General features: G+C 73.4%; 35 protein-coding genes and 5 tRNA genes. 18 read left to right on the top strand and 22 right to left on the bottom strand.

Going from position 1 to position 42,069, the window contains the following annotated elements:
• Window positions 1–148: 148 nt before the first annotated feature.
• Window positions 149–643, bottom strand: a complete 495-nt coding sequence (locus ACWEPF_RS21485; protein WP_452173793.1) for a hypothetical protein — start codon at window positions 641–643, stop codon at window positions 149–151.
• Between the two features lie 59 nt (window positions 644–702).
• On the bottom strand, window positions 703–888 hold the full coding sequence (locus ACWEPF_RS21480) for a hypothetical protein (protein WP_452173792.1): 186 nt from the start codon (window positions 886–888) through the stop codon (window positions 703–705).
• Between the two features lie 220 nt (window positions 889–1,108).
• On the opposite strand from ACWEPF_RS21480, the gene ACWEPF_RS21475 reads away from it, so the two are divergent.
• Window positions 1,109–1,182 (top strand) — tRNA-Met (locus tag ACWEPF_RS21475).
• A gap of 77 nt (window positions 1,183–1,259) precedes the next feature.
• On the opposite strand, the gene ACWEPF_RS21470 is transcribed toward ACWEPF_RS21475, so the two are convergent.
• The gene (locus ACWEPF_RS21470; RefSeq protein ID WP_452173791.1) at window positions 1,260–2,930 is read right to left on the bottom strand and encodes a BTAD domain-containing putative transcriptional regulator; all 1,671 of its coding nucleotides are present in this window, start codon (window positions 2,928–2,930) and stop codon (window positions 1,260–1,262) included.
• Between the two features lie 188 nt (window positions 2,931–3,118).
• Entirely contained in the window at window positions 3,119–3,775 is a 657-nt protein-coding gene (locus ACWEPF_RS21465; RefSeq protein WP_452173790.1) for a hypothetical protein, read from the bottom strand.
• A 480-nt stretch (window positions 3,776–4,255) separates the two neighbouring features.
• Between ACWEPF_RS21465 and ACWEPF_RS21460 the strand changes: the two genes are divergently transcribed.
• Window positions 4,256–5,638 (top strand): NAD(P)/FAD-dependent oxidoreductase, encoded by a 1,383-nt coding sequence (locus ACWEPF_RS21460; protein ID WP_449795089.1) that lies wholly within the window; start codon window positions 4,256–4,258, stop codon window positions 5,636–5,638.
• A gap of 86 nt (window positions 5,639–5,724) precedes the next feature.
• Window positions 5,725–6,006 (top strand): hypothetical protein, encoded by a 282-nt coding sequence (locus ACWEPF_RS21455; protein ID WP_345280942.1) that lies wholly within the window; start codon window positions 5,725–5,727, stop codon window positions 6,004–6,006.
• A 139-nt stretch (window positions 6,007–6,145) separates the two neighbouring features.
• On the opposite strand, the gene ACWEPF_RS21450 is transcribed toward ACWEPF_RS21455, so the two are convergent.
• The 4 genes from ACWEPF_RS21450 to ACWEPF_RS21435 form a co-directional block, all read right to left on the bottom strand.
• Window positions 6,146–7,870 (bottom strand): acyl-CoA dehydrogenase family protein, encoded by a 1,725-nt coding sequence (locus tag ACWEPF_RS21450; protein ID WP_452173789.1) that lies wholly within the window; start codon window positions 7,868–7,870, stop codon window positions 6,146–6,148.
• A gap of 236 nt (window positions 7,871–8,106) precedes the next feature.
• The gene (locus ACWEPF_RS21445) at window positions 8,107–9,456 is read right to left on the bottom strand and encodes an FAD-dependent oxidoreductase (protein WP_452173788.1); all 1,350 of its coding nucleotides are present in this window, start codon (window positions 9,454–9,456) and stop codon (window positions 8,107–8,109) included.
• A 119-nt stretch (window positions 9,457–9,575) separates the two neighbouring features.
• Window positions 9,576–10,166 carry a DUF421 domain-containing protein gene (locus ACWEPF_RS21440; RefSeq protein WP_452173787.1) on the bottom strand — a complete coding sequence of 197 codons (591 nt, stop codon included), beginning with the start codon at window positions 10,164–10,166 and terminating at the stop codon, window positions 9,576–9,578.
• Window positions 10,167–10,355: 189 nt separating this feature from the next.
• Complete coding sequence (locus ACWEPF_RS21435) at window positions 10,356–10,577, bottom strand: hypothetical protein (protein WP_380150470.1); 222 nt, start codon at window positions 10,575–10,577, stop codon at window positions 10,356–10,358.
• Window positions 10,578–10,778: 201 nt separating this feature from the next.
• On the opposite strand from ACWEPF_RS21435, the gene ACWEPF_RS21430 reads away from it, so the two are divergent.
• Together ACWEPF_RS21430 and ACWEPF_RS21425 are read left to right on the top strand one after the other, a co-directional pair.
• Window positions 10,779–11,732: a GlxA family transcriptional regulator gene (locus tag ACWEPF_RS21430; RefSeq protein ID WP_452173786.1), complete on the top strand. Its 954-nt coding sequence runs from the start codon at window positions 10,779–10,781 to the stop codon at window positions 11,730–11,732.
• Window positions 11,733–11,935: 203 nt separating this feature from the next.
• Window positions 11,936–12,616 (top strand): DJ-1/PfpI family protein, encoded by a 681-nt coding sequence (locus ACWEPF_RS21425; RefSeq protein WP_452173785.1) that lies wholly within the window; start codon window positions 11,936–11,938, stop codon window positions 12,614–12,616.
• A 147-nt stretch (window positions 12,617–12,763) separates the two neighbouring features.
• Here the strand turns inward: ACWEPF_RS21425 and ACWEPF_RS21420 are convergent, their stop codons facing one another.
• Both ACWEPF_RS21420 and lysA read right to left on the bottom strand, forming a co-directional pair.
• The gene (locus ACWEPF_RS21420) at window positions 12,764–13,144 is read right to left on the bottom strand and encodes a hypothetical protein (protein WP_452173784.1); all 381 of its coding nucleotides are present in this window, start codon (window positions 13,142–13,144) and stop codon (window positions 12,764–12,766) included.
• Window positions 13,145–13,991: 847 nt separating this feature from the next.
• Window positions 13,992–15,392 (bottom strand): diaminopimelate decarboxylase, encoded by a 1,401-nt coding sequence (gene lysA / locus ACWEPF_RS21415; RefSeq protein WP_452173783.1) that lies wholly within the window; start codon window positions 15,390–15,392, stop codon window positions 13,992–13,994.
• A gap of 286 nt (window positions 15,393–15,678) precedes the next feature.
• Here lysA and ACWEPF_RS21410 point away from each other — a divergent pair, with 286 nt between their 5' ends.
• The 3 genes from ACWEPF_RS21410 to ACWEPF_RS21400 all read left to right on the top strand — a co-directional run bounded on the left by ACWEPF_RS21410 (window position 15,679) and on the right by ACWEPF_RS21400 (window position 18,616).
• Window positions 15,679–16,254 (top strand): universal stress protein, encoded by a 576-nt coding sequence (locus tag ACWEPF_RS21410; RefSeq protein ID WP_452173782.1) that lies wholly within the window; start codon window positions 15,679–15,681, stop codon window positions 16,252–16,254.
• Between the two features lie 197 nt (window positions 16,255–16,451).
• The gene (locus ACWEPF_RS21405; protein WP_452173781.1) at window positions 16,452–16,913 is read left to right on the top strand and encodes a hypothetical protein; all 462 of its coding nucleotides are present in this window, start codon (window positions 16,452–16,454) and stop codon (window positions 16,911–16,913) included.
• Window positions 16,914–17,200: 287 nt separating this feature from the next.
• Window positions 17,201–18,616, top strand: a complete 1,416-nt coding sequence (locus ACWEPF_RS21400; protein ID WP_452173780.1) for a lamin tail domain-containing protein — start codon at window positions 17,201–17,203, stop codon at window positions 18,614–18,616.
• A gap of 76 nt (window positions 18,617–18,692) precedes the next feature.
• Here the strand turns inward: ACWEPF_RS21400 and ACWEPF_RS21395 are convergent, their stop codons facing one another.
• On the bottom strand, window positions 18,693–19,187 hold the full coding sequence (locus tag ACWEPF_RS21395) for a carboxymuconolactone decarboxylase family protein (RefSeq protein ID WP_449795098.1): 495 nt from the start codon (window positions 19,185–19,187) through the stop codon (window positions 18,693–18,695).
• Between the two features lie 92 nt (window positions 19,188–19,279).
• Here ACWEPF_RS21395 and ACWEPF_RS21390 point away from each other — a divergent pair, with 92 nt between their 5' ends.
• Both ACWEPF_RS21390 and ACWEPF_RS21385 read left to right on the top strand, forming a co-directional pair.
• Entirely contained in the window at window positions 19,280–20,248 is a 969-nt protein-coding gene (locus ACWEPF_RS21390) for a pirin family protein (RefSeq protein ID WP_452173779.1), read from the top strand.
• A 144-nt stretch (window positions 20,249–20,392) separates the two neighbouring features.
• Window positions 20,393–21,424 carry a methyltransferase gene (locus ACWEPF_RS21385; RefSeq protein WP_452173778.1) on the top strand — a complete coding sequence of 344 codons (1,032 nt, stop codon included), beginning with the start codon at window positions 20,393–20,395 and terminating at the stop codon, window positions 21,422–21,424.
• A 62-nt stretch (window positions 21,425–21,486) separates the two neighbouring features.
• Here ACWEPF_RS21385 and ACWEPF_RS21380 read toward each other — a convergent pair.
• The 6 genes from ACWEPF_RS21380 to ACWEPF_RS21355 all read right to left on the bottom strand — a co-directional run bounded on the left by ACWEPF_RS21380 (window position 21,487) and on the right by ACWEPF_RS21355 (window position 24,854).
• Window positions 21,487–21,565, bottom strand: a tRNA-Tyr gene (locus ACWEPF_RS21380).
• A 12-nt stretch (window positions 21,566–21,577) separates the two neighbouring features.
• A tRNA-Ser gene (locus ACWEPF_RS21375) sits at window positions 21,578–21,669 on the bottom strand.
• A 20-nt stretch (window positions 21,670–21,689) separates the two neighbouring features.
• Window positions 21,690–21,774: transfer RNA gene (locus tag ACWEPF_RS21370), tRNA-Ser, on the bottom strand.
• A gap of 10 nt (window positions 21,775–21,784) precedes the next feature.
• A tRNA-Gln gene (locus ACWEPF_RS21365) sits at window positions 21,785–21,857 on the bottom strand.
• Window positions 21,858–22,302: 445 nt separating this feature from the next.
• Complete coding sequence (locus ACWEPF_RS21360) at window positions 22,303–23,622, bottom strand: MFS transporter (RefSeq protein ID WP_452173777.1); 1,320 nt, start codon at window positions 23,620–23,622, stop codon at window positions 22,303–22,305.
• Window positions 23,619–24,854 (bottom strand): aminotransferase class V-fold PLP-dependent enzyme, encoded by a 1,236-nt coding sequence (locus ACWEPF_RS21355; RefSeq protein WP_452173776.1) that lies wholly within the window; start codon window positions 24,852–24,854, stop codon window positions 23,619–23,621. Before ACWEPF_RS21355 ends, ACWEPF_RS21360 begins: the two co-directional genes overlap by 4 nt.
• Here ACWEPF_RS21355 and ACWEPF_RS21350 point away from each other — a divergent pair.
• The gene (locus ACWEPF_RS21350; protein WP_452173775.1) at window positions 24,853–26,265 is read left to right on the top strand and encodes an aminotransferase-like domain-containing protein; all 1,413 of its coding nucleotides are present in this window, start codon (window positions 24,853–24,855) and stop codon (window positions 26,263–26,265) included. The two genes, ACWEPF_RS21355 and ACWEPF_RS21350, sit on opposite strands and share 2 nt — an antisense overlap.
• A gap of 209 nt (window positions 26,266–26,474) precedes the next feature.
• On the opposite strand, the gene ACWEPF_RS21345 is transcribed toward ACWEPF_RS21350, so the two are convergent.
• The 3 genes from ACWEPF_RS21345 to ACWEPF_RS21335 form a co-directional block, all read right to left on the bottom strand.
• Window positions 26,475–27,431: a hypothetical protein gene (locus ACWEPF_RS21345; RefSeq protein WP_452173774.1), complete on the bottom strand. Its 957-nt coding sequence runs from the start codon at window positions 27,429–27,431 to the stop codon at window positions 26,475–26,477.
• A gap of 142 nt (window positions 27,432–27,573) precedes the next feature.
• Entirely contained in the window at window positions 27,574–29,010 is a 1,437-nt protein-coding gene (locus ACWEPF_RS21340; protein WP_452173773.1) for a flotillin family protein, read from the bottom strand.
• Window positions 29,011–29,084: 74 nt separating this feature from the next.
• Complete coding sequence (locus tag ACWEPF_RS21335) at window positions 29,085–29,594, bottom strand: hypothetical protein (RefSeq protein WP_452173772.1); 510 nt, start codon at window positions 29,592–29,594, stop codon at window positions 29,085–29,087.
• Between the two features lie 244 nt (window positions 29,595–29,838).
• On the opposite strand from ACWEPF_RS21335, the gene ACWEPF_RS21330 reads away from it, so the two are divergent.
• From ACWEPF_RS21330 to ACWEPF_RS21320, 3 genes are all read left to right on the top strand, one after another.
• The gene (locus ACWEPF_RS21330; RefSeq protein ID WP_452173771.1) at window positions 29,839–30,903 is read left to right on the top strand and encodes a helix-turn-helix domain-containing protein; all 1,065 of its coding nucleotides are present in this window, start codon (window positions 29,839–29,841) and stop codon (window positions 30,901–30,903) included.
• A 79-nt stretch (window positions 30,904–30,982) separates the two neighbouring features.
• Window positions 30,983–31,486 (top strand): NUDIX domain-containing protein, encoded by a 504-nt coding sequence (locus ACWEPF_RS21325; protein ID WP_452173770.1) that lies wholly within the window; start codon window positions 30,983–30,985, stop codon window positions 31,484–31,486.
• Between the two features lie 143 nt (window positions 31,487–31,629).
• Window positions 31,630–32,166: a DUF2716 domain-containing protein gene (locus ACWEPF_RS21320; protein WP_452173769.1), complete on the top strand. Its 537-nt coding sequence runs from the start codon at window positions 31,630–31,632 to the stop codon at window positions 32,164–32,166.
• A 229-nt stretch (window positions 32,167–32,395) separates the two neighbouring features.
• On the opposite strand, the gene ACWEPF_RS21315 is transcribed toward ACWEPF_RS21320, so the two are convergent.
• On the bottom strand, window positions 32,396–33,088 hold the full coding sequence (locus ACWEPF_RS21315) for a phosphonatase-like hydrolase (RefSeq protein ID WP_452173768.1): 693 nt from the start codon (window positions 33,086–33,088) through the stop codon (window positions 32,396–32,398).
• Window positions 33,085–33,909 carry a GntR family transcriptional regulator gene (locus tag ACWEPF_RS21310; protein WP_452173767.1) on the bottom strand — a complete coding sequence of 275 codons (825 nt, stop codon included), beginning with the start codon at window positions 33,907–33,909 and terminating at the stop codon, window positions 33,085–33,087. Before ACWEPF_RS21310 ends, ACWEPF_RS21315 begins: the two co-directional genes overlap by 4 nt.
• 151 nt (window positions 33,910–34,060) lie before the next feature.
• Here ACWEPF_RS21310 and ACWEPF_RS21305 point away from each other — a divergent pair, with 151 nt between their 5' ends.
• From ACWEPF_RS21305 to ACWEPF_RS21290, 4 genes are all read left to right on the top strand, one after another.
• Window positions 34,061–35,257, top strand: coding sequence for a TIGR03364 family FAD-dependent oxidoreductase (locus tag ACWEPF_RS21305; RefSeq protein WP_452173766.1), 1,197 nt, complete (start codon window positions 34,061–34,063; stop codon window positions 35,255–35,257).
• Window positions 35,258–35,411: 154 nt separating this feature from the next.
• A complete protein-coding gene (locus ACWEPF_RS21300) occupies window positions 35,412–37,370 on the top strand; it encodes an APC family permease (RefSeq protein ID WP_345280405.1) in 1,959 nt (652 codons plus the stop codon).
• Between the two features lie 128 nt (window positions 37,371–37,498).
• Complete coding sequence (locus ACWEPF_RS21295; RefSeq protein ID WP_452173765.1) at window positions 37,499–37,834, top strand: trypco2 family protein; 336 nt, start codon at window positions 37,499–37,501, stop codon at window positions 37,832–37,834.
• A 23-nt stretch (window positions 37,835–37,857) separates the two neighbouring features.
• Window positions 37,858–41,964 (top strand): tetratricopeptide repeat protein, encoded by a 4,107-nt coding sequence (locus ACWEPF_RS21290; protein ID WP_452173764.1) that lies wholly within the window; start codon window positions 37,858–37,860, stop codon window positions 41,962–41,964.
• The last annotated feature ends 105 nt before the right edge of the window (window positions 41,965–42,069 follow it).

Raw genomic sequence — 42,069 nt, 5'->3', positions numbered from 1 at the left:
CGAAGGACCCCAGCGTTTCCGCACCGGCGCCGCCGAACGCGGCCAGGGCCACGGCCTGGGCCTCACCATCGCCACCGGCCAGGCCGCCGTCCTCGCCCTCGCGGACGGGGCGGCGGTCTGACGGACGGGGTGGCGGCCTGACGGACGCTCAGCCGGTCGGCGGGAGGTGCCGGGCCGGGACGATGGCGGCGAGGTCGGAGCCGCCCGGCAGGGCGCAGGGCACGTCCTCGATCCGCGCCGACGCGTCGGCGGTCGGGAGGATCCAGTCGAAGCAGGCCCGTACGCGGGCCTCGTCCGGGGCGCCGATGCCGAAGCGGGCGTGGCCGACGGCGTCGACCGTCAGCCGGATCGCGCCCGGACGGATCTCGGCCTCCACATCGGTGCCGTGGGCTCGGCCGTAGCCCTCGGCGGCGGTGGCGGCCCATGCCGCGTCCTGCTCCGAGCGGGACGGGAGGTAGCTCTCGCTCATCCGGGCGGCGGCGCCCTGGGACACGGCGAGCGCCCTGTCCCGGGCGTCGGCGAGGGCCTGGTCCCCGCCGGGGGCGAGCCAGGAGGTCCAGACGTAGCAGGCGGCCACCGCACAGGCCGTCACGACGGCCGAGCAGACGCCGAAGACGGACAGGAGCACCGTGCGGACACGCATCGTCGGCCACCTTTCGCGGCTGGGACTTCGAGGGGACGGAACGCGAGGCCCACGGCTGCTCAGTGCTTGAACAGCGGTGGGAGAAGGATGACCGCCACCGCACCGAGGATCAGCACCAGGGCCAGCCCGAACCCGCGCAGGAGCCGGCCGACCGGTGGGCCGGAGGCGAGGGCGGTGAAGGCCGCGCCGACCACCAGCGCGATCAGCAGGACGACGCCCGCGAGGGCCACGACTCCCAGTGCCATGGGTCGATCCTGCCTCGGAGGGTGTAGGGGCTGGTGCGGGTGGTGCCGGTGAGGGCCGCAGTGCGTGAACACTCGGTGGGCACCAGGTCATTACAGCAGCTTCACAAGGCGCAAACCGGACATCGGGCTCCGTCCGAGGTCACGGCTGGATACCGTTCGTCGGCGATCGGGTTATCGATTTCGTGTTGGCCGGGTCATGGCGTAGTGTCGTGTTCACCGACGCGGGGTGGAGCAGCTCGGTAGCTCGCTGGGCTCATAACCCAGAGGTCGCAGGTTCAAATCCTGTCCCCGCTACGAAGAGGAGCCCGGATTCGGCACGCAGCGCGTGCCGAATCCGGGCTCCTTCCGTTTCCCTGCGTTCCCCACGTTCCTCAAGGGGTGGCCGGGGGGAGCCCCAGGGAGCGGAGCATGCGGGCGTGGCCCAGCCGGGACCGGGCCGCGGCTGCGGGGTCGCCGTTGCGGCGGTGGGCGGTGATGAGCAACTGCCAGGCCTCCTCGCGGAACGGGTCGATCTCCAGGCTGCGGGCGGCGGTCTGGGCTGCGGCGGCCGGGGCGCCGTCGAGGAGTTCGAGCCGGGTGAGGGCGAGCGCGGCCTCGGCGGCCTCGCGGCGGTAGTGCTCCCGGCGCTCGACCACCCACTCGGCGGGGCCGTCCTCGGGGAGCAGGTCACCGGTGTAGGTGCTGGGGGCCCGGCGCAGGCCGGCCCGGCCGCCCTGGGCCACCGCCTGGTCGAACTGCCGTACGTCGCACGACCACTGGTCGGGCACCCGGAGCTGGTAGGCCTCGCCGAGGCGCTGCAGGAGCTGCGGCGTGCCGCGCGCGGCGCCGGGCTCCAGCAGGGCGCGGAGCGAGGACACCGCGACCTGGAGCGAGCGGCCGGCGGCGGCCGGCGGGCGGCCGGGCCAGAGGGACTCCATCAGGATCTCGCGGTGCACCGGCCGGTTGGGCTGGATGGCCAGTATCCGGAGCAGGGCGCGCGCCCGGGGCCTGGTCAGGCCCCAGTCCAACAGCCGCCCGTCGCGGCCGAGTTGGAAGCCGCCGAAGCAGCGCAGGGTGGTGGCGGGGAGGGCGGGGGCGGTGGGGGCGGGAGCGAGGTGCCCCTGGAGGTGGAGCCGGAGCAGGGGTGCCACCCAGCGGCCGTCGGGGGTCAACAGGGCGCGGTCCTCGGTGAGTTCGGCCAGCAGCCAGTCGCTGTCGGTGCGGCCGGTGACGGCGTCGCAGTGCTCGGGCGTGAGCACCGGGAGGACGGCGACCTGGGCCAGGAAGCTGCGCAGTGCGGCCGGCAGCGGGGCCAGCACCTCGCGGTCCAGGTAGGCCCGGGCGAGCGGCCCCGGGCGGGAGGCGCCGCCGAGCAGGAGGAGGGCGGCGGGCCAGCCGGCCGCGAGCTCGTCCGGGGCGGTCGTGTGACCGTCCGCCGCGGCCGCCGGTCCGTCCTCGGTGGCGGCGTGCAGCCGGGCCGTCTCGGCGGGGCCGAAGCGCAGCTCGGCGGGGCCGAGCACGGTGGTGCCGGCGAGTTCACGACGGGTCAGGTTGATCAGGGGGCGGCGCCGTCCCGCCGCCACCACCCGCAGGCCGGGCGGGGCGAGCAGTGCCAGCTCCTCGACCGCGGCCTCGGCCGGGGTGCCGTGCACCTGGTGCAGGTCGTCGACCAGCAGCAGGACGGGCCGGCCGCGGCCGCCGCAGGCGCGCAGGAAGCCCTCCACCGTGCCGCCGGACTCCGGGAGTTGGCGGCCGAGCGCGGTGAGCAGCGAGTCCGTGCCGGTGGTGCCCCGGCAGGGCTGCCAGCGGACCACGCGGGTGCCGGGCCCGGCCCGGTCCGCGGCCTGGGCCAGCAGGGTGGACTTGCCGAACCCGGCCGGGGCGACCAGCAGGGCGAGCGGGCTCCGGCCCGCGTCGGCCGGCCTCGGGAGCAGCCGGTCGAGCAGCCGCTCCCGGAGCAGGACGGGCGGCCGGTCCTGCCCTCGGTCCGCCTGTCCGGTCACCCGTCCGGCCGCCCGTCCGGCCGGGGTCCGGGCCGGGCCCTCCTCGCTCGTTCCGCGCACAGTCCGCAGCGCTCCCACCTGCACGATGAGACACCATCAGTCGCCGCCCGCACCTGGGCACGGACACTGTAGGAGCTGCCCACCGCGCACACCAGAGGCGCACATCGCGCGCGCATCCGGCGCGCGGCGGGCTTGGTGCGCCGTCGAACGAGCGCCTGGACGCGGTGGACGCGGTGGACGCGGCGGACTCAGGGGCGGTACAGCTCGTCGATCTTGTCGATCTTGCCGGAGCCCTTCTCGAGGGTGACGGCGAACTGGTTGCCGTAGCAGCCGTAGGGGAGACGGACGGAGTTGCGGTCGGTCAGGCAGGTGTCGAGGTGCTTCATGAAGTCCTGGAGCGGGAGCTGCCTGGCCTTCAGGTCGTGGAGCACGGAGCTCTTGACCTCGTTGGTCAGCTGGAAGACCTTCACCGGGCCGGTGGCCTCGAAGTAGCCCTCGCCGGGGACCTCGGGGCCGCAGCGGAAGACGGTCTCCTGGGCCTTGATCCAGACCGAGGTGGAGTAGCCGACCTCGACGGCCTGGAGCACCCGGCCGACCTGGGCGGCGTTGGCGGTGCAGTCGGCGGACGGTGCGGCGCCGGGCTTGGTGGTCTTGGTGGCGCTCGGCTTGGCCGGGCCGGCGGTGGGGGTGCCGCTGGATCCGTGCGTCACCGGGGTGGCGGCCGAACCGGGCGTGGTGGCGGTGGGCGTGGCGGTGGTGCTCGGGGCGACGGCGGTGTTGGCGGTGCCCGGCGCGGCGGCGGACGAGCCTCCGTCGCCCTGCGGCCCGCAGGCGGTCAGGGCCAGGCCGGCGGTGGCCAGCAGCAGGGCGGTGGTGGCGGTGGTGGAGAACTGGCGGACTCGCATGGTGCTTCCCCCGAAAGGTGAGTGGGCGTTGGTCACCCCTCCACACGGGCGTCCCCCCGGGGTCGGTCGCACCCTCTGACGTGCTGTGACGGGAACCGGACATTGTCACGGGGGCGCGCGGGCGGGAAGTGCACGCTCCCTTGTCGGCCTCCGGGGCCGGTGGTGTGATGAAGTGACCGGTCGCTGCGCCAGGTGGGGGAGAACCCCGTGGCCCGGGCGGCGGTTCGGTCTGACGGTCCACCAGGCGGGGTACGGGGCGGCTCGACGGGGTGACGGCGGCGGCAGCGGTGATCGCGGCCGCAGCGTTGACGGCGCGGTGGTGACGGCAGTGGCGGCGGCGGCGTTCGCGGTGGCCGGGCGAGGTGACCGGGAGGCGGCGGCGGTGCGGCTGTGACGGCCGAGGCGACAAGCGGACGGCAATTCGTCGTCAAGTCGCGCGGGCCATGCTCGTTCCGGCAAGCGCACGACGAGGAGGACGGCATGACGGGTGGGAAGAGCGGCGGGCACGCGGTCGTCGCAGGGGCTGGGATCGGCGGGCTGCTCGCGGCCCGGGTGCTGTCGGAGACGTACGAGCGGGTGACCGTGGTGGACCGGGACGCGCTCCCGGAGACGGCGGCCGCCCGGCGCGGGGTTCCGCAGAGCGGGCACGCGCACGGAATGCTGGCCAAGGGCTTCCAGGTGCTGGAGGAGCTCTTCCCCGGCCTCGGTGAGGACCTGGTCGGCCAGGGGGCGCTGGTCCGGGACGCGCAGGCGGACGTGCGCTGGTTCAACGACGGGTACGAGATGAAGCAGGCGCACTCGGGCCTGCCCTGTCTGCTGGTCAGCCGGCCCGCGCTGGAGCGCTACCTGCGCTCCCGGGTGGCCGCGCTGCCCGGTGTGGAGGTGCGCGACCGCTGCGAGGTGCTGGAGCCGGTCGCCGACCCGACCCGGAGCCGGATCACCGGGGTGCGGGTGCTGGAGGTCAACGCCGAGCCGGAGCAGCTGACGGCCGACCTGTTCGTCGACTCGACCGGCCGCAGCAACCGGGGCGAGGCCTGGCTGCGCTCGCTCGGCTACCAGCCGGCCCCGGAGGAGCGGATCGACTCCAAGGTGGTCTACGTCTCCCGGGAGTACGTGCGCCGGGCCGGCGAGGCCGACGCCGACGCGTACGTGGTCGGCGCCACCGGGGCGGTCCCGCGCGGCGGCGTGGCGCTCAGCGCCGAGGGGGACCGCTGGCTGGTCACCATGTTCGGCATGAACGGCGACCACCCGCCGGTGGACCCGGAGGGCTACCTGGGCTTCGCCGCCCGGCTGGCCGTGCCCGAGCTGCACCGGCTGATCGAGCGTCTGGAGCCGGTCACCGAGCCCAAGTTGATGCGCATTCCGGTCTCCATCCGGCGGCGCTACGAGAAGGTCGAGCGGATGCCGGAGGGCTACCTGGTCTTCGGCGACGCGATCTGCCAGTTCAACCCGACCTACGGCCAGGGCATGACGGCGGCGGCCTGCCAGGCCGAGGCGCTGCGCGAGGCGTTCGGCCGGCTGCGCGGGGCCGCCGCCGCGAAGGAGTTCTTCCGCCGGGCGGCGCAGGTCACGGACGTGCCGTGGGACATGTCGGTGGGGGCCGACCTGCGGTACCCGTTCGTGGAGGGCAGGCGCACCCTGCGGGTCAAGCTGCTCAACCGGTACGTGGGCCGGCTGCACCGGGCCGCGGCCGAGGACGCCGCCACCGGCCGGGAGTTCCTGTGGGTGGCCAACCTCCAGGCGCCGCCGCAGCGGCTGTTCGCCTGGAAGGTGCTCGGCCAGGTGCTGCGGCCGCGTCCGTCGCGGGCGGCCGCACGGCCGGCGGTGCGGACCTCGGCACAGCCGGGGACCTCGGCCACCTGAACGCCGGGACCGTCGCGGGGGACCGGCGGGGAACCGTCGGTGGCGACGGGCGGGGAACTGTCGGTGGGGACCGGCAGGATGGCGGGATGGACGAACACGACGAGGAGCTGTTGCTACGGGGCCGGGTCTACGGCGCCGACCACGGGGCGCCCGACCAGGGGCCGCTGCCCGGCCGCGTCTACCGCGAGCTGGTCGGGGGTCCGCTGGACGGGCTGCTGCTGGACGTCACCGGCACGGCCGAGGACGAACTGGCGGCGGGGGCGGCCCTGGTGACGGAGCTCGGCTCGCACGGTCCCGGCGGACGGGCGCACTACGAACCGCGCCCGTCCGACCAGGGCAAGTGGGACTGGGTCGGCGACTCGCTCTGACGAGCCGCCCGCCCGGAGGAGCGGGCCACCCTGGCCCACGGGGGTGGTCAGGGTGGCCCGCTCGCTCGGTGTGGCCCGCTCCGCTCGGCGCGGCACGCCGCTCGCGGTCCTCGCCCTCCGGGGCCGCCCGGTGGCGGGGTCAGGCGCTGAAGGCCTCCTGGTAGGCGGGGGTGGTGATCGGCAGGCGGCTGAGCAGCGGCTCGGGGAGGTCGAAGGCGTCCACCAGGGGGAGGGCGTGCCCGGCCAGCCGGTTGAGGGAGCTTTCGCGCAGGGCGGGGAGTTCGGCGGCCTGACGGGCGGTCAGGGCGCCGGTGGCCAGCAGGCCGGTGGAGTGGCGGTCGATCCGATCCAGGGTGAACAGCCGGTGCAGGTCGGCCAGCAGGCTCCGCGCGGTCGGCTCGGTGGCGGCCTCGGCCCAGGCCAGCAGCGCGGCTCCGGCGGCGTGCTCGGCCCTGGCGGTGACGGCGGCCAGCGAGTCGGGGGCGGCGGCGTTCCACCGGTCGATCGCCTCTCCGGCGGGGGCCTCGCGGAGCAGTACCCGGGCCCGGCCGAGGTGGTGGCGCCCGGCGGCGGCCAGGAGGGCTTGGCGCCCGGCGGGGTCGCGGAGCGCGCGGTGCACGGGGGCACCGTCACCGTCGGCCGGGACGGCCGCCGCTGACGCACCGTCGGCGGCGAGGAGCAGCTCGGCGGCGGCCTTGGCCCAGAGGGCGAGGTTGTCGCCCTCGGCGGTGATGGTGCCCTCGATGTCGGCGGCCAGGGCGGTGAGCCCGTTCACCGGGAGCAGGCCCTGGGCGCCGCAGCGCTCGCGGCTCTCCAGGATCAACTCGCGTGCCTGCCAGGTGTTCCAGCCCTTGGTGACGGCCACCTGCCGTTCTGCGGCGTCCCGTGCGGCCGGGTCGGCCGGGTCGTGGGCCAGCCAGCCGGCCAGCGTCCGGCGGTGCAGGGCGGTCATCGCGTAGACGGTGGCCAGGCCGGCCAGCAGCGGGCCGTGGTGCGTGCGGTGGGCCCAGAGCGGCACCCGTCGGTCCGGCCGGGCCCCGCTGACCCGGCGGTGCTGCGAGTACCGGACGGCGGTGGCCAGCGCGGCCCGCGCACCGCCGATCGCACTGGCGCTCATGCAGAGCTTGCCGGCCGTCACCCGGCCGATCGCGGCCAGGAAACGTTTCCGCTTGCTGCCGAAGGCGCTGCCGAGCGTGCCGTCGTCGGCGAGCCGTCCGTGCGCGCCGGTGAGCAGGGCTTCGAAGGGGAGCACCACCCGGTCGAAGGAGGTCAGGCAGTGGTCCACCGGACTGCCGGGGCGCTGCGGCAGCGGGTGCACGGTGACGCCGGGCAGCGGATGGCCGGTCTCGTCGGTGAGCGGGGTGAGGAAGAGGAAGACCCCGTGGTCGCGCCCGTCGGCCCGGAGCCGGGCCGCGACCACGGCGGACTTGGCGCCGCCGGTCGGGCCCGTGTTGGGCATGAACTTGGCGGCGGACGGGGCGGGGGTGTGCAGCGTGAAGGTGCGGCCGGTGCGGTCGTAGTCGGCGGTGGTCTCCAGCGCGGCGGCGTCGTTGCCGTGGCCGAGCTCGGTGCAGAGGAAGGTGCCGATCCGCTCCATCCGCAGGTACGCGTCCAACGGGCGCTTGGGGGAGGCGTCGTGGTCGAGCAGGCTGCCCAGGAAGAGGTTGTAGTGGATGCCGGAGAGCACGGTGAGCGCCCCGTCGGCCGGGCCGGTCCACTCGTGCATGGCCGCCAGCCGCTCGGGCGAGGCGGCCAGGGCGGCGGCGTCCACGCTCGCGTTCACGGCGCGCAACCGACGGTAGGAGGCGGCGAGTTGCTCGGAGGCGGGGTCTTCCGGGCGGCGGTGCATGCGGGGATCGGCCACCAGGTCGCGCCAGGGGCGGTGGACGCGGTCGTGGTCGGGGCCGAAGAGGAGCCGCGTCAGCTCGGCGGTGGGGGCATGGTCGTGCGTGTGCGTGTGCGTGTGCGTGTGCGTGTGCGTGTGCGTGTGCGCTTGCGTGTGCTCGTGCCCCGGGACGGGAGCGGACCGGCTGTGCGGGATCATGGTCATACGTGGGGAATTGATCTACCGTCGGATCGGTCACGGCCGTGTGAGGGAGATCACCGTCCGGTGACGGCCCGTCGGGCGATCTTCGTCAGGACCGAGGGGTGCATCAGCAGGGAGGACGGGGCGGTCATGTTGGCCACTCGGACGAAGCGGGTCCAGACGTCGGCGTCGTACCGGGCGAGTGCGAACACCTGCTGGTTGAACCAGTGCGCGAAGCGGGCGGCCAGGGGCCGGTCCGACTCGCTCCACATCAGGTCCGAGGTGGTGGAGAGCGACCAGGGCACCTTGATGATCGCGGCCGCCCGGCGCAGGTAGTCCCGGCTCAGGCCCGCCAGGCCCGTGCCCGCCGCCCGGCGACGGCGCAGCAGTGAGCCCAGCATGTCGGTCTCGATGGCGGGGACGGTCAGCCCCTGGCCGTAGACCGGGTTGAAGACGCAGAGCGCGTCGCCGATCGCGATCAGCCCCTCCGGCCAGCCGGGGTTGCGGTGGTGCAGGCGCCAGGTGCTGCCGGGGTTGGTGTAGCGGTGCAGCTCGTCGTGGCTGCTGCGGCGGGCGATGTGCTCGGCCAGGCGCGGGTTGTCCAGGCTGCGGGCGTACTCCAGGAAGCCGTCCGGGTCGGTGGGCGGATGCTGCTCGAAGCCGAACAGCGAGCAGACCCAGCGGCCGTTCTCCACCGCCAGCATCGCGCCGCCGCGCCGCACCGAGGGGGCGAAGCTCATCTGGTACGCGAGATCGTAGTCCTGCGGCTCCGTGGTGCGGTCGAAGACCATCGTGGTGTAGGTGATCTTCGCCTTGACCGTGTTCCGCGCCGAGACCGGCAGCCGGGCCCCGGTCAGCCACTCGTCGATCGCGGTGGTGCGGCCGGAGGCGTCGACCACCAGGTCGGCATCGGCCTCCAGCTCCTCGCCGGCCGCGGTCCGGTAGCGGACCGACCCGATCCGGCCGTCGGTGGCGCGGCCCAGGCCCTGGACGCGGACCCCGCCGAGCAGCCGGACCGGCGGCAGGTCGAGCACCCGGCCGCGGATCCGCCGCTCCAGCTCGTCCCGGGTGAAGCACTGCACCCGCACCCCGGTGGTGGTCCGGGTGGCGTAGCCGGTCGGCAGCAGGAAGCTGATCCGCTCCCCGTAGTCGAAGACCGGCGCCCCGAGCGCCTCCAACTCCGCACGCAGACCCGGGAAGAGCTCCTCCAGCACCTCGGCGCCCTTGGCCAGCATCGCGTGCGCGTGGTACCCCTGCGGGGCGCTCGGGTGCGCACCGGTCTCCCGGTCCATCACGTCCCGCTCCAGCACCAGGACCTCGGCGAAGTGGTCGGCCAGGGTCCGCGCAGCCAGCAGGCCGGCGTAGCCGCCGCCGATCACCACGGCCCGTCCCCAGGCCGGGCTTCCCGCGCTCGTCTCGTCCATGCCTGCCGCTCCCCGCTCGTCGGGCCACCCGTCCGTGCCCCACTCCATCCTGTGGCTCCGGGGGTGATCAAGGGGGACCGAGGGGCGCGCGGAGGTGCACGGGCGGCACTGACGCGGTGTCAGGGTGCGCTGGGTGGAGCCCCGTTGGCGGGTCGGTGCTCCGGAAGACGGGCCTGGAGGTCCGCGAGCAGCGCGCGCAGGGCGGCCACGTCGTCCTTGTCGGCGACCTGGTCGCCGGGCCGCAGCCGGACCAGCAGCGTGCCGCCCGGCTCCAGCACCACCAGGGAGGCCTCCTCGATGGAGTCACCGCCCTGGTGGTGCACCGCGACGTCCAGGTCCGCCGGGCGCAGCCCCTGACGGCGGATCATGCGGCGGTCGTACGCCCCGTCCCGCGCCAGCACCGTCTCGGTCCCCTGGAACAGCCGCGAGAACCAGTCCCAGCGGGCGGCCTGACGCACCAGCACCGCATCGGTGAAGAGCAGCACGACGGCGCCGAACAGGCCGCCGCTGAGCGAGTTGTCGTCCCCGATGACGGCGTTCTGCACCACGTTGGAGAGCAGCAGCATGACCACCAGGTCGAAGGTGTTCAGCTGCGCCAGCCCGCGCTTGCCGACCACCCGGAGCAGCACCAGCAGCGCCAGGTAGACCACCACGGTCCGGACGGCCTTCTCGGCGTACGGGACGCCCGCGTCGAACAAGTCCTGCCACATCCGCCCGAGGCTAACCGTGGTGTGGCCATCGCCCGCCGCACCGCGCCGCCACCCGTCCCCGGTCGGCCCAGCGCCGGCCCGGCCTCGGTCCACGGCATGCCCGCCGCGACCTCGAAGCCCGAGGCCTCGTCCGGCCGAGGGACAGGGAGGGGGCTCCGGTGGGGGTGGGGGCCACCGGAGCCGGTGGGGTCAGTGGGCGCGGTCCTGGAGGTCGGCCATGGCGACGGCGGCGCGGATGTACTTGTTGCGGCCGAGGTCGCCGATGTTCTTGATCTTCAGGGCTTCGAGGGCGGTGCCGTGGGCGTCGGTCAGTCCGGCCAGGGCCGCGACCGGGGCGTTGAGCACCTCCTCGAGGGTGAGGTTCTCGTAGGCCTTGTCGAGGAGCTTGTCGAGGTCGGCGGTCACCGTCATGGCACAGGTCCCTTGCTTGTCGGAGCGGTCTCCCGACAGCAAACCCGTCGCGGGCGGGCCCCGCACTCCGGATGCGGCGCCCGGATGAGAGCGCGGGGCCGGTCCTGGCTCCGCTCCCGTGCCCGACGTCGGCGGTGGTGGCAGAAAAGGTGGGAAGTGCGTCATTGCTGACGCGGCGTCGGCGCTGGGAGGGTGGAGGGCATGGAGCAGCGCAGTGTGCTGGTGGTCCTCTTCGAGGACGTGCAGAGCCTGGACGCCACCGGGCCGTTGGAGGTGTTCGCCGGGGCGGGCGGGGTGTCGTCCGGGTACCGGGTGAGCACCGCCGCGCTCGGTGGGGGGCCGGTGCGGGCGGACAGCGGGCTGCGGCTGCTGCCCGACCACGACCTCGCGGAGGTCGGCCCGCCGCACACCCTGGTGGTGCCCGGCGGCCAGGGCACGCAGCGGCCGGACCCGGCGCTGGTGCGGCGGATCGCCGAACTGGCCGCCGGGGCCGAGCGGGTGGCCTCGGTCTGCACCGGCGCGTTCCTGCTCGCCGAGGCCGGTCTGCTGGCCGGCCGCCGGGCCACCACGCACTGGGCCTACTGCGAGGCGCTGGCCCGCCGCTTCCCCGAGACCGAGGTCGACCCGGAACCGATTCACGTCCGGGACGGCCCGATCGCCACCTCGGCCGGGGTGACGGCCGGGATCGACCTGGCGCTGGCCCTGGTCGAGGAGGACCACGGCCGGGAGGCCGCGCTGACCATCGCCCGGCACCTGGTGATGTTCCTGCGCAGGCCGGGCGGCCAGGCGCAGTTCTCCGTCCAGCTCTCCGCCCAACTGGCGGAGCGGCAGCCGCTGCGCGAGCTCCAGCAGTGGATCGCCGAGCACCCGGCGGAGGACCTCTCGGTCCCCGCGCTCGCCCTCCGGGCCGCGCTGTCGCCCCGTCACTTCGCCCGTGCCTTCACGGCCGAGGTCGGCGTCACGCCCGGCCGCTACGTGGACGGCGTCCGGCTGGAGGCGGCCCGGCACCGCCTGGAGGCGGGGCGGGAGGGGATCGAGGAGGTCGCACGGGCGTGCGGCTACGGCACCGCGGAGGCGATGCGCCTGGCCTTCGCCCGCACCCTCGCGGTGACGCCGGGGGAGTACCGCCGGAAGTTCGCCGCCGAGCCGAACTGAGGTGGCGCGGGGGTGCGGCCACGGCACGGCGGAGGCGACGCGCCGGGCTCTCGCCGGATGGCCCCGCGGTGGCGTCCGGGGAGTACCGCCGGAGGTTCGCCGCCGAGCTGCTCCGCTGCGGGTTGCTCGGCTCCGAGTTGCTCCGCTCCGAGCTGCTGCGAGCCGCTCGGTTTCGATGAGGAAGACGACCAGGGAGGAAGACCATGAAGATCGCGATCCTGCTCTACGACCGCTTCACCACACTGGACGCCGTGGGCCCGTACGAGGTGCTCGGCCGGATGCCGGGCGTGGAGGTGGTGTTCACGGCCGCGGCGGCCGGACCGGTCCGCGGCGACCAGGGCAGTCTGGCGTTGGTGGCGGACGCGGCGTTGGCGGAGGTGACCGCGGCCGATCTGCTGCTGGTGCCGGGCGGGCCCGGTACGGAGGCCGTCCTGACGGACCCGCAGGTGCTCGACTGGGTGCGGGAGGTGGACGCGGGGAGCAGCTGGACCACTTCGGTCTGCTCGGGCTCGCTGATCCTGGCCGCGGCCGGTCTGCTGACCGGGCGGCGGGCGACCACGCACTGGGCCGGCCACGAGGTGCTGGCCCGCTTCGGCGCCGTGCCGGCCGAGGAGCGGGTGGTCTTCGACGGCAAGTACGCGACCGCCGCCGGGGTTTCGGCCGGGATCGACCTCGGCCTTCACCTGGCCGGGCTGATCGCGGGGGACGCGGTGGCCCAGGCGATCCAGTTGATCACGGAGTACGACCCGCAACCGCCGTACCGGGCCGGCTCCTTGGCCACCGCGCCGGCGGAGGTGGTGGCCTCGGTCCGGGCTGCCGGGATCGAGGTGGATCCGGCGCTGATCGACCCGGCCTCGCCGTTGGCGGCGGCCGCCCGGGCCTGAGACGCGAAGGGGCGGGGGCACGGGAGACGAGGAGCGGGGGGACGAGGAACGGGGGGACGAGGAGCGGGGGGACGAGGAGCGGGGCGGCGGCGCGTCCGGCGGCACAGGGGAGTGCCGGACGTGCCGCCGCCCCGCTCTGTCGCTCCGTCAGGCGGAGGGGTGGGTACAGAGGGTGGTCTGCTGCTCCGGGGTCAGTGCCGGGGCGGTGGTGACGCAGACGATGCTCAGCTCGTTGGTGACCACCTTGGGGGTGGAGACCGAGGCCGTGCCGGTGCGCAGGGCGGTGGTCGAGGAGACCGTCAGCCAGGGGCTGCCCCAGGCGCGCTGGGTCTTGAGCTCGACCTTGACCAGCACCGGCTGAGCGCTGGTGGAGGTGAGCCGTGCCAGGCCGGCCAGGCCGCCGCCGTCCCGCTGCTGCCAGGCGCAGGGCTGGCCGGCGAACGAGGTCTCGGTGGCGCAGGTGACCGGACCGGAGGTCACCGCCGGAGCGGCGGAGGCCGTGGCGGGCACGGCGAGAAGGGCGGTCATACCGACAGCAACGGCTGCGATGCGGGTGCGCATTACGGTGTACTCCCTAGGAATCGAAGGCTTTTGGCCCGACGGGGTGAGTCTTGCACACCGTGCGCGCATCATCACTGTGTGGATCGTCACACGCTTGGTAGCCACGTGAACACCGTGGGCTACCGACATGGACGGCTCGCGACCGCGGGGCGGTCGAAGTGAACGACCGTCGTCCGCCGGGCCACCGGAGCTGGTGGGCGGCGGGCGTTCGGGGGCGGTCGGACCATCCTCCGTGTGCTCCGGCGCACACCTGATGCCGGCCGTCGGCGACGGCGGGCGACGGGAACTCGCCGACGCTGTCCGTGACTTGCTGTACGAAGTGGACGGCCGGTGGTGGACGCACCAACGGTCGGACCGTCCCCTGGCCGGTGGCCCGCATCGGTGCGAGCAGGGTATGTTCAACTCCCTTCTGTTGCAGACTGATTGCTGGGGGAGCCGGATCCGTGGGGCGTGCCGGTTCTGCCATCTCGTTCGCGTGGGAAGCACCGGCTTCGCCTGACGGGTCGTCACTGTCCGTGGTGAGCTGAACCGGTACAGCAAGCCGTGACCGGGCGGCACGGATGCGGCTCGTCAGGCCGTACGATGAGCGCGGACCGCCCCGCGGCACACGGGACCACCGTCCTGGACGGCCGATGGATTCCGCCATGGCTCCGTCCAGTCGGACGAGTCCCTCACCGTGGTGTGCGTGGCCTTCCCGGACCGGGACGGTCGCGTCGGTGGTCCGCCAAGCTTCTCCCGTCGCCCTCGGGCGGGCGGGGCGATCGGGTTCCGGACCTCGCGGGGCCGGGCGCCGGTGTGCGGTACGGGCCGGTGCTCAGGCGTGCACCTCGCGGGCGCGGAAGTCCTCCACCGTCTCACGGCGGATCAGCAGCCGTGCCCGGCCGTCCCGGACGGCGGCCACCGCGGGCCGGCCGACCAGGTTGTAGCCGGAGGCCATCGAGAGTTGGTAGGCCCCGGCTGCCGGAACGGCCAGCAGGTCTCCCGGCCGCAGGTCGGCGGGCAGCCGGGCGGCCCGGACCAGGACGTCGCCCGCCTCGCAGTGGCGCCCCACCACGTCCACCTCGCGCAGGGCGGCGGCGGCCGCCGGGGCCCGGCCGGTCAGGCGGGCGCAGTAGCGGGAGCCGTAGAGGGCGGGGCGCGGGTTGTCGCTCATGCCGCCGTCCACCGCGGCGAACACCCGGCCGTCGGTGCCGGTCTTGACGGTCAGCACCCGGTAGAGCGCGACCCCGGCGGAGGCGACGACGGCCCGGCCCGGTTCGAGCAACAGCCTTGGCAGGTCCAGGCGGTGGAGCGCGCACTGCTCGGCGAGGCGCCCGTGCAGGGCGTCGGCGAGGTGGTGCGGGTCGAGGCCCCGCTCGCCCGGCAGGTACGGCACGCCGTGTCCGCCGCCGAGGTCGAGCTCGGGCACCTGCACGCCGTGCCGGTCCCGGATCTCGGCGAGCAGTGCGACCAGGCGGTCGACGGCCGTCAAGTAGGGCTCGGTGGAGGTGATTTGGGAGCCGAGATGGCAGTGCAGCCCGGCCAGGACCAGCCCCGGCTGCTCCAGCACGCGCCGCACCGCCTCGGCGGCGTCGCCGCCCTCCAGGGCGAAGCCGAACTTCTGGCCGGTGACGCCGGTGCGGACGGCCTCGTGGTGGCCGGCCGCCACTCCGGGGACCACGCGGACCAGCACCCGCTGCGGTACGTCCGCGACGGTGAGGGCGGCGAGCCGGGTGATCTCGGCGTGGTTGTCGACCGCGATCCGGCCGACCCGCAGGCGCCGCGCCAGCCGCAGCTCCTCGGGGCACTTGGCGTTGCCGTGCAGCAGGATCCGCTCGGGCGGGAAGCCGGCGGCCGCGGCCAGCCGCAGTTCGCCCTCCGAGCAGACGTCCAGTCCGAGCCCCTCCTCGGCCACCCATCCGGCCACGGCCGAGGAGAGGAACGCCTTTGCGGCGTACAGCACTTCGGCCTCCGGGAAGGCGGCGCGGTAGTCGCGGCAGCGGGCCCGTAGCTCGGCCTCGTCCAGGACGTAGAGCGGGGTGCCGAAGCGGTCGGCGGCCTCGGCGAGGCTGACCCCGCCGATGGACAGGTCACCGGAGGGGGTGTCGGTGGTGGTGGCGGGCCAGGGGGAGCCGAGAGGGGTCGGGGCATGGGTGGAGCTGGTGGAGTCGGTGGTGTCGGTGAGATCGGTGGGGTCGGTGGGGTCGTCGGGGTGGAGGCGGAAGCAGGTGGTCACGGGGTGCGCTCCGAGGGGATGGGTGGGCCGGGTTCGGTCCGACGCTAGGGCGGATGACCGCGGAGGGATGGACTCCTGACGCTCCGTTGACCGTTGGCGTCCCGGTCCGTACGGGTTCTTGACATCGCTGGGGTGACGGCAGGGCGGCCGCCGGGGGCCGTGTCAGGGAAGTGTTGGGATTCGAACGGCCCTCGTCAGGGAAGCGTCAACGGGCGACTCAGGGGGGTGCGGGAGCGGTTTTGCTGTCTGCCACACAGCCGGACGAGCGAGAGCAGGGGACAGCGGGATGGACGAGCAGGGCGGGGACCGGGAGACACGGCGGCCGCGGCGGATCGTCGTCGGGGTGAGCGGCTCGCTGGGCAGCCTCGCCGCGCTGCACCGGGCCGTCGCGGAGGCGCGGTGGACCGGCTCCGAACTGCTGGCCGTGCTGGCCTGGCTCCCGCAGGGCGGAGAGGCCGGCTACCGCCGGGCCCCCTGCCCGCCGCTGCTGACGGTGTGGGAGGAGAGCGCGACGGCGCGGCTGGCGGAGGCCCTGGAGGCCGCGTTCGGTGACGGCGGGCCGGTGGGCGTGCGGCTGAGGAGCTGCGTGGTGCGCGGGGAGACGGCGCGGGCACTGGCGCTGTTCGCCGACCGGCCGGACGACCTGGTGGTGGTCGGCGCGGGCAGCGGCAGCCTCCTGCGCAGGGGTCTGCGGGCGTCGGTGCCGGCGGAGTGCCTCAAGCGGGCCGTGTGTCCGGTGCTCGCGGTGCCGAGGCCGTCGCTGCAGCGGGAGTTGGAGGGCCGGTCGTGGCGGCACCTGTGGCACCTCCCGGTGGGGGCGGTGCCCGCAGCCGGGGTGGGGCGCGTCGCGCGGGAGCGGTGACGTGTCGCCTCCGGCTCGGTCGGCCGGGGGTGGGGGATGGGTCGGCGGGGTCGGCCGGGGTGCGGGGGCGGTTCGGCGGGGTGGGGGCGTGCGCTTCTCGGCTCCGTGGTGGCCGGAGGGTGCGGTGGCCGGAAGGTGCGGTGGTCGGACGGCGCGGGGGCGGTTGGTGAACTCGGGTGCGGGAGGAAGGGGTTGGGGTGATCGGTGACGACGAGGGGATGAGGCTGTACCGGGCGCGGCCGGGCGGGCGGACGTTCCGTCCGGCGGTGCGGCGGTTGCCGGTGGGGATGTCGTTGGCGCTCGCGCTGAGCGGGGCGGCCGGGCTGGTCCCGGCCCTGGCGGTGCTGGGGGAACGGCACGCGACCTGGTTCGCCCTGGGCGCGTTCGCGCTCGGGTGCGCGGTGCTCGGGGCGAACTCCCGCCCGGCCGCCGCGCCGCTGATCGCCGTGGCCGCCTGGCTGTTCTTCAACGGCTTCGTGATCCACCGTCATGCCGTGCTGGGCTGGTCGAGCACCGGCGGCGAGTTCGGCCGGCTCGCCCTGTTCTGCACGGCCGCGCTGACCGCCGCCCTCCCGGCGGTCTGGCCCCGGCGGACGGTACGGGCGCTGCCCGTGGCCCCACCGGAGGCCGACGGCGGCCCGCCGGGACGTGCGCTCTGAACGGGACGGACCAGGAGGGGCCGGCCCGGCGGGCCCGGCGGTCCTGAACGGGCCGGCCAGGGCGGTCCGTTGCGGTGCGAGCGGCGCGGTGCGAGCGGTGCGGTGCGAGCGGCGCGAGTGGTGCGGTGCGGGGCGGGGTCCGGCCGGGTACACGGGGAAGGACGGGATCACGGACGGTTCGGCCACCGTTCACGGATCAACCACCTGTTGGTGGTGGGCCATTCGGCCGGAGCGAGGACTGTCATGCCCGCCCTGACGCACCCAACCTCCCCCGAGGACGGAAACCCGTGACCGCATCGCTCGCCGCCCGTTGGCGCCGCAGCCTCGCCCCCTCGCTCGCCGCCGCCACCGCCCTGGTGGCCGGCGTCCTGACCGCGGCCCCCGCCCAGGCGGCCCCGGCGGACGACATCCGGATCAACGAGGTCGTGACCACCGGCAGCGTCAACGACTCGATCGAGCTCTACAACAAGGGCACCGCCCCGGTCGACGTCTCCGGCTGGGTCCTCAAGGACGACAGCAGCTCGTCCAACTACACCATCGCCTCCGGCACCACCCTGGCGCCGGGCGCCTTCCGCGCCTTCGACGTCTCGGGCTCCTTCGGCCTCGGCTCCAGCGACAAGGCCCGCCTCTACCTGCCCGGCGGCTCCACCCTGGTCGACAGCTTCACCTGGACCAGCCACTCCGCGCCGTCCTGGTCGCGCTGCGCCGACGGCACCGGTGCCTTCAAGTCGGCTGCCGTGACGCTCGGTTCCGCCAACGCCTGCGGCACCGGCGGCGGCTCCACCACCCCGGTGGCCTGGCCCGGCAGCTCCACCGTCGCCACCGCCGACGGCTCCAACGTCTTCGGCTCCGACCTGAGCGGCCTCGCCCTGGAGGGCAGCAGCGTGCTCTGGGGCGCGCAGAACTCCGGCAAGCTCTGGCGCCTGGTGCCCAACGGCTCCGGCGGCTGGAAGCCCGACACCGCCAACGGCTGGACCTCCGGCAAGACCCTGCGCTTCACCAACGGCTCCGGCGCCCCCGACGCCGAGGGCGTCACCGTCACGTCGGCCGGCGCGGCGGGCGGTGTCTTCGTCTCCAGCGAGCGCGACGGCTCCGGCAGCAGCCGGCTCTCGGTGCTGCGCTACGACGTCTCCGGCACCTCCACCTCGCTGACCGCCACCAAGGAGTGGAACCTGACCGCGGACCTCCCGTCGGTCGGCTCCAACGCCGGTCTGGAGGCGATCACCTGGGTGCCCGACGCGGCGCTGACGGCGGCCGGCTTCAAGGACGCCTCGACGGGCGCGGCGTACGACCCGGCCGGCTACGGCGCGCACAGCGGCGGCGTGTTCTTCGTCGGTCTGGAGGGCAACGGCTCGGTCTACGGCTACGTCCTGCAGGACTCCGGCACCTTCACCAAGGTGGCCACCGTCAGCTCCGGCATGAGCGGCGTGATGGACCTGGAGTGGGAGCCGCAGGCCAGCCGCCTCTGGGCGGTCTGCGACGACACCTGCAGCGGCCAGCACCGCACCTTCACGGTGAACGCCTCCGGCGCCTTCGCCGTGGCCGCCGTCTACAACCGGCCGACCGGCATGGCGAACCTGAACAACGAGGGCTTCGCGGTGGCGGGCGCGGCCGAGTGCGTCGGCGGCTCCAAGCCGGTGTACTGGTCGGACGACTCCAACACCAGCGGGCACGCGATCCGCAAGGGCAGCATCAGCTGCTGACGCTTCGTCCGACGCGGCGGCCCCGTCCCCTCCGGTGGGGGCGGGGCCGCCGTTCGTCCGTCGGTGACGGCCGGCCTCAGCGGGCCGGGCGGACGGGGTGCTTGCTGAGGATGGAGACCCGGTTGAAGGCGTTGATGGTGACGGCCACCCAGATCACGGCCGAGATCTGCTCCTCCGTCAGCGCGGCGCGGGCCTGCGCGTAGGCGTGCTCCTGCGCGGTGTCGTCGGAGGGGACGGTGGTGGCCTCCGCCAGTGCGAGGGCGGCGCGCTCCTGGGGCGTGAACAGCGGGGTGTCGCGCCAGGCCGGCAGCACGCCGAGGCGCTGGACGCTCTCGCCCTCCTGGAGCGCCGCCTTGGTGTGCACGTCCAGGCAGTAGGCGCAGCCGTTCAGCTGGGAGACCCGGAGGTTGACCAGCTCCACCAGGCGACGGTCCAGACCGGCCTCCGCGGCCGCGACCCGGACCGCCTCGCCGGTGGCGCGCATGGCGCGGAAGGGTTCCGGGTGCTGCTTGTCGATGAACACGCGCCGGGGAGCCGGAGCGGTCGTCACATCGGTCGCGGTGTCGGTCATGGGGACTCCAGTGGTCGGTGGCGATCATCAACGATCTTCCCATGGCATAATAGTTGAATCTGGAACGATCGGGCTCAGCGGGAGGAACTGCCATGGACTATGTCGAGACCGGTGCCGTGCAACCGTCGGTCGGGGCCCGCCCCTCGGTCGAGGTGCTGCCGGTGCGGGACGTGCCGCTCGGCGGTCCGCGGTCGATGACCGTCCGGCGCACCCTCCCGCAGCGCGGCCGCACCCTGATCGGCGCCTGGTGCTTCGTCGACCACTACGGTCCCGACGACGTCGCCGACTCGGGTGGCATGGACGTCGCGCCCCACCCGCACACCGGCCTGCAGACCGTCAGCTGGCTGTTCACCGGTGAGATCGAGCACCGCGACAGCCTCGGCGTCCATGCCTACGTCCGCCCCGGCGAGCTCAACCTGATGACCGGCGGCCACGGCATCAGCCACTCCGAGGTCTCCACCCCCGACACCACCGTCCTGCACGGCGTCCAGCTCTGGGTCGCCCTTCCCGACGAACACCGCCACGCCCCACGGGACTTCCAGCACCACGCCCCGACCGCCGTCCCCCTCGGCGGCGGCGAGGGGGACGGCGGCGAGGCCCGGGTCTTCCTCGGCACCCTGGCCGGCGACACCTCCCCGGTGCCCACCTTCACCCCGCTCCTCGGCGCCGAACTCACCCTCCGCCCCGGCGCCACCGTCACCCTCGCCGTCGACCCCGGATACGAGCACGGCCTCCTGGTCGACCGCGGCACCGTCCTGCTCTCGGGCACCACCCTGAAGCCCGCCGACCTCGGCTACCTCGCCCCGGGCGCGGGCGAGTTGACCCTCACCAACACCGCCGACACGGACGCGGTCGCCGTCCTGATCGGCGGGCCGCCGTTCGGAGAGGAGATCGTCATGTGGTGGAACTTCATCGGCCGCACCGACGCCGACATCCGCCAGGCCCGCGAGGACTGGGAGCACGGCGACCGCTTCGGCACCGTCCAGGGTTACCCCGGCTCCCGCCTCCCCGCCCCCGAACTCCCCGCCATCGCCCTCAAGCCCCGCGGCAACCGCAACTGACCGGCGGGCCCGGGGCGCAGCTCGTGCCCTCCCGGGGCGGCCCGGCCCGTCGAAACGCGACGCGCGCGCTTCGAACCGGCCGTCCCGGGGCACCTCTCCTCACGAAGACGGACGCATACGCACCGCCGTGAACGAGGAGACCGGATGAACCAGCCCGAGCCGCAGGACGAAGCCCTCCGCCGTTCGTCCGCCTTCCTGGTGGACGAGGCCCTCGGCTTCCTGTTCCCCGCCGCCCTGCGCGCCGCCGCCGAGGCCGGCGTGGCCGACCACCTCGCGGACGGCCCCCGCAGCCCCGCCGAACTCGCGTCGGCCACCGGCACGGACGCCCGCAACCTCCGCCGGGTGCTCCGACTGCTCGCCACCCGTGACGTGGTGACGGAGGATCAGGACGGCCGGTTCGTGCTGACGGACGCGGGGCAGGCGCTCCGCGGCGACGTCCCGTACTCCGCCCGCTCGGCCGTCCTGATGCTCACCGACGCCACCATGTGGCGGCCCGCCGGCGATCTCTCGCGCTGCCTCACCGAGGGCACCACGGCGTTCGAGGGCATCTTCGGCATGCCGTTCTTCGACCACTTCGCCAAGGACGCCCGTACCGCCGCCGTCTTCCACGGGGGCATGGCCGCCATGTCCGACGCGGAGAACGCCCCCATCGCGGCGGCCTGCGACCTCCCCGAGGTCGGCACGGTCGTGGACATCGGCGGTGGCCACGGCGGTCTCCTCGTCGAGGTCCTGCGCCGCCACCCCCGGCTGCGGGGAGTCCTGTACGACCGGCCCCACGTCCTGGCCGGCCACCGGTTGGCCGACGCCGACGGGGAGATCCAGGGTCGCTGGACCCTGAGCGAGGGCGACTTCTTCACCGCCGTCCCGCCCGGTGACGTCCACCTGCTCAAGCGCATCACCCACGACTGGGACGACGACCGGTGCGCCACCCTCCTCGGTCACTGCCGCCGCGCCCTGCACCCCGGCGGCCGCGTCCTGATCCTCGACGCCGTCGTCCCCGAGGGCAACGCCCCGCACCAGTCCAAGACCCTCGACCTGATGATGATGGCCTCCCTCACCGGCCGCGAACGCACCGCCGCCGACTTCGAGACCCTCCTCGCCACCGCCGGCCTGCGCCTGTCCCGCATCACCCCGACCGGCACCGTCCTCTCGGTCGTCGAAGCCGTCCCGGCCTGACGCCCCGTCAAGGGGCGAGCCCCGCCGGACCGTGGTCCGACGGGGCTCGGGGTGGGGAAGGGTGGGCGAGGCCGGAGTCGAACCGGCACAGCGATGCGGGGGCTTTACAGGCCCTTGGGCTCTCCAGTGCCCAGCTCGCCCTCGGTGGTGAAGCGGAGGAGGTGGGGGTCGAACCCACACGGGTGCTCGCGCACCCCGACGGTTTTCAAGACCGCGGCCGGCGCCACCTGTCGGCTGGCTCCTCCGTGAACTTCTTTGTGCTGCGCGGAGAGTGCGCGGATCGAACGCGCGCGGGCTTTCACCCGACTACGGCTTAGCAAGCCGCTGCCTTACCACTCGGCCAACTCTCCTGGTGCTGCGCTGCCGGACGAGGATTCGAACCTCGAACTTCCTGATCCAGAGTCAGGCGTGCTGCCAGTTGCACCATCCGGCACTGCGGGGCGGCGGCACAACGCGAAGGCCGCCCGGACGGGGTCTCCCCCTGGGCGGCCTGGCACGTGACGGTGCCGGTCTCTACCGCGTGGAGGGATACCCCTGGCTCTGCTGCGAGCTCGAAGAACGCTGATACGACTGGCTGTTGCTCATGACGTGCGTTCCTCTCCGTGGCGGTGGTGCCGGGCTGATGCCCATACTCTGCGGCAGCGGGCACTGTCCGTGCAACCGCATTTCCGCCGGCCCGGACAGGGGCTTGGGAGGCAACGGGTCACCACTGCCACCGCGGCGTCCAGCACGGCCGCTTCACCGGCCATCCCTACGGGGCACGGGGGTTCGCCCCGCCCGAGCAGTCCACCCGTCCCGGGCTGCGCGTGGCCGGGTGCCGGCTCCGCGCAGCCCGGCGGGTCCTCGGCGGGCATCGTCGGTATGTGGTGCGAGTGTTGTCAGCGGCGCGAGTCGTCTCGGTCGGTCGGGGTCCCTTGCCGCGGTCCGAGGGGCATGGCCTTGAGGCGGGTGACCGGGGAGAGGGCGAGGCCGATCACGACGGTGGCGGAGCCGACGGCGGCGACGGTCAGGGCCGGTCCGGGGCCGATCCGACCGGCCAGGAGTCCTGCGGTCAGGCCCCCCAGGGCGCCGCCGCCGAAGAGCAGGGTTCGGAACGCCGCCGTCATCCGGCCCATCATCGACTGCGGGGTGAGGGTCTGCCGCAGGCTGACGATGACGACCCCGGCCACACCAAGGCCGAGGTAGGTGGTGAGGAAGGAGAGCACGCACATCGCGATCGTCACCGGCCGGGGCCCGGTCGCCGTGGCGAGCAGGGTCGGGCCGAGCAGCAGGGCGGACTGGGCGACCAGGTAGACCCGGCCGACCGGGAACCGTGCGATGACCCGGCGGCTGATCAGCGCGCCGAGGAGCCCGCCCACCGAGGCGGTGGCGAAGATCGCGCCGAGGGCGGTCGGGCCGAGGCGCAGGTCGTGGGTGCCGTGCAGCAGGAACATCGTCCACACGGTGACCATCGAGAAGTTGCAGCAGAACCCGACCAGGGCGAGGGCCCGCAGCACACCGTCCCGCATCACCCAGCCCAGCCCGTCCCGGAGTTCGCGCAGCAGGTGCCGCTCGGCGGCCGGTTCGGGGCGTGGCTCGCGTGTGCGGATCAGCAGCAGTGAGACCAGGGAGACGGCGTACGAGCAGGCGTCCACCAGCAGGGCCACCGGGGCGGAGAGCGCCGACACCAGGACGCCCGCGAGTCCGGGGCCGGCCACGTCGGCGGCGGAGGAGCTGGCACCCGTCTTGGCTCCGGCCTCGACGTAGTGCTCGGGCTTGCCCACCAGCACGGGCACGTACGACATCCAGCTCACGTCGAACGCCACCGAGGCGATGCCGACGGCGCAGGCGATCACCAGCAGGACGGGCAGGTCGAGGGCGTGCTGCCAGTACAGCAGCGGGACCAGGGCGAGCAGGACCAGCCGGACGAGGTTGGCGCCCAGCATCACGGGCCGGCGCCGGACCCGGTCGGTCCAGACCCCGATCAGCAGGGCGAGCCCGAGGTAGGGGGCGAGTTGGAGGAAGCGCAGCAGTCCGACCTGTTCGTCGGTGGCGCCGAAGGAGAGGGCGGTCAGGGGGAGTGCGAGGTTGGTGATCTGGGTGCCGAGCAGGGAGACCGTCTCCCCGAGCCAGAACTTGAGGAAGTCGCCGTTGCGCCAGAGGCTTGGGGACGTTTCGACGGTGGTGGTGGTGTCCGTCCGCTCCGAGGTCCGGGTCACCGGGTGCTCCCCGCGAGCTCGGCGATCGTCGCGGCGACCGCGTCGACCTCGTCCTCGGTGTTGTAGTAGTGCGGGGAGAGCCGCAGGCACCATTCCACGCCCTTGTCGGCGAAGTCGAACTGGGCGAACTCCCGGTAGCTGAGCGCCGAGTTGATGCCGCGTCCGTCGATCGCCGCCTTGAACGGCAGGGCCTGCCAGCCGTCGATCCCGAAGGTGACCAGGGCTGCGGGGGACGGGCCGCGGTCCAGCAGGCGTACCCCGGGAACGTCGGCCAGCCGCTCGCGCAGCCGTCCGGCGAGGGCCGGGGTGCGCCGGGCGATCGCCGCGGGGCCGACCCGCAGCGCGTAGCGGACGGCGGCCGCGCAGCCGAGCACGGTCGCGTACGGGAACTCCCACTCCTCGAACCGGGCCGCCGTCTCCACCGGGCGGTACGCGCCGGGTGCGGTCCAGCGGGCGCCGTACATGTCGATGAACAGGGGTTCGTATCCGGCGTCCAGTACCCGGTCCGAGACGTACAGGAAGCCCGAACCGCGCGGTCCGCGAAGGAACTTGCGGCAGGTGGCGGTGAGCAGGTCGCAGCCGATCGCCTCGACGTCGATCTCGTACTGGCCGACCGACTGGCAGGCGTCGACCAGGTACAGCAGGTCGAGCTCGCGGCAGTGGCGGCCGATCTCGGCCACCGGCTGGACCAGGCCGGAGTTGGTGGGCACGTGGGTGACGGCGACCAGGCGCGGGCGGTCGGTGCGCATCAGCGCTGCCATCGCCTCGACGTCGACGCCGCTGCCGTCGGGGTGATCCGGGGCGTGCACGACCTCGACGCCGTGGCGCCGGCGCAGCGAGAGGAAGGCGATCTGCTGGGAGACGAAGTCGTTGCGGGTGGTGAGGACGACGTCGCCGGGCCGGAAGTCGATCGCGGACAGGGCCTTGGAGTAGGCGTGGGTGGCGCTGCCGGCGAAGGCGATGTTCCCGGGCCGGGTGTGGAGGAGGTCGGCGATCGAGGCGTGGAAGTCGGCGACCTCGGCGGCCCGTGCGTCGGCGGCCTCGTAGCCGCCGACGGCTGCCTCCAGGTGCAGGTGGCCGACCATCGCGTCGAGCACCGGACGGGGCGTCAGGCCGCAGCCGGCGTTGTTGAAGTGGATCACCGATTCGCAGCCGGGGGTGTCGGCTCGCAGGGCGGCGAGGTCCAGGAGCGGTTCCGCCTTGGAGCTGAAAGCGCTATTGTGTATCGTCATGTCCGACGGTAGCAGTACTGATGCACTGGTGGCGATCCTCCGGTCGGAGATCGCCGCCCTGACCCCCGGCGACCGGCTCCCCAGCAGCCGCGATCTGATCGCCCGTCACGGGGTCGGCCCGGTCACCGTTTCCCGCGCCATCGCCCAACTGGCCGCCGAGGGCGCGGTGGTGACCCGGCCGGGCAGCGGCACCTACGTGGCGGCCCGCCGCCCCGGCCGGGACGACGGTGCCCCGGACACCTCCTGGCAGGCCGTCGCGATGGCAGGCCGCGACTACGACCCCGGCGAGGGCGACGACCACGCGGAGCGCCCCCGCGAGGGCGTCATCACGCTCTCCGGCGGCTACCTGCACGAGAGCCTCCAGCCCACCAAGGCACTCGGCGCGGCCCTGGCCCGCGCCGCCCGGCGGCCGGACGCCTGGCACCGCGCCCCGGCGGCGGGCCTGACACCCCTGCGCGCGATCTTCGCCCGCCAGGCCGGGAGCGGCGTGGAGCCCGACGACGTCCTGATCACCGGCGGCGGCCAAGGCGCGCTGTCCATGCTGTTCCGCGCGATCGCCGTCCCCGGCAGCCCCGTCCTGGTCGAGTCGCCCACCTACCCCGGCGCACTGGCCGCCGCCCGGGCGGCGGGCCTGCGACCGGTCCCCGTGCCCATGGACGAGGACGGGATCCGCCCCGACCTGCTCGCCGACGCCTTCGCCATGACCGGGGCCCGGCTGCTCTACTGCCAGCCCACCTTCCACAACCCCACCGGCACCGTGCTCGCCCCCGAGCGCCGCCGCCGGGTGGTGGACGTGGCCCGGGCCGCCGGAGCGTTCCTGATCGAGGACGACTTCGCCCGCCACCTCGGCCACGGCCGACCCGTCCCGCACCCGCTGCTCGCCGACGACCGCGACGGCACCGTGGTGCACCTCACCTCCCTGACCAAGCCCGCCTCGCCCAGCCTGCGCATCGGCGCCGTCGTCGCCCGCGGCCCGGTCATGCAACGCCTGCACGCCATGCGGCGGGTGGACGACTTCTTCATCGCCCGCCCGCTCCAGGAGGCCGCCGTCGAACTGCTCAGCACCCCAGTCTGGGACCGTCACCTGCGCACCCTGGCCGGTGCTTTGCGCGACCGCTGCGCGACGCTGTCCGACGCGCTGGCCCGCGAGCTGTCCGACTGGACCCTCGACCGCACCCCGGCCGGCGGGCTCCACCTCTGGCTCCGGCTTCCCCCCGGTCTCGGCGCCACCGAGGTCTCCGAGGCCGCCCGCGCCCGCGGAGTCTCCGTCAACGCGGGCCACCGCTACTTCCCCGCCGAGCCACCGGCCGCCCACCTGCGCCTCGGCTTCGCCGCCGCCGCGTCCCTGCCGGAGCTGACCTCAGCCGTCGGCCGACTGGCCGCCGCGGTCCGGACGACGCACCCCGCCTGACGGAAGCGAGCGCCAGCCCCCGTCCTGGATGCCGACGCGGCCACCCTCGGGCCGGTCGTCGCCGTTCGCGAGTCCACCGTTCCTCGACCGGGAACCGACGACGCGCATCCGCCGGCGCAGTGCGCCACGACCGCCGCACAGTCACGGCCGTTGGCCGGCGGGAGGGGGTTGGACCGTGCTGGTTGTCGAGAGCGGCGCGGACCCCACGCTCAGTAGGCGCGTTGGAGCTCGCGGAGCCACATTCCCATTGCGGCGAAGGTCGCGACCACGAGGGTGATGGTCGCGGTGGCGGCGCCTTGGCCGGTCAGGGACCAGGCAGCGGGGGCGGTGACGGCGCCCGCCGCGATGCAGGTGAAGGCGCAGCGGAGCTGCCATCCGGCCTTCGGAGGTGGCGGGGAGCGGTACAGCAGCGGAGCTTCGGGGCAGTCGTCCCAGCCGGGCGGCTCGCCGGGGTGCAGGCGGTCGGAGGGGACGAGCGAGCTGCCGTTGGGGAGCACGAGGACCACGCGGCCGCCGGCCGTCCGTTGGTGGACCGTCACCGCGGTCCCGTCGGCCGCGTCGCTGCCGCGCAGGGCGGCCTCGGCCCGGCCGGGCACGACCGGTTGCCAGCCCTCGTGCACGGCGCCGGACGGGCCGCTCCACCGTACGTGGACCACCGGGCGGGAGGCGTTGCGGCCGTGGGGAGCCCGGCCGGCGCGGGCGGTGCCGGGCAGGGACGGGCTCCGGAGGACCAGCAGGTACCGGGCTGCCCGGCCCGCCCAGAACACCGCCACCGCGGCGCCGGCCGCTGCCGACAGCAGGAGTGGGACGAGCTGCAGGTCCCGCAGGTCGGAGACGTCCTCGGCCTCGGCGGGCACGGCCCGGGGATCGGTGCCGTCGGGGTCGTAGCGCAGCGGGTAGGCGTCGCCCGGGTGGTAGCGGTCGGGGTCGGAGAGGGAGAACTTCCCGCTGTGCCGGGCACCGTGCGCGTCGGTCCACGTCACCACGGCGGACGAGCCCCTGCCGCGTTCGACGCGTTCGACCTGGCCGACGGCGGTCGCGGTGGCCCGTTCGACCTCGGCGTTCGTGCGGGCCAACGCCAGCCAGAAGGCGACGGGCACCGCAGCGCACAGCGCCAGGACGAGGGCCAACTTGCTTAGTACGGCCATCAGTTCCGAGCGCAGCACGATCGCTTCCTTCTCTGGTGTCGCATTCTGAGGGTCTCCGCAGCCGCCCGCCCGATGACGGGGACCGGAGCGGGCCGGACGGGGGGAGGGGCGGACCGAGCGTCGGTCGTGCCCTCCGCCGGGGCGAGGGGAGCGCGGGTGGTCAGGCGGTGACCTCGATGGTGGTGCTCACCGGCTGACCTGCCGGGGACGGCACCGGGCTCGGGGCGGTGCGTCCGATGATGCCGCTCAGCAGCGCGGTCAGATCGACGCCGGTGGTGGAGTTGAGCAGTTCGAGACCCTGGGTGACGTTGTCGGCGACCGTCCTGGTGAGCTGGCTCGCGCCGTCGGTGGAGATCACCGTGAGCTTGTCGATCGCACTCAGCGGCTCGGAAGCCTTGCCGACGACCTGGGGCAGGGCCTCGACCAGCATCTGTATCACCGCCGCGTCGCCGTACTGGGCGAGCGCCTCGGCCTTCTTGCGCATCGCCTCGGCCTCGGCGAGTCCCCGGGCCGCGATGGCGGAGGCACCCGCCTCGCCCTCGATCCGCACCGCCTCCGCGAGCGCGGCGCGGTGTGCCTGCTCGCCCAGGCCGGTGAGGCGGGCGCGCTCGGCCTCCGCCTCGGCCTCCTTGACCAGAGCGACCTTGCGGGCCTCGGCCTGCTGCTCGGCCTGGTAGCGGGCCGCGTCGGCGGGCTTGCGGACCTGGGTGTCGAGCTGACGGTCGGTCAGCGCGGCCTGCCGCTCGGCGACCTTCTCCTGTTCGGTGAGCACCTCCTGCTGGCGGGCCGCTTCGGCGAGCGGGCCGGCGGCGTTCGCCTTGGCGGTCGCGGCCTCGGTCTCCACTCGGATCTCGGCCTGCTTCAGGTAGAAGGTGCGCTCGGCGACCGCGACCTCCTCGGCGGCCTTCAGCCGTGCCTGCTCCGAGGCCCGCCGGGCGTTCGACTCGGCGATGTCGGCCTCCTGCTTGGCCCGGGCCGCCTCGGGCCGGCCGAGGTCCTCGAGGTAGGTGCCCTCGGTGGTGATGTCCTGGATCTGGAAGGCGTCCAGGACCAGGCCCTGGCCGGAGAGGCTGGCCTCGGCCTCCTCGGCGACCTGGCCGGCGAAGGCCGCGCGGTCGCGGATGACGTCCTCCACCGACATCCGCCCCACGATCGCGCGCAGGGCGCCCGAGAGGACCTCCTGGGTGAAGCGGACGATGCCGTCCTGCTGCTTGAGGAAGCGCTGGGCGGCGGCGCGGATGGCGTCCTCGTTGCCGCCGACCTTGACGATCGCCACCCCGTCGAGATTGGCCTTCACGCCGCGCAGGGTGACGGCGCCGCGCACCGCGATCGGGATGTGCCGGCTGGAGAGGTCGAGGGTGAACTTCTGCTGCACGAACGGCACGACGAAGACCCCGCCGCCGACGACGACCTTCTGACCGCTGTTGTCCGTGCTGACGCGGCCGGTCTCGGGGTTGGTCGAGGTCTTGCCGCGGCGGCCGGTGATGATGAAGGCCTCGCTCGGGCCCGCGACCTTGTAGCGGGTGACGACGACGAGGACGAGCAGCAGCAGGAGGACGAACACTCCGGCGACGGCGGTGACTACTACTGGACTCATGAGGTGTCCCCCTTCGCCCTGTGGAGGGCGGCTGATGGTTCGCTCCGGGTGCTCCGGAGTTGTGCGCGGGTTGGTCAGGGCCGGGTGGGGCGGACCGTGACGGCGGTGGGCGACAGCACGCCGTCGACCCACACCTGCTTGCCGCGCTCGATCGCTGCGGTGCTCCGGGCCGAGACCTTCACGGGCTGCCCGCCGGAGCGCAGCAGGACCTCGCCGAAGCCGTCGGGCCGGATCTCGGTGACGACGGTGCCCGTCGTTCCGACGAGGCCCTCGGCGGTGGGTGTGGTGGCGGAGCGGTCCCGCATCAGTGCCCGGTTGAAAGCCCAGGTCAGCCTGCCTGTCGCGGTTCCCGCCAAGAGGCCGGCCACGACTGCCGCGGTCGTTCCCAGCGAGGTGACGCCGTGGACGAGAGCGCCGACGAAGCCGAACATCGCGACGAACCCGGCGGCGACCGGCAGCGACAGCAGCCCGTCGAGCGCACCGGCTGACGCACCGTCGAAGAGGCCGTCGAGCAGCCCGTCCAGCACCAAGGAGAGGGCGAGGACGGCGATGCCCGCGAGGCCCAGCCCCAGGAACAACGCCATGTCCCGCCCCCTCCTCGTGGTGCTCCCCCGTCGGGCTGAATCGTTGCAGGAGAGGGCCGTGGAGTTCATTGCCGTGTCCCGGCAGTCTTTACGTGTTCTTAATGCCGCCTCACGGCAGCTTCCGACTCCGACGGGTCGGCGGCGATGACCAGCACGGTTGCCGCAAGCCCCGGAAACCCCGGCGAGTGGTGCCGACGCCGGGCGATCACCGATACTTCCGGGAAGCGGAAGACAGGAGCACGGCGTGACCCAGGCGGTACCGGACAGCCATCTGGCGGCGTACGCGCGCGTCCTGGCGCAGGTCGCCGACACCGGCCGCAGGCTGAGCCGGGACGAACTCGAGGCCTGCCGCCTGGCGGGCGAGCAGGCGGCCGAGACGGGGCAGAGCCTGCGCGCCGCCGTCCGCGCCCATCTGGCCGCCACCCGGACCGCGTGGCCCGCCGCAGGATCGGAGCGCACCACCACGGTGCTGGCCGCCGTGGAGCAGGCGGTGGACGCCTTCGCGGAGGGCCACGAGCGCGCCCAGCGCCTGGCGGTGCGTCAGGAGGAGACCGCCCGGCGCGAGTTCATCGACGACCTGCTCTACGGGCGCAGCGACCTGGGCAGGCTGGCGGAGCGGGCCAAGCACTTCGGGCTGCTGCTCTCCCACGCGCACGCGGTCGCCGTCGCCCAGGGGCCGGACGCCTACTCCGACGGTGATCCGGTCACCCGGCAGGTGGACAGCGCGCTGATCCACCGCTTCGGCAACCGCCGGATCCTGCTCACCACCAAGGAGGGCCGCCTGGTGTGCGTCGCACCGGGCGACGAGGACGACGTGCTCGACTACTTCGCCCAGCAGACGAGCGCCGCCACCGGCTCCGCCCTGGTGGCGATCGGCCGTCCGCACCCCGGTGCGGGCGGCGTCGTCCACTCCTACGAGGAGGCGCTCGGCGCACTGGACCTCGCCGGGAAGATGGACCTGCCGGGATCCGTCCTGCGCGCCTCCGACCTGTTGGTCTTCCCGGTCCTGAGCCGGGACCGGCAGGCACTGGCCGACCTGGTGACCGGTGTGCTGGACCCGCTCCGCAAGGCCCGCGGCGGGCCGGCCACGCTGCTGGAGACGCTGTCGGTGTACTTCGACTCCGGTTGCGTCTCGGCCGAGGCGGCGCGCCGGCTGCGCCTGAGCGTGCGGGCCCTGACCTACCGACTCGACCGGGTGCAACGGCTCACCGGCTCCGACCCGACGGACCCGGTGCACCGCTACACCCTGCAGACCGCCGTCATCGGCGCCCGGCTGCTGGACTGGCCCGCGAACGACCCCTCGGGTTGAGTGTCACGGCTGCCTGGAACGATGCGTGGAGCTCGGCGCCGCCATCGGGTCCGAGCGCCACGATCCGAGGAGTGCGCCCGTGCTGACCCTTCGTCAGGCCGTCTGTGTGATCGTCCACGACACGAGTGCCGGGCGGATCGCCGCCGTGAACTACGCGAACGACAGCTGGGCGAAGGAGCCGACGTGGACCGTCCCCGGGGGCAAGGTCGAGGAGGGCGAACGCATCGACCTGGCCGCCGTCCGGGAGCTGCGGGAGGAGACCGGGCTGGTCGTCGAGCCCGCCGACCTGCGGCTGGTGCACACGATCCAGGTGCGGGAGGGCTGGGACGGGAAGGGCGGTTTCCTGCTCCACGCCTTCGCCACCACCCGCTTCGACGGAGAGCTCACCAACAACGAGCCGGACAAGCACCTGGCCGTGACCTGGGTCCCCGCCGACCCCGACCGGTTGCCGATGCCGATGTTCGTGACCTCCCACGCGAGCCTGCTCGCCCACCTCACCGGTTCCACCGGCTTCTCCACCCACGGCTGGGAGCACGACGCCGACCCCCGCGCCGTCGTCCGCGCACGGCCGCCGCGGTCGTGACGCCTGACTTTGGGCGCCTCCCTGACGAGTCGTGGCCGGGACCTCTGGATGTGCGCAAGGGCTGGACCCGTGAGGTCCAGCCCTCCGGCTGTGGCAGCAAAATTGGGCAGTGGGATTCGTTCTTCTGAGGCTAGGTTCGTCGGATGACCGATGAACCCCTCAAGCGTCTGGCCGGGGCCGAGGACGACGGCATCTGGGACCGTTTCTATGACAAGTTCGACTTCCGCCCCAGCATCCATGCCTTCCCCGGAATCACCGAGACTTCGCCGTCGATCACATGGAGCCTCGACGCGCTGAGCGACGACCCTGGCGGCCGAAAGCTCGACCGTCTGGTCGATGTGGTGCAGGAAGGACTCGCTGGTTGCAGCGCCCCGGGGGAGTCGTTGTGGATCTTGGATTGGCAGCACACGTGCTATCGGCTCCGTCCGGATCTGCCGGCGACCGACATGTTCCTGCCCCGAGTTCTTGAAGGGAGCTCGCGTGAGGGCTGGCCACTCAGCCCGTATCCGGATGGGGACTACTACATCTTCCTGGCAGAGGACCTGCGTTTTGGCACCTTCGGCCACCCCTGGGAACACTCCCTCTGCGTATTCGGTGGCGAACTGCTCGAAGCGATCCAGGACGACCTGCAGCAACTGCTGCAGGTCGTCCTTCGCCGGGACGGGAAGGCTGCCGGCTGAGGCTCACGCCGCTCGCTCCCACGCAGAGAGCCGTCCAACGCTGCGTCAGTTCGTGCTCGCGAAGAGGGATTCCTGGGTGGCCTGGTAGCGGTAGGAGATCAGGGTGCAGCGGAAGGTGATCCGGTCGGCGATGGCCGCGCAGAGGCGGGCGCGTGATGCCCGCGCTACCGTACGTCCGGCCGGCCCGGCGTGGCTCGAAGGCGGCCGCTCCGGCGGGGGTGACGAGGGGTCAGGCGGGGGTGGGCTGGGTCTCCGGGAGGGCGGGGATGCCGGCGGCGCTGGGGAGGATGTGGGTGTGGGGGTGGGAGGCGAGGTAGGCCTGGTTGACCTTGCCGGTGAGGACGCCGACGACGACGCCCGCGCCGGCGTTGGTGCCGGCCTGGAGGTCGACGGCGGTGTCGCCGGCGGCGAGGACGGCGCGGACGTCGAGGACGCCGGTCTTCTCCATGGCGCGGTGGATCATGTACGGGGCGGGGCGGCCGCGGCCGACCTCGTCGGAGGTGACCACGGCGTCGAGGTTGCCGCCCTCGCCGGTGGACCAGCCGATGGCGGCGAGCAGCGGGACGGCGACGTCGTCGCTGAAGCCGGTGGTGAGGGCGACCTTGATGCCGCGGGAGCGCAGCTCGGCGAGGGCCTGCTCGACGCCGGGGAGGGGCTGCGGCGGAGTGGCCAGGTAGGCCTCGCGCAGGTACTCGGCGAAGGCCCGGTAGCTCTCCTCGACCAGTTCGGGGGTGGGGGTGCCGCCGCCGAGGCGGACCAGGGCGTCGATGGCCTCGCGCTTGTCGGTGCCCATCCAGGTCTGCAGGTCCTCGTCGGCGACGGCGACGCCGTTGCGCTCCACGGCGGCGCGCAGCGCCTGGTAGACCGCGCCGGCCTCGTCGATGGTGGTGCCGGCCATGTCCAGTACGGCGAGCTCGATCACGTGTCAGTCCTCTTCGGTGCGGGTGCGGTGGTGTTGACGGGAGCGGGAGCGGGAGCGGGAGCGGGAGCGGTGGCGGGGGAGCGGCCGGCGACGGTGCGGCCTTCGAGGGTGTTCTCGATGGTGAAGGTGGCCATCGCGGGGAGGTAGCGGTCGTCGCCATACTCCAGCGGTTCCCCGTCGCTGGAGGAGGTGATCCGGCGGACCCGCAGCAGCGGATCGCGGGGCCGGACCTCCAGCAGCTCGGCGTCGGTCGCTCCGGCGGCGATGGCGTCGATGGTGTGCCGGGCGCGGTACAGGTCCACGCCGCGGCGGAGCAGTTCGGCGTTGACCGAACCGGAGTCCGGGTCGAAGTCGAACAGGTGGCGGCCGACCTCCGCGACGAAGCTGGAGCGTTCCAGCATCGCGGGGACGCCGTCGAGCAGCCGCAGGCGGACCAGCTCGACCACGTGGTCGTCCTCGGTCAGGCCGAGCCGGGAGGCGGCCGGCTGGGACGCCCGGCGGCGGGAGACCTCGACCGTCCGCTGCCCGGGCTCCCGGCCGATCGACTCGGCCCACTCGGTGAAGGAGAGGAAGGTCGCGAACGGCTGCGAGGGCGCGGTGCGGCGGGCCACGGGCGGGCGGCCGCGGCCACCGACCAGGTTGCCCTCGCGGCGCAGTGTGGCCAGGGCCTGGCGGACCGGGCCCCGGGAGACGCCGAACTCGGCGCACAACTGGGCCTCGGTGGGCACCGGTTGGCCCTCGGGCCAGGCCCCGGTGTTGATCCGGCGCAGGAGCTCCACGCTGAGCCGCTGGTGCAGCGGCCCCTCCGAAGTTGTCTTCACAACTCGACTATGACACTACGTCGGCGGATTCCCAAGAGGTGACCTGAGGTGCGATTTTCCTGGTGAACATCAGATGTCACCCAGGTGAGCAGAAGGAAAGTTGTCTATACAGCCATTGACAGGTGCTCGGCCGGAGGGAAGTCTGGGCGGCATGAGCACCGCACCTTCTGACCTGGTCGTCGTCGGGGCCGGCATCGTCGGCCTCGCACACGCCTTCGAGGCCCTCGCCAACGGCCTGTCCGTCACCGTCGTCGAACGCGACCGGCGCCCGGTGGGCGCGTCCGTCCGCAACTTCGGACACTGCTGCATCGGCGCCCAGTCAGGGGAGTTGCTCGACATCGCCCGGCTCTCCCGCAGCGGCTGGCTGCGCGCGGCCGCGGCCGCCGGGTTCTGGGCGCGCGAGGCCGGCGCCCTGGTGGTGGCCCGCTCGGAGGCCGAGGCGGCCGTCCTCGAGGAGCTGCACGCCGACCGGGGCGGGGACGCGGTGCGGCTGCGCAGCGCGGCCGAGACCGCCGCGGTGCTCGGCCGGCCGGCCGTGGGCGACCTGGTCGGCGGGGCGTTCCTCCCCGACGACCTGCGGGTGGACCCGCGCGAGGCGGCTCCCGCGCTGGCGGCGTGGATCGCCCAGCAGCCCGGCGCCGAGATCCGGTGGGGCACCTCCGTCACCGGCGTGGAGCCCGGCACCGTGCACACCAGCCGCGGCCCGGTGCACGGCCGTCAGATCCTGGTCTGCGTCGGCCACGACCTCGACCACCTCTTCCCGGAGCCGGCCGAGCGCCACGGGATCGAGCGCTGCCGCCTGAACATGGCCCGGGTCAAGGCCCCCGCCGCCTTCCGCACCGACTCCGCCGTGCTGACGGCCACCTCGATGCTGCGCTACGACGCCTTCACCGCGCAGCCCTCGGCGGCCCGGCTGCGCGAGGAAGTCCTCGCCCACAGCCCGGAGTTGGTGGAGATCGGCGCCAACGTCATGTTCACCGGCCTGCCGGACGGCACCATCCTGGCGGGGGACTCCCACCACTACGACGACACCACCCCGCCGTTCCTGGACGAGCGGGTCTCCCGGCTGCTGCTCGACGCGATCGCCGACGTGCTGGGCGTCGAGCGCCTGGAGGTGCTCGAACGCTGGCAGGGCGTCTACGCCAGCAGTGCCCGCGGCCCGCTGCTGGTCCGCGACCTCGCCCCCGGCGTCCGGGCCCTCTCGGTCACCTCGGGCGTCGGCATGACGCTCTCCTTCGGCCTCGCGGCCCGCACCTTCGCGGGCACGCTGGAGCCGACCGAGCTGGAGCCGACCGATCTGGAGCCGACTGAGCTGGGGCCGACTGAGCTGGGGCCGACCGCGCTCTGACGGCCCGTCGGGCGGTCGGTAGGTCGCCGGGAGCCCGTGCGGCCGAAGGGCTGACCTGCGGCGTGGTGCCGCCGGGGGCCCGGCTGATGATCACCTAACCTGACGCGGTGTCACCGGGCCCGGTGGCGTACGGCTGCGCGGACGGAGCGGTGCGGTGGGTGCAGCGGACACGCACGCGGTGTCGCGGGGGTCGAGGCTGCGGTCCTGGCTGCTGGAGGGCCTGTCCGACCGGGCCAAGCAGCACCCGGGGCCGCACGCGGACGGCCCGGAGGGGCACAAGGGCGCGCGCTGGTGGCGGGTGATGTGCCTGACCGGCCTGGACTACTTCTCCACCCTCGGCTACCAGCCCGGCATCGCGGCGCTGGCGGCCGGGCTGCTGTCGCCGGTGGCGACCATCGTGCTGGTGGTGGTCACCCTGGCCGGCGCGCTGCCGGTGTACCGGCGGGTGGCCGCGGAGAGCCCGCACGGCGAGGGGTCGATCGCGATGCTGGAGCGGCTGCTGTCGTTCTGGCAGGGGAAGTTGTTCGTGCTGGCGCTGCTGGGCTTCGCCGTCACCGACTTCATGATCACCATCACGCTGTCGGCGGCCGACGCCACCGCCCACCTGGTGGAGAACCCACACCTGCACGACGCCCTGTCGGGGCGTCAGGTGCTGATCACGCTGGTGCTGATCGCGTTGCTGGGCGCCGTGTTCCTCAAGGGGTTCAGCGAGGCGATGGGCGTCGCGGTGGTGCTGGTCGCGGTCTACCTGGCGCTGAACGTGGTCGTGGTGGGCAACGGGCTGTGGCAGCTGACCCAGGAGCCGCACGTCGTCCAGGACTGGTCCTCGGCCCTGACGACCGAGCACGGCAACGTGTTCGCGATGATCGGGGTCGCCCTGGTGGTCTTCCCCAAGCTGGCGCTGGGCCTGTCCGGGTTCGAGACGGGCGTGGCGGTGATGCCGCACATCGAGGGCGACCCCGGCGACACCGAGGAGCGCCCGACCGGCCGGATCCGGGGAGCGCGCAAGCTGCTGACCACCGCCGCGCTGATCATGAGCACCTTCCTGATCACCAGTAGCTTCGTCACCACGCTGCTGATCCCGGAGTCCGCCTTCGAGGTCGGCGGCCCGGCCAACGGGCGGGCGCTGGCCTACCTGGCGCACGAGAACCTCGGCAACACCTTCGGCAGCGTCTACGACCTCTCCACCATCCTGATCCTGTGGTTCGCCGGAGCCTCCGCGATGGCCGGCATGCTCAACCTGCTGCCGCGCTACCTGCCCCGCTACGGCATGGCCCCGGCCTGGGCGAGGGCGGTGCGGCCGATGGTGATCGTGCTGACCCTGATCGCCTTCCTGGTGACCTGGATCTTCGACGCCTCGGTGGACGCCCAGGGCGGCGCCTACGCCACCGGCGTCCTGGTGCTGATCACCTCGGCGGCCATCGCCGTGACCATCGCCGCCCGCAAGGCCCGCCAGCGCGGCTGGACCGTCGCCTTCGCCACCATCGCCGCGGTCTTCGTCTACACCACCGGCGACAACGTCGCCGAGCGCCCGGACGGGGTGAAGATCGGCGCCTGCTTCATCGCCGCGATCGTGCTGGTCTCGCTGCTCTCGCGGCTCAAGCGCGCCTTCGAACTGCGGGTCACCGACGTGGTGCTGGACGAAGCGGCCGAGCGCTTCCTGCGGGACTACACCCACCGGCCGCTGCGCCTGGTCGCCAACGAGCCGGACCGCCGCGACCTGGCCGAGTACCGGGACAAGAAGCGCCAGATCCGCGCCGACAACGACATCCCCGAGGAGGACGACCTGGTCTTCGTCGAGGTCACGGTCAGGGACCCCTCCGAGTTCGAGGCCGAGCTGACCGTGTGCGGCGAGGTGCTGCACGACCGCTACCGGGTGCTGACCCTGGAGAGCTCCAGCGTCCCCAACGCCCTGGCCGCCCTGCTCCTGACGGTCCGTGACCGCACCGGGCTGCGGCCGCACATCTACTTCGAGTGGACCGAGGGCAGCCCCTTCGCCCAGTTCTTCCGCTTCTTCCTGCTCGGCCAGGGCGAGGTCGCCCCGGTCACCCGCGAGGTCCTCCGCGAGGCCGAACCGGACCGCTCCCGCCGCCCCCGCGTCCACGTCGGGTAGGGCGGACCCGCGATCGCAGCCGCACGGGTAACGAATCCGCACGGACTTGTCGGAAAACCCCGCCCGGTTCCGTGCCCTGTGGAACGGTCGTGGCCAACGCACATGACGGCAATGGGAGTTGGCCATACATGGGAAACAGTTCCGGAGACGAGTGGATGGACCTGGCCGACGCGGTGGCACTGCTGCGCCGGCAGATCGCCCAGGCCCAGCGGCAGGCCGCGGAGAGTCCGGCCGATGACAGCGATGTCCGGTTCGCCGTCGGGGAGATCACGCTCGAACTCGGCATGGAGCTGACGGGAACCCGCAGCGTGAACGGGGGCCTGCGGTTCGCGGTGGTCAGCGCGGGCGGCAAGGCCGAGCGGGCGAGCAAGGCCACGCACAAGGTCACCGTGAAGCTCACTCCGCAGGACGGTGCCGGAGAGGTCGTCTTCGTCAGGGACGAGGTGCAGGCGAACCACCCGTAACGACGCGGCACATTGGGGGAACGGTGGAGTTCGACCGAAGAGTACAGCTGTGGGTCCACCGCGAGGACGGTACGGCGTTCGGGTCCGGGTACATGGTGGCTCCTGGGCTCGTCCTGACGGCCGGGCACGTCGTCGAGGACGCCATCAAGTCAGCGGGCGTCAGGTTGACGGTACGGCGACCTGACGGCGGTGAGGAGCAGTTTCCCGCAGAGGTGGTGTGGCTGCGGATCAACAAGGTGACGGACGCGGCGCTCGTCGAGATCCAGCCGTCCTACCTGTCCCGGAGCGAGGCGCACCAAGCGGTGCCCGAGTCGCTGGCCGACACGCACATGTGGCCTCCGCAGCGGTGGGGGGTGGTCATTGGGGACCGGCCGCACGAGGTCTCCATCGCCGGCTTCCCCCGGATGGAGGACGACACGGCCGGGAGCAGGTCCTCGGACGCCCGGGTCGCCACGAACCGGCGTCTGGACGGGCGGGTCAGCGGACGGCTCGTGCCGGGAATCGGGGGGCACGCGGGCCGCTACGAGATCGTGAGCGACGACGCCACCCGCCCTGTGGAGACTCCGCCGAGGACCACCGGCTGGTCCGGAATGTCGGGAGCCGCCGTGATCGCCGAGAGCCCCCAGGGCGATCTGCTGTGCGGGGTGGTGTGGGCCGACATCACAGGCCGGGGTGGGAAGGGCACACGCCTGACCGCGGCCCAGACGTCAGTGCTCTTCAAGGACCCCCACTTCACCGCGATCATCGCCAGGCACAGCAAGTGGCCGCCCGTGCTGGAGGCCGTGGAGCCCTCGGCGCTGCTGGAACCGGCGGCGAAGCTGCGGGATCCGCTGTCCCCGACCATGCTGCTGCGCGCGGATGCCGAGGCCGTCCGCTTCCGCGGGCGCGAGGAGGAACTGCGGGAACTCGGCGATTGGTGCGAGAAGGACGACGCTCCCTTTGCCGTGCGGGTGATGACCGGGCCCGGCGGGCAGGGAAAGTCCCGTCTCGCGCGTCGGCTGAGCGAGCTTCTCCACGCCAAGGGGTGGGTCACCGGGCACCTGCGGGGCGAGCTCCGCGATCTCGACCAAGGCCAGCTCGACTCCTTGGAGACCGCGCTCCCCTTCCTCATCGTGATCGACTACGCGGACGTACGCCCGCTGTTGGTGCGGCACGTCATCGATCGCCTTCGCAGTTGCCGGCACCGGACGCGCCTCCTGCTCCTCGCCCGTGCGGACGGGCGGTGGCGGACCGACGCGCTCACCGCCGCCCACGCCGACGAGATCCTCGCCCGAGCACCGGTGTCGTCACTGCGGGCGCTGGCACCCGAGGACGGTCCGGCCGAGGACCGGGTCGCGTTGTACGACGACGCGGTGGCGGATCTGTCCGAGCTGCTGGAGACGGTTCCCGAGCTGCCGGGCCGTCCACCGGCAGGGTGGCCCGCGCTCGGCAGCGTCCTGCGTGCGCCGCGCGATCCGGACGACCCGGTCTACGAATCCGCGCTCACCGTGCAGATGGCCGCGCTCGTCGCCCTCCTGCAGAGCGGCTCGAAGCCGGTCGAGGCGGGTGAGGAGCCCCACGAAGCCACGCTGCTGCGGCACGAGCAGCGCTACTGGATCCGCTCCGCGAAACGGTTCGGACCTGCTGGTGACACGGACCACCTGCAGAGGGCCGTCGCGGTCGCGACGATGTGTGGGGCAGCCGACCCGGCTGAGGCCGTCGCGGTGATCAGTACGCTCCCGGACGTCCCGGCCGACCGGGCCTACTGGGTCGCGTCCTGGCTCCGCACCCTCTACCCGCCCGGGCCGGGAAGGTACTGGGGAGGAATCCAACCCGACCGTGTCGGGGAGTACCACGCCGTCCGTGTGCTCCTGGATTTCGACCGACCGGTCCCGCTGGCTGCCCTGCTGAGGCGCTGCTCGGCCGAGCAGCAGGTCCGGCTGTTCACGGTCCTGGTCCGCGCCTCGAACGGCATCGACGACGCGGAGCGCTTGGCCGACGTCGAACGGGCACTGCTCGATGCCGTGGAGTCCGTCGACTTCGCGCCGAGCACGCTCTCCGAACTCTCGTTCGTCCCCATGCTCAGCCGTAGGCGCGTTGGCGACCTCGGGCGCATGAGCAGGCTCGGACTGCTGCTGGCCGAGAAGGACGTCTCGGTGCGGCGCGAGCTGGCCCAGGACGGTTCGACGGCCTCCCGGATCGAGCTCGCCCGCGCTCTGGCAGGGCTGAACCACGCACTCGGCACGGTCGGCCGGAGAGAGGAGGCCCTGCAGGTCGGGCAGGAACGGCTGAGCCTCTGGGAGGCAGTCGCCTCGGACACCCCCGGCCGGGACCACATGCACGCCCAGGCGCTGGACGACCTGAGCTCCGACCTCCGCATGCTCGGACGCCACGACGAGGCGATACGCCAGGCGCGGCGGGCGATCGACCGGTTCGAGGAACTGGCACCGGCCGATCCGGATGCCCGGGAGGCCCTACCCTTCAAGCTCCAGGTCCTCACCGACATGCTCCGCAACGAGGGCCGCGTGGACGAAGCCGCGGACGCTCTGCACCGCGCGGTGGAGACCACGACGGAGCTCGCCGAACAAGACCCTGACGAACTGTTCGATCTGACGCTTCGGCGGTCCAACCTCCTCGCACTCCTGATGAAGGCGGGCAGGATCGCGGAAGCCCGGCAGATCGCTGCCGACCTGGTCGAAGCCGGCCGGACCGCTGCCCGCCGAGACCCCCAGCACAGCGGATGGGTGCTGATCACGGCACTCGCCAACCTCGCCGTCCTCCACAAGCACCTTGAGGAGATCCCGGAGGCGTGCTCCGCCATGGAGGAGTCCATCGCCCTCGCCGAACACGAACGGCGGCTCGGGCTGGACAGCGAGACGACGAACTACGGCATCTGCGTGAACTCCCTCCAGCTGTGCCTGTGGCAGAACGACGGCGCCCCCGGTGCCGAGTTCCTCCGCGGTCTCCGTCGTGCACTCGACACGTGGTACCGGCTCGACTACACCGACTTCGACGAGATGCCCTCCGCCGACCTGTTCTCCCGGGTCGCGAACGTCCTGATCGAAGCCGGCCTGTGGCAGGCGGCCCTCGAACCCGCGCTGGCCGCGCTCCTGCACGCGTACCGCTTGGTGGTCCAGGACCCCGATGCCCACGTCGGCATGTTCCTCCGAGCGATCACCACCATGGACGGGATCCGTCCCCACGCCCGCGAAGAATGGTTCACTGCCACACCGGAGCTGGAGGAACTCTGCGGCCAGCTCGCGCAGTTGAGGGAATCGGCCGAGGAGAGCGCGATCGGCGCCAAGCTCTCCTCGCCGACGTTCTCCCCCCGTGACCACCATCGTGAGATCCACTCGCTGAACGACTACGGCATCACCCTGCAGGAACGGGGTGAATTCGCCGAGGCCGCCAAAGCCCACACTCGGGCCCTCATGCTCTTCCGTGAGGTCCATGACCGCCACGGAGAAGGCCTGGCCCTGGCCGCCCTCGGCGTCGCGCTGCAGGAACTGGGCAGGCTCACCGAGGCCGTCGACACCCACACCCAGGCCCTCGCCGTCTTCCGGGACCTCGATGACCGCCACGGGGAGAGCCAGGCCCTGAACGACCTCGGCGACACCCTGCGAGAGGCGCGCCGGCCGGACGAGGCAGTCCGCGTCCTTGCCCAGGCCGCGACCTCCTGCCGCGAGCTGGGCGACCATCAAGGCCAAGGCCGTGCCCTGAACAACCTCGGCCTCGCCCTGCAGGACGCCGGTCGGTTCGACGAAGCCGTCGAAGCGCACATCAGTGAACTCGCCGTCTACCAGGCGCTCGGCGACCGCCAGAGCGAAGGCGAGGCGCTGAACAACCTCGGCATCGCTCTCCGCGAGGTAGGGCGACTGGACGAGGCTGTCCGTGCCTACGCCGGCGACCTGATCATCTGCGAGGAGTTCGGCGATCACCATGGCGGAGCCAAGACACTGAACAACCTCGGCATCGTGCTGAGGGACCTGGGCAGGTTCGAGGAGGCCATCGACGCGCACACCCAGGCCGCCACCATCTTCGCCGCGTTCGACGACCGCAGAGGCGAGGAGGTGGCGCGGCGGAATGCGGCCATCGCGGAGAAGGCGGCGAAGCGGGCGGGCAGGCGCTGGGGTCGAGGCCGACCTTCGTAGCCCTCATCCGTTCACAGCCTGCGAGCTGCGGCCGCCCAGGTCTTGGTGCACTACGGCGGGGCCGTGGCCTCGGCGGGTCTGGTGGGCGGGGCGGTGCCAAGGGGG

The organism is Kitasatospora sp. NPDC004289 (assembly GCF_053602875.1).
Note: the sequence above shows the minus strand (reverse complement) of the source record. Positions and strands in the feature narration are given on the sequence as shown.

What these genes read in the sequence shown, in the direction of transcription:
- ACWEPF_RS21485 (WP_452173793.1), bottom strand. Translation starts at nt 643, where the DNA reads ATGCGTGTCCGCACGGTGCTCCTGTCCGTCTTCGGCGTCTGCTCGGCC.
- ACWEPF_RS21480 (WP_452173792.1), bottom strand. Translation starts at nt 888, where the DNA reads ATGGCACTGGGAGTCGTGGCCCTCGCGGGCGTCGTCCTGCTGATCGCG.
- ACWEPF_RS21465 (WP_452173790.1), bottom strand. Translation starts at nt 3,775, where the DNA reads ATGCGAGTCCGCCAGTTCTCCACCACCGCCACCACCGCCCTGCTGCTG.
- ACWEPF_RS21460 (WP_449795089.1), top strand. Translation starts at nt 4,256, where the DNA reads ATGACGGGTGGGAAGAGCGGCGGGCACGCGGTCGTCGCAGGGGCTGGG.
- ACWEPF_RS21455 (WP_345280942.1), top strand. Translation starts at nt 5,725, where the DNA reads ATGGACGAACACGACGAGGAGCTGTTGCTACGGGGCCGGGTCTACGGC.
- ACWEPF_RS21445 (WP_452173788.1), bottom strand. Translation starts at nt 9,456, where the DNA reads ATGGACGAGACGAGCGCGGGAAGCCCGGCCTGGGGACGGGCCGTGGTG.
- ACWEPF_RS21440 (WP_452173787.1), bottom strand. Translation starts at nt 10,166, where the DNA reads ATGTGGCAGGACTTGTTCGACGCGGGCGTCCCGTACGCCGAGAAGGCC.
- ACWEPF_RS21435 (WP_380150470.1), bottom strand. Translation starts at nt 10,577, where the DNA reads ATGACGGTGACCGCCGACCTCGACAAGCTCCTCGACAAGGCCTACGAG.
- ACWEPF_RS21430 (WP_452173786.1), top strand. Translation starts at nt 10,779, where the DNA reads ATGGAGCAGCGCAGTGTGCTGGTGGTCCTCTTCGAGGACGTGCAGAGC.
- ACWEPF_RS21425 (WP_452173785.1), top strand. Translation starts at nt 11,936, where the DNA reads ATGAAGATCGCGATCCTGCTCTACGACCGCTTCACCACACTGGACGCC.
- ACWEPF_RS21420 (WP_452173784.1), bottom strand. Translation starts at nt 13,144, where the DNA reads ATGACCGCCCTTCTCGCCGTGCCCGCCACGGCCTCCGCCGCTCCGGCG.
- ACWEPF_RS21410 (WP_452173782.1), top strand. Translation starts at nt 15,679, where the DNA reads ATGGACGAGCAGGGCGGGGACCGGGAGACACGGCGGCCGCGGCGGATC.
- ACWEPF_RS21395 (WP_449795098.1), bottom strand. Translation starts at nt 19,187, where the DNA reads ATGACCGACACCGCGACCGATGTGACGACCGCTCCGGCTCCCCGGCGC.
- ACWEPF_RS21390 (WP_452173779.1), top strand. Translation starts at nt 19,280, where the DNA reads ATGGACTATGTCGAGACCGGTGCCGTGCAACCGTCGGTCGGGGCCCGC.
- ACWEPF_RS21385 (WP_452173778.1), top strand. Translation starts at nt 20,393, where the DNA reads ATGAACCAGCCCGAGCCGCAGGACGAAGCCCTCCGCCGTTCGTCCGCC.
- ACWEPF_RS21350 (WP_452173775.1), top strand. Translation starts at nt 24,853, where the DNA reads ATGTCCGACGGTAGCAGTACTGATGCACTGGTGGCGATCCTCCGGTCG.
- ACWEPF_RS21355 (WP_452173776.1), bottom strand. Translation starts at nt 24,854, where the DNA reads ATGACGATACACAATAGCGCTTTCAGCTCCAAGGCGGAACCGCTCCTG.
- ACWEPF_RS21340 (WP_452173773.1), bottom strand. Translation starts at nt 29,010, where the DNA reads ATGAGTCCAGTAGTAGTCACCGCCGTCGCCGGAGTGTTCGTCCTCCTG.
- ACWEPF_RS21335 (WP_452173772.1), bottom strand. Translation starts at nt 29,594, where the DNA reads ATGGCGTTGTTCCTGGGGCTGGGCCTCGCGGGCATCGCCGTCCTCGCC.
- ACWEPF_RS21320 (WP_452173769.1), top strand. Translation starts at nt 31,630, where the DNA reads ATGACCGATGAACCCCTCAAGCGTCTGGCCGGGGCCGAGGACGACGGC.
- ACWEPF_RS21305 (WP_452173766.1), top strand. Translation starts at nt 34,061, where the DNA reads ATGAGCACCGCACCTTCTGACCTGGTCGTCGTCGGGGCCGGCATCGTC.
- ACWEPF_RS21295 (WP_452173765.1), top strand. Translation starts at nt 37,499, where the DNA reads ATGGGAAACAGTTCCGGAGACGAGTGGATGGACCTGGCCGACGCGGTG.